Below are 57,671 nucleotides of genomic sequence, written 5' to 3'. Positions count from 1 at the left end.
TTTTCTCTTTTTAGATCACTATCTTTACTATCAGCAAAAGTAATCTCTTCAAAAGTCTTCATTAGCCGTGACTTCATATCCCTTTCACGCGTACGATTAGCGCGATATAAAATATAGGCTTTAGCCACTCGTACATATCCTTGTTCAATCAATACTTCTTCAACCGTATCTTGAACTAATTCTACCGTTGGTAATTCACTCTTCTTTTTTTCTAGCTTTGTTTCAACTGTTTTAGCAATATTCATGGCATTTTTTAATTCATATTTACCACCACTTGCTTCAAATGCTTTGTATATAGCTCCTGCAATCTTATCTAACTCAAATGCGACTAGGCGCCCATCTCTCTTACGAATATTTTCTATCATTCTATATCCCTCCATGCACTATTAAGTATATCTTATTTGTATTTTTAATTCATGTTATATACTCCTTTACCCAGCCCTTTTTATAATCATAAAATAAAACGCTCTCCCATTACAGGAAAACGTTATCTAACGTAATATAACCGTTTATCATTATCAAGAATACTTTTTCACACTAACCTGATAATTTTGATAAATCGCTAATAAGTAGCCATCAGTTACCTTTTCAACCACCCCATATCTAAAGACTTCTTCTTGGTCTAAGTCATATTTTTCTATCAAATAATGCATTGTTTCACGTGCTTCGCTTTTATCTAAACGGGCCTTCCACCAGCGTTTAGGTTTTATTTTTGATAACCGTAAATAGTCTTCAATCAATAAATCCTGATACTGCCGATTTAAATATTCGTCTAAATAACTAAATAATTCATCATTTTGAAATTTAAACATTTTAAATTGTTGTTTCAAATAATAATTGCCCAGGTCTAAGAAAAAATAAAAAGGTGAAGCGACTGTTCTTATCACTGTATTCATTGTTATTGGCATCTTGCCACTATTCCAGAATTTCTCTAACATTTCTTCTGCCAAATGAATTTTCCCAATATCTTCAGGGCTTAAATCATTACTATAAAGCAATTCATAGGGTGGATTTTCATCATATACATACCCATATTTTTCTGCCTCTTTTCGAAGACTTGTTCCTCTCAATAACTTTAAAAAACCTAATTGCAGTTCCTTTGGATAAAAAGCAAAAACATCATCAAATGATCGGGCAAATCTCTCTAGGTTTTCTAAAGGCAAACCTGCAATCAAATCTAAATGAAAATCAATTTTATGATTTTGCTGTAACTGTTTAATTACTTCACTTAACCGTTCAAAATTTTGATATCTTTTAACGATTTCATTTGTCGGCTCATATGTTGACTGAATTCCTATTTCAAATCGTAATAATCCTCTTGGAGCATAATCATTAATATAATCAATAATTCGCTGATCTAGTACATCACCATTAATTTCGAATTGAAATTGAATTCCTGGTCGATAATGCTTAAAAATAAATTCTAAAATCGCCAAAGCATGAGCTGTTTTAGCATTAAAGCTCCGATCTAGCAGCTTAATTGTCTTAACTCCACTATCAAGCAATAATGATAATTGCGCTTTTAAATAATCTAAACTAAAGAAGCGTAATCCTTTTTCTAATGAAGATAAACAGTACTGGCATTGATATGGACAGCCGCGACTTGTTTCAAAATAAAGAATCCGCTTATCCATATCAGCAAGATCACGTTTTAATAAATAAGGTGATTCAAGTGTTTCAAGATATTGTAGATCAACCGGCTTAGTTTGTTGATAATCTCGCTTATCTTTTCTGCTAATTCCTTGAATATTAATCGGCTGCTGTGTTTCTAAACAATCTAACAGTTCTTTAAAAGCCACCTCACCTTCACCACTAATTAAATAGTCAATTTTAAAGTTATCTAGAAAATAATCAATTTCATAACTTACTTCCGGTCCTCCAATTACAATAACTAATTGTGGGTCCATTTTTTTTAATTTATCTATCAATATTTTTATTAAATCAACATTCCAAATATAGACACTAAAAGCCACAACCTGTACTTTTTGTTCAATAATATCATTTGCAATTGTATCAAGATCCTCTTTGATCGTATATTCTTTAAAATCCACCTCATGATATTCTTTAGTAGCTACATAAAGCAATCTTAACGATAAAGACTTATGTATATATTTTGAATTTAAAGTAGTAATTAATGTTTTCATTTCTTTACCTCATTAAAATAATCTAGAGGTAACCCCTAGATTATTTTTTCGTAACTTTTGGCATTACATTGTTATATAAACAATATTCTTCAAAAGTCCATTCCTTTTCAACGATTTTTTTTGCTACATCTTTACCAACATAACGTAAATGCCAAGGCTCATGAGCAATTCCCGTTATTCCGTCAGTACCATTTTCAAAACGGATAATAAAGCCGTATTTAGCACAATTTTTAATTACCCATTTATATTCATCAGTATCACCAAAAGTGATTTTTTTACCTTCTACAACACTTTGACTAGTTAAATCAATTCCTAAACCAGTTTGATGTTCACTTGCTCCAGGCTGAGCGACATATTCATTTGCATACTGCCCGCCAAAACGTCTTTCAAAATCAGCCATTGTATCAACTTGTGTCTGATATGAACGATACGCACTATTAACAACTAATTCTAACCCTTCTTTTTTAGCTGCTTCATACATTTTAGTTAAAGCATCTGATGTTTCTTTAGTCATTTTCGGATTTTGACAATCTGGAGCTACTGGAATTTCCGGATCTACTAATTTAGGTTCATAGCTTTCTGGTAAATAGAAACCTTTTTTTACTAAAACTAATAAATCATCAGGATTAGTAATTGTATAGCTTTCTTTAGGCTCACCATTAGATGAAATCAAAAATGGATAGTTAGTAATACATACTGCATAATTATAGTCTTTGTAATTATTATAAGCGTTGATATACGCTTCAAGATTTTGAATTTGATAACCTTTTACTTTGCGATAAGGCTCTAAATCCTTGGCAGTATAATTATGATCGATCAAATATTGTAAATCTTCTTTTGATACTTTATCACTAATCAAATTCCAAATAACTTTCTCACTATACCCCATACTTTTTAGTTTAGGTACTTCTTCTTTAAATAATCCATTAATATATGTAACAACATCAGCATATTCCATCTTTTTATTCATGCCTAGATATTTTTCGTATTCATCATATAAAGAAACTTTTTTAGAATTTGCTATCCAATTAGTAATATGATCAAGTTTATCATGGGATAAAATTTCATTTTCTTGTTCTTTTGTTAATGACAAAATTTCACTTGCTTGTGAAAATGAATAGCCCTTGATTAATAATTTAATCCGTGTCAAATTTAACACAACAACAATTCCAATAACTAAGACAACCCCAACAGCCCCAACAAGAGCAACGCGTCCAACCTTAAGGCGACTTCGACTACTTGTTCCATAACTGCTGTAATATCCATAATCTCTTTTCTTTTTAAACATTATTATATTACCTCTTTAATACTTTCTCTTTATTTACATGTACTTAAATAATCGTTACGCCCTAATTCATATTGATCGTTACCATTACTATCAATCACTACTACTAATGGCATATCCTCAACTTCTAAACGTCGAATCGCTTCAGGTCCAAGATCATCAAAAGCAATTACTGTACATTCTTTAATGCAATTAGACATCATCGCTCCGGCTCCACCGATAGCACCAAAATACACTCCATGATATTTAATGATTGCATCTTTAACTGCCTGCTGACGATATCCCTTACCAATCATCGAACGTAATCCTAACTTGATCATTGTTGGTGCAAAAGCATCCATTCTCCCAGACGTTGTAGGTCCTCCACTCCCAAATACTTTACCAGGTTTACTTGGCGTTGGTCCCACATAAAAAATTACTTGATCCTCTAAATGAAAAGGTAATTCCTTTCCTTCTTCAATCAAAGCCATCAAACGTTTATGAGCCGCATCACGACCCGTATAGATAGTTCCGCTTAGTAACACTTCATCACCAGCATGTAATTGTTTTATTTTTTCAACGGTAAGCGGTGTTGTCAATTTAATCATAATGAAGCCTCCTTATGACGCGCTACATGGCAGCAAATACTTACTGCAACAGGCATTCCAGCAATATGAGTAGGATGAGTCTCAATATTCAATGATAGAGCCGTAGTTTTTCCACCATAACCAGCTGGTCCAATTCCTGTAGCATTGATCATCTCTAATAATTCAGTTTCTAAAGCAGCATATCGGCTATCTTCGTGATGGGTTCCAATTTCACGCATCATTGCTTGTTTTGACAACATCGTAACTTTGTCAAATGACCCTCCGATCCCTACACCAATCACCATCGGCGGGCAAGCATTAGGTCCAGCGTCATTAACCACTTTCATTACAAAATCTTTAACTCCCTGCAATCCATCACTTGGTTTTAACATTTTAATTTGTGACATGTTTTCAGACCCAAATCCTTTTGGAGCTACAACAATTTTAAATTCATCACCACAAACAAGATCAAAATAAATAATTGCTGGGGTATTATCTTTAGTATTGATCCGTTCAAATAATGGATCATCAACTACTGATTTACGAAGATAACCTTCCTCGTACCCTTGACGCACTCCTTCATTAATAGCAGCTTTTAAATCACCATCCACATGAACTTCTTGTCCAATTGTAATATACACAAAAGCCATACCAGTATCTTGACAAATCGGCATCATATTATCTTTAGCTAAATCAGCATTATCAATCAATACTTCCAAAGTCTTTTTAGCTAAGGGATATGGTTCTGTATCTGTCTTATCTTTAAGTGCCTTAAACACATCACTGGGTAAATTACAAGCTGCTTCCATACATAGTTGTTTTACTGTTTTTGTAATATCTTCACATTTAATCTCACGCATAACTTTTTCCTTCCATAAAAAAAGGTTAAAACCTTTTTAGATAATTTTTTCCTGAATTCCTGGATAATATAAAGAATAATATCGCAGTGACATCAATTCAACTGCTGTTAATAACGTATGTTTACCAATCTTTCGCTGTTCGCTATCACCTAATACAATCGTATAATTAACGTTTATTCCAATATCTATCCCTGGATTATTTGTCATTAAAACAACCTTACATTTTGATTTCTTTAAATACTGTAAAACTTTCGAATTACTCCGTGCATAAAATCCATTTACTGTCACAATAATTGCAACACTATTTTCATCCATCAAACGCGCACAATCAATCTGACGTTCTGTTTCCATATATGCCATTGTAAACTTTTCCAGCATTAGTAAATCAGTTTGAAAATGCAACGCTGCAGAATGAGAAAACTGAGTTCCAAAAAAAGCTACTGAATCACTATCATGAATAGCCTGTAGAACTTTATCAATCACATTCCAGTCTAACCGCTGTGACAATTTTGAAATAGCATCACATACTTGATCACTATAATATTTAGTACATTCTTGAGGTTTATCTTTCATCATGTCCAAAGGAACATTAATTAAATTATTAAACTTTTTGCTATCTGAAGCAAATGAAGAACATTCTTGTTTTAAATGAGCATAATTTTCATATCCTAAAGCACGACAAAAACGTGAAATCGTTGCCGGGGATACATAACATTCTTTAGCAAGCTGACTAATTCCCATTTTGGCCACTTTCGAAAAATTATGAGCCATATACCAGGCAATATTATAATTTGTATCAGCTTCACTAGCTGTATCTAAAAAGATAATTAAACGATAAAATAAGCTTTTCATCCTCATTCCTCCACTTATGTGTATTATACACTATATTTCGCCATTTTAAAATAGCTCGATATCTATCCGAACGAATAATTATCACATATTTTAAGATATTCTATATACATTTTCACCATTGTTTAGTTATATACTAACAATGTAGTCAAAAGAAATATTCGATTTTCCCTTCAATATAATGACTACAAACAATATATAAAGATATCCTTCCCTGATATCATGTATTATTAGTATCCTTTCCCTGATAACTAATAATAAAAGCGACAAGTGATTTCCCCACTTGTCGTTTTTCTGTTTCTATAAAATTTGACTATAAACACGTAAAACGTTCTTATAAAAAACTTTCTCAATTTCATTTTCACTAAAGCCAGCTTCCTGCAGTGCAGCAGCTAATTGGGGCATCATCGAAGCATCAGCTAATTCAAGGTTTTGATCAATACCATCAAAATCACTACCTAAGCCAACATAATCTATCCCCACCAGTTCCTTAATATATAAAATATGTTTAACCATATCTTCAATACATGAACGCATCCCGCCATGACTCGATGGTTTTAAGAAATCTCCGCAAAAATTAATTCCCATGACGCCATTACGTTTCGCTAACTGTTTGATCATATCATCAGACATATTTCGAGCAACTCCGCAAACGCTACGAGCATTACTATGTGATGCAACAAACGGTTTTGTCGTATATTTTAATACATCATAAAATCCCGCATCACTCAAATGTGAAACATCAATAATGATTCCCAACCGCTCCATTTCCTTGACATAAGCAATCCCAAAATCAGTTAATCCATCTTCTGTATTTAAATGATATAAATCTTTAAATTCCTTAGTACTAATCAAATTAGGATAACCTATTCCGTTAGGATGATTCCAAGTTAAAGTAATCATCCTAACGCCTAGACGATAATAATTACGTAAGATTGCAAGATCATTATTTACGACTGCCCCTTCTTCCAATGTAAGCATCGCTGACATTAGACCATTTTTTTGATTATTAAGAATATCTTCATAACTATATACTGGTTTAATCAGCTCAGGACTTTTTTCTAGTTCTGTATAATATAGATCAATTAATCGCTGTGCCTTTGTTAGTGGATCAAGATGATCACTTAAGTTTACAAACATCGCAAAGTTTTGCAACAAATAATCACCTTTAACCATTTTCTTTAAATCAATATTAAAATCATTTTTTGATAAACAGCCACCTTCATCATAAAGCCGCAAGATGGTATCACAATGCATATCAACAACTTTCATTTTCTCACCTATTACATCTTATGTATATAATGCACAGATATACATTTCATCCCGCCATGACAAGTCAATACAGCTGGTAACTTGTTTACGATAACCTCAATATTATCAAAAATATCTTGTAATAATCGTTTTGCTTTCAGCGCTGATTCTTCATTATCAGCATGAGAGATGTATAATGTATAATCCTTAGCATTAACACCAGCATTTTTAAATTTGTCAATTACAGTTTTAACAATTTTTGATTCTGTCCTACTCATCGCATATTTATCGACACAACTACCATCTTCCTTCAAATAAAGTAAAGCTTTTACTTTCAAGATTGATGCCATTTTAGCAGCTACCGGCGATAACCGTCCCGAGCGCGCCAATTGCTTAAAATCAAATGGGGCTAAAAAAGAAAAACTATTTTTAGTTTTCATTTCTAACATTTCAAAAATTTCATTTACATCATGATCATTATCAGCCATCTGTTTAGCCGCTAATGCCATATCCATGACAGGTGCACCAACTTGGCGGCTATCATAAATATACATATTATTCATTTCTAACTGATTTTTCACAAGATTAAATCCACTCCAAGTTCCACTTAAATCACTACTGCAGGTGATAATGATAATAGCTTCATAATTTTTAGCTTTCCAATTCGCCATTAATTCATGTAAATATCCAGTATTTGGCTGTGATGTCGTAGGGATACATCCAGCTTCCAGTTTTTTATATAATTCTTCCGTTGAAATATCAATTTGGTCTTTGTACTCGATCCCGTCAATCAGTACACTTAGTGAGACTAACTCAATTCCAGATTCTTTCGCTTGAACCCCGTTCATCGCACTTGTTGTATCGGTAACAATTAAATAATTTTTCATTATTCTTTATCCTTTCATAATTCCAATTCTTTATCTTGGTAATCTTTAGTGAGATGTTGATAGTCTTTTAGCCAAGTAACTCCTTCTAAATATTCCTCTTCACTCAAGAGTTCATCTAAAATGTTAAAGTGAACTAGCATACAAACATCATAAATGCTTTGCCATAAAGCATCAAATTCATTATCACTAGCCTTCAAATCACTTTGTTCACTCTCTATGTATGCGACTAACTCATGAGCCAGCTTGGTTGCTTTTTCTTTTTCAGTTGCAGCCATTATATATCCTCCTTGACTTTTATATAATGAAATTATAACATTATTTTAACAAAAGGAGTTAAAAACATGAAAACAATTTCAATTTTCCAAGTCCAAGACATCAATAATTTATTAAAAGAACGCCAATTTGACTACATTCTCAAATTACGTGATGCTTGTGGCAGTCAAAGTCTCTATCTTGAATGTACTGGTGAAGAAACCGATATTAATATATTATGCAATGTAATCAATGAATTATTAAAAAATGATTATTTACAAGTAATTCCCGGAACTATCAATCCATACAACCTGTTATTAAAATAATATATTAATTATTACCATAAGCACGATAACTTATTATATTATTTTCATAAAATGAAAGCGGTTTTCATCACCTGAAAAAAGACCACTTTCTTTTCTTTTGCCGTTATAATAGCCTTGTAACAAAAAACAAAGGAGATTTACAAATGGCAAAAAGACCTGTAAAAATTGCTACCATCGGTGGCGGGAGTTCATATACTCCAGAATTAGTTGAAGGATTTATTAAAAGATATGATGAACTACCTATCAAAGAACTGTGGTTAGTTGATATTGAAGAAGGTAAAGAAAAGTTAGAAATCGTTGGAGCAATGGCACAAAGAATGGTAAAAGCTGCGGGTGTTCCTATGACGATTCATTTAACATTAGATCGTGAAGAAGCTTTAAAAGACGCTGATTTCGTTACTACTCAATTTAGAGTTGGCTTATTGGATGCAAGAATTAAAGACGAAAGAATTCCCTTAAGTCATGGGATTATTGGGCAAGAAACAAATGGTGCCGGAGGAATGTTTAAAGCATTTAGAACTGTTCCTGTTATCTTAGAAATCGTTGAAGATATGAAAAGACTATGTCCAAATGCCTGGCTAGTAAACTTTACTAATCCTAGTGGAATGGTTACTGAAGCTGTTATCAAATATGGTAAATGGGATAAAGTTGTTGGTTTATGTAATGTACCTATCTCTTGCCGTAAAATGGTTGGGAAAGCTTTAGATAAAAACGAAGAAGAATTATTCTTTAAATTCGCTGGATTAAACCATTTTCACTGGCATCGAGTATGGGATGTTGATGGAACTGAATTAACTGATAAAGCAATTCAAAAACTATATGTTGAAAACGATGGTTTAAGAAAATTTGGGGCTAATGCTACACGTGCAAAGGAAGAAGAGGAAAAAGCCGCTAAACGTGCCGCTGATGCCGGAGTAGCAAATATTAAAAATATTTCATTTGTTGCAGAACAAATCCAAGATTTAGGATATCTGCCATGTATGTATCACCGTTACTACTATATCACTGATGATATGCTTGAAGATGAAATTGCCGACTTCAAAGAAAATGGTACTCGTGCTGAAGTTGTAAAAAGAACAGAAGCTGAATTATTTGAATTATATAAAGATCCTAATTTAGATTATAAACCAGAACAATTGACAAAACGTGGTGGTACTTATTATAGTGATGCTGCTTGTGAATTAATCAACTCAATCTATAATGATAAACGTACAACTATGGTCGTATCAACACAAAACAAAGGGGCATTAACTGATCTTCCATATGATAGTGTAGCTGAAGTATCTGCTATCATTACAGCAGCAGGACCAATGCCAATTTCTTGGGGAACATTAAAACCTGCAGCTCGGGGAATGGTTCAAATTATGAAAGCAATGGAAGAAACTACAATTGAAGCTGCCGTTACTGGTGATTATGGTAAAGCATTACATGCATTTACAATTAATCCATTAGTTCCAAGTGGTCAAATTGCTAAAACATTATTAGATGAAATGTTGATTGCTCATAAAAAACACTTACCTCAATTTGCTGATAAAATCGCTGAATTAGAAGCACAACAATAAAATAACCTGGAGTTTTGAAGCGAACCTCCTAAGTTGAAGCAACAACTTAGGAGATTCATTTCATTCTTCCAGGTTTTCTTTATTTTATCGGCTTCCGCCTCCGCCGCCTCCGGAGAAACCACCTCCGCCTCCGCCAAAGGAACTAAAACCACCGCCACCGCTATACGATGAACTATGAGCTGCACTATATGCATTAGCTGCACTACGAACACCACCGTACATAAATGTTCTCGTTGCTAACATCGTATAAGTGTAATCAATATTTGAATATTGATTAAATTCTGGGCAGAGTTTACCAATTTGTTTTTCTACCTCGTCAGCAATACCAAGAATTGAAGCAAACATTAAATATTCTTCCCAGAGTTTTACTTCAATTACTTCTTTTTCTTCAATACTACTAAAGTCTAATAAAAAGCGTTTTAATCCCTTAGTATAAATGATATCATCTCTAAATGATGGTTCATAAACTACTTTTTCATTTGCAATATCTATTCCTAAGAACTTTTTATAAGTTGTTTGCTTTTTCATTAAGCCCTTTTCTTTTAATTCTTTTTCTTCAAATTCAATCAAATCATTAAACCAATCTTCGATTTCTTCATAATTCCGTTTACACCAACGTTCAAATTCTTTATTCTCTAAGATTTGATTATCACCACTTGCTTCCCGAAAATAACCTAACATCTTTTCTTCTAAAATATTTTCTGTTGGAATCTCACCACTGAAATCAATTTCATATTTATCTTTTTTAAACCAGCCAGTGCCCGGTTCCATGGTAAAATTCACATAGCCATCTCTGATCCATTTTAACAACATAGCACACAAGATACCTGAACGATCATCTTGCTGGATAATCCCTGCTTTTGTTGCAACGTAATAAAAATAGTAGATATCTTTATGACAAGGAATATCACGGAACGGATTAACATGTTCCATTGTCGGAATTTCATTGTTACCGTCACTAAAATATAATTGTTTATTTTTGTTTGCTTTAGATACAATTCCAACAATTACTGCAATTATCCCAGCAAGTACCGCAACACTAATACCAATAAACATAAATATTGAACCATCACTAGAATCTTCTTGATAACTTGAGCCATCACGTGCATCTTCTAAAACAGCTTCAAATGATTCATTTTTGGTTATTACATTGCTAAAAGTTCCATCGGGTACTCTAACTAAAATATTGACATAATTAATATCGCCTCGACGATTATTGTTTAAATCACGATTCGATATAATTATCGCTCCATGATCATCAAAAATAACTTGTCCTTCATAGCCAAAGCCCCAAATATCACTATCTTGATCATAAAACTTGTAATCAGAACTAATCGTTGCTTCAAATTCAGCTGGTTTAGGATTCATTTCCTGATTAAGTAATTGCCAATTAAACCCCTGAGCATCACTATATTGATTAACAAATGGAGTAATCGTATAAGTCATCGTATATGTGTGTTGACCATAATCACCTATCCCATAACATAACTCATAACCATCACTCTTTTCAATGATCCCACATTTATTTTTCTTCTCTTGACGACTAGCATCAATATCCCAATTATCAACATATTGATATTTTGTTCCTTTTTCATCGACAACAGAAAAATCACTGATCGTAGCCCCATAAAGATTATTAAATGCCTTGTAGTTTTCTGTTCCTTCAATCGCATCCATCTTCCAAGTTTCCTCAACTTTTGCTGAACCATCTTGATTAATATAAATGTTCATATTAACCGCTTGAAGGTCATTCCCTGATGCCAAAACAGGTAACGGCATCAAAGAAACCAGAAAGATTGAGAGTGCTAAAAATAATTTTTTAAGTTTCATTTTAAAATTTAACCTTTGGTACTTCTTTATCTGTTTCTTGAACCTCAAAATAATCAAAAGTTCCAAAACCAAATATTTTTGCAATAAGCACTGAAGGGAAAACTTCTGTTTGATTGGTATATTTATTTACTGAATCATTATAAAATTGTCGTGCATACGTAATTTTATCTTCTGTAGCTGTCAATTCTTTTTGTAATTCCATAAAATTAGTATTAGCTTTTAAATCCGGATAAGCTTCACCTAACATCATTAATCGGCTTAAAGCCTGATTTAATTCACCAGAAGCTGCAAGCTGATCTTGAGGACTATTGGCAGTCACATAAGTATTTCTTGCTTTTATTGCATTTTCTAACGTTTCCTTTTCGTGACTAGCATACCCCTTGACTGTTTCAACAAGGTTCGGGATCAAATCAGCCCGCCTTTTTAATACCACATCAATTTGTGCCCAGTTAGTTTTAACCCGGTTCTTTAATTTAGTTAATGTGTTATATGCAACTATGCAGTAAATCACAATTAACGCCACTACTATAAGTACAATAATTATTGGTATACTCATTTTTAAACGCCTCCTTTTTCTATACTTATATTATACAATCTTAGTAAGAATATACAACGAATACGATAATCATAAAAATGTCAAATTTCCAAAAAAGGATGTCATATTAAAACATCCTTCTATTATTATTAATTATTTTCTTTTCTTCTTTTCATCCATAAAACCAGACTCGCAGTTGAAACCATTAATGCAAATATACCAGCAAAATTAGCCGCATCACCAGTTTTTACTCCTTGAGAAGACTCTTCGCTAATCGCAACTTTCTCTAATTGTTCTAGTGCATTTTGTAAAACCGTTTTGGCTTCATCAACAGCTGCCAGTGTCGCCTTTTCATCTGCTAAGACAATTTTGGCTGCTGATAAAGCTTTTTCTAATCGTTCCCAAGAAGCCCTTGTATAATCTTTAGCAGATAATTTTTCAGTCCGCTCAACTAGCTCCTGTAATTTAATCTTATTGAAATCACGAATATTTAAATTTTCAATTGCCACATTTAACCGTGTAATAGCAGCATTTACCTGAGCTTGAGTTACATCATTTCCAGTATAAATATCTTGTGCTGCTTGTAAAGCGGTCTTAAACTCTTTAACTAAATCAGCATCAAGATTACTTAAAATATCTTCAGTAATCTTATCAGTAATAGCTAAAAGTGCTTCTAACTGACTCTTATCAACTTTTTCTTCAGTCTTTTTAACTAAAGCTTGATACATAGTTTGTAATTTTTCATAACTATCATCAACTTGTTTTTGTGTTGCCTGATCATCTTTCAAAATCACTATTGCTTGATCATATGCTTCCTTAAATTCTTGATACGATTGGACTGTATATTCTTCACTTGTTTCAAAAACTTTCTTTATTTCATCGCTTTCAATATAGTTTTCAAGAAACTCTTTGTTTACCGAGATAATATATTTAATAGTATAATTTTCTATCGTTTTACCATCTTCCGCTCTAACAATGATCTTTACTTCATTATTATATACTGGTAAAACAGTAATTGCTTCATTATTATTACCTTGAGCTATAACTGATGGGGTATCAGCTGTTTTCAAATCAACAGTATATGTTTTAGTAAGCTTATCATACCCTCGATAACCATTAAATTCTTTAATATTAACCCCATCTAATTTTAAATCATCTAGATTTGCAGATGAATTTGCAGTTACTGGTAAAATATAATCATATACTTCTATTTCTGTTAAACCAATACATTTATTAACTTGCGGTGACTTCATCCATATGCGTAATTTATTAGTTGTAATCGGGTGAATAAATCCATATGGAGTATCACCAGATGTATATGGTACTTGTGTAATGTGCGAAGACTCAATTTCTTGCCATGAATTTGTTGGAACATCATAATATTCAAACCGGACATTGTTATCACCTGGTAAAACACTGAATTGATTATCCGTAAAATGCCACAGTTTAATATTTTGCATCAAGTATTCTTTTTGCCATTCTAATTGTACATAAGTATCCACCGGAGGATTTTCATTTCTTAAACTCCAATTTGTCCACCGTGCGCTTTCGCGTCCACTTTCATTAGTAATCCCATCATTTAATTCACTCAATGAATCATTGATTGGCGTTGCTGTTGGTTCACTTGGAACACCATTGACCATTTTCCCATTTGTAAATAATGGTGTATCTTGATAATTCTTTGAAGCAATATTCTGTGAATCAGCTAATTTTGGTGCTACTCGAACAGTTGCTGTAACATCTTTTACTTCATTTAGAACATTGACTGTACCTTTTACTGTTACCATTCCTTCATTTTTAAAAGCATCAGCAGGAATATTCCATTTAACCGGAAAAGCCTCACTATAATTTCCATTTTCATAAAGTCCTCGAACCGTTTGTGGTAATACCGGTGTAATTCCTGCACTAGTTACTGTTGAATAGTTTTCCATGGCTACGACATTACCAATTACATGAACCGTTACAGTTACTACAGCTTCACTATCCTGAAGTTTTCCTGTTATTGTGAACTCACCAATTTTATTTAATGATTCTTTATCATATTCATTCCATTTAATCGTTAAGTCTCTTGTCTCCCCATTATTGTATGTTCCTACAACTTTTGCAGGCAGATCAGGTTCTTCACCAACATTAACATATAAATTTTTAGCAATTGTGTAACTTTGCAGATAAGCATCACCCTCAACAGCATTTTTAACCGTCTTGACAGAAATATTTGAACCACTTAAACCATCACTGCTGGCACTAAATGTAAATGATCCCTCATCTTTAGTAGATTGAACAATCACTAATGCCTTTCCTGAAAAGGCTTTTCGTGAAGTTCCCTTATAACTATCAGTATCAGCTGCATTACCATTATCAACCCCAACAATTTTACCATTTCCTTCAATCTTGAAATTAATACGATTATCAGCTCCAGCGACAATATTTCCATTCATATCTTTAACATCGACAGTAAGATAAGATAAACTACTGCCATCAGCTAAAATTTCCTTTTTATCAGCACTTATCGCTAATTTTGCAGCTTTGGTATTAGTCGTTACACTGCTTCTTCCTTCAGTTTCTGTAATTAAATTACCTTTTTTGTCATATGCTTTAGCACTCAACGTTCCTGAAGCCCAGGTTACATTAAAGCTTGGGTAAAATTCTCCATTTGAAAATGTTTGATACTTATATCCTAAAGCAGTAGTATGCGTTGTTGCTGTATCCTCCCCCACTTTATTCCCATTTAAATATAACTCCACTTTTGCAGCATTAGTAAATACATCGACCTTGACCTTACCATTATTATTTTTGACTATTTCATCATTGTTCCATGTTGACATTAAATGCAAAGTAGTTGTATCTTCGTCCCACATACTTTTATATAAATAATAAGTATCTTTTACAAATCCTGCAGTATCAACAATTCCAAAATATGATGATTTAGGTTTAGCTCCCTGACCACTTGCACTTCCTGCTCCAGTTCCATTCCATGGCGTTGGTTCACCAATATAATCAAAACCAGTCCACACAAACTCTCCAGCATTGAAATCATTCTTAATAACAAATTGCCAGGCATCACTTGCTGAATGTCCCCAGCCAACTTTTGCCTCATCATTATCATATTCTGACATTTGTAAAGTATTATCATCTTTACCCGTAGTATTATAAACTCCACGACTATGGACAGCACTTGCCGTTTCAGAACCGTATAGTGGCCAATCGCTATAAGTATTGTGCATAGCTATAGTTTGATCACCATTTGCATAGTTCATTCCAACCACGCCACCAGCTTCATATATTTTTTGATTAATTTGGCTGAGCATCGCATTTGGATTAGTATTTTTGCGATTATCACCATTTGTGACTGGACGAGTTGTATCAACCTCTTGAACCCATTTAATTAAATCATCAACTAAATTTAAATAATGTGAGGTATTTCCTGATACTCCTTCATCAATTTCATTACCTAATGACCACATAATTACACTTGGATCATTTTTAGCACCATCAACCATTGCTTTAACATCAAATTCGCCCCACTTCATTCCAGCTTTTCCATTAACAATTTGATTATCGGTACTAATTACTTCATTAAAATGTGAAGTGTAGTCATTAACATTTCCATTTTTATATTCGGTCCAGCCATCAAATGCTTCATTAATAACTAACATTCCATTTTCATTACATACTTCTAATAAAACTGATGCCGCAGGATTATGGGTAACACGAATCGCATTGCATCCCATTTCTTTTAATATTTTGACCTGCCGTTCAATTGCATCACGATTAGCAACTGCTCCTAGTGCACCCTGATCATGGTGCAGACAAACACCTTTTAATTTTATTTTTTCACCATTTAATGAAAAACCTGTATTATTATCAAAATCAAAATAGCGGAAACCATACTCAGTTTCATAAGTATCTAAAACTTTATTATCCGCCACGATTTCAGTTTTCATTGTATATAAATTTGTATCCTCAGTGGACCACAATTTAGGAGCAATAACAGACACTTCCTGTTTTACATCTTTTGTACTTTTAGCTGCTAATTCAACTTCATTAGTGACGGTACTACCCGCGGCATTTCCTTGAGCATCCAATAAAGTATTTTTAACTGTGATCGTTTTATTTGTATCGCTATCATTATCGATTGTTGCTGTAACATCAACTTTAACATTATTGTCCTTAGTATTTTCTAAATCTTTAGCAATGATTTTAGTTCCATTATAGCCAACATGAACCTTATCTGTAACTGTTAACTTTACATCTCGATAAATCCCACTTCCAGAGTACCAGCGACTACTTGGAATTTTATTATTAGTTTTTACTACTAAAACATTTTCAGTCTCACCATCGCAGATTAAGCCCTCAGTCAAATCAAATGCAAAAGCAGTATATCCATATGGATGCTCACCTAATTTTGTCCCATTTAAATAAACTTCAGCATTCATATAAGCGCCATCAAACTCAATCATCAATTGTTTTTCTTGATATTTTTTAGGTACTACAAAAGTTTTTCGATACCAGCCAACGCCACCTGGTAAAAAACCACTCTCTGCTTCTCCGCTTGTTGTGAAATCTTGATCAATACTATAGTCATGTGGCAAATTCACCGTTTCCCAAGTTGAATCATTGTAATCTTTGTTTTGAGCATCATTTATATCACCACGATGAAACTTCCAATTTTCATTAAATAGCGTGGTTCTTTGCCCATCTCCAATGATATCAACATATACTTCTTCGGGGTCTGACTGAGTAATTCTTGCATTTTCTTGTGCTAATACCCCAACTGGTGCTGATGATAACAACATTGAAACAGTTGCTACAGCACATAATTTTTGATTCCATCTTCCTTTCATAACTTCCTCCTTTTCCCGTATAGAATAGCTATTTTGATTAGTTAAAGTTCCCAAATAAATATAAAAGACCTGATTGTTCATCACGCTTATAAACGCTTTAAACAACCAGGTCTTGCCTAATCAAATAGTAACAATCCTATGCACTAACAATTATAGTTAATCACGTAAACCATGTCAATTAATTTACTAATAAAAGATTATTATTTTAGTAAATATAATTATATGTGGAAAAAGCAGGTAAATTACCTGCTTTTATATTTTAGCTCTGATGTTTAAATTTCCTTTTCAACTCAGCTAATAAAACTAATGCTCCGATAAACATTCCTATATATCCAAATAATTGAACCTCATCTCCCGTTGCTACTACTGAACTATCCTTAGACTCATCAGGTTTTACGGTTACTTCACCAGCTTTTTTAAATGAGGCCCTTACACGAATATCAGCCGTAACATTTTTAATCATATATGAGTTATCCTTAATTTCAACTGCCTTTTCATTGATTAGTAATTGATCAAGTTCATAGCCTTGGTCAGGAACAACTTTTAAAGTAACGCTTTCACCAGCGTTAACAGTTGACCTATCAGCTATAACTTTACCATTTACAGTATCTTCAATAAAAATACCAAATGTTGTATCTGAATCATTTATATTTTTTACATTAATACTATCTAAAACATACCAGCCCTGCTCTGTCACTTCCGCATCTTTAAGGGCTAAAGCAATTTCCGGAAGATTATTATTTTTATCATTAACAATTGCTGTTGCTAGTTTGTATTCACCTGATTTAATACTATTTGGCAATTTAAATGTAGTCTCATAATGATTATTTCCATCTTCGAAAAGCCAATCACCCGGGTTTACTTTATCAGTATCTTCATTATATTGATAAATAACCTGATTTGTTTTTGGGTCCAATAATGCGAAAGCAACATGATATTTATTATCCCAATGTTTATTTTTATTCGGCAACATGCCTAGCCCTAAATTACGCCACGCTTGTTTAATCGTTATTTCTTCCCCAGTCGTGAAAAGCTCAGGAACTTCTAAACTAGTCAAAGCGAGGCGATAGCCACCATTCAAACCAAATTTATTCAATAAACCAGAACCGTTTTGTTGATCATTCTCTAGCCATTTCTGACAGTCCATTACAACCCGAGCATCTAGAGTATTTGCTCGACATGCCAAAGCATCAGCTACGACCTGACGTAAAATACCATCCAAAGTCGGATAACCAGCATTATTATACCAGTATTCTCGTACTTTAAATGAATGATAACAATTTTCTGCAAAAACTGGTATTCCTTGATTAAACCATTCTAATGTTTGATTTCTAATTGCATCCGTCATCCAGCCAAATGTATCACGGCGAACAACAAAATCATATTCTTTGTCAAATGCTCCAGTATAAGGTTTGTCAGTATTAATGATCTCATCATTTTCTTGAGTCCCATAATTTTCTGGTTGTCCTTCTTGAGCTCCCAATAAAACATCCGGGAAATATTTATCATATATTTTAATCACTTTTTCAACCGCATCATAAACATTATCATCCCACTCAGTACTAAATTTAACGTGATGTGCTTCACCCCAGTTACCAAAGCCCATACCATCAATAAAAGCAATATCTAAATCATTATTAAACTCTGCACCAAATGCTTTAATAAACTTATCTAATTTTTCTAAGAAAACAGGATCATTAATATATGGATCTTTAGCATCGATTTCTGGTGCCGTATCATCAGTTCGATCAGTTTTATACCAGCTTGCTCCTGCTTTAAATACATATTCTGGTGTTGCCTGCTGAAAAGCATCACTTGAATCCACCAATACCCTAAAAGCTAATTGAATTCCTCGCGCTCTTGCTCCACTAATTAATTTACTCAACCTGCTATCAGGATCATTCCATGCATAATTTCCTTCTGATGGTTCATACCAGCTCCAAGGATTACGAATATATAAAATATTTGTCTTTAAACCTTGAGCATATAATTCATCCATTTCAGCCCAATATTTATCAACATCGGTATCTTGGAATTCATAATATTGAACCCATCCCATTGACGGATTATTATAAATCGTTTCATTATCAACAATAGTTGAAATCAATTTATTGCCGGGCAAAACTCTTCTTGGTACAACAACTTCAAACTCATCTGTGATACCAACATCCTGACCATCTTCACTACTAACCTTTAATGTTATTTTAACTTTTGTATCTGTCAAAGGTGCATTAATATTACCATTTAAATCAATGATTTCCTCATGATCAGAACTATTGATCGATACCTCATAGCCTTTTAAATGAGGAATTGGAAATTTGCTTTCACCTTGATTTACAACTATATTGGTATCAATACTTTCAGCATAGTACTGAGCATTATTATTTATTGTTCCAATTGCATTTAAATCTGTAAATAAATAGGAATTATCCCAAACTAGATTAGCTTTATTTACGATCAAGCGAATTTTACTAGTTGTAAGTTCATTAAAAATAAGCTGCTGTGATTCTCTAATTTGATTATCGGTTTTATGTTTAAAATCAAATGTATCAACATTTTTCCAACTATTACCATCCCAAATTTCCACAGTCAAATTACCAATACCTTGTGAATTAGGAAAATGTGCCGTATAAACAAGTTCATTAGTTGTAATTGTCCGTGGTGAAAAATCTAAGATATACTCATCACTATCAGAATATGTAGTTTTATAATAACTACTTACATTATTATCAACCATTCCAGCTGCATCAATATTTTCACCATTATGATAAACTCGGGCATTTGATAAAAGATTATCTTTTAAATATACACCTTCTGTTTCAATTTCATTGATTACAATATTTTCATTACTTTGTAATTCTAAAATAAATATATTTCCCAAAGATAAATAACCGGGATCAACTTCAAAATAATCCCCATTTTTATCACTTTTCCAGTCTGGTTTAAAATCACCAGCTAAATCATTGATCATCCCATTTTCATTGACATTAACATTACGATAATAATTAGTATTCGCAATACCTTTTAAGGTAACAGTTTCAATGTTTTTATTACTCGTATAAATTCTCATTTTCTTTAATGCAATATTGGCAAACTTATTATTTTCAGGTTTAACTTCAAACAATAAAGACGTATTCCCATTATTACTCCAACCGCTTTTTATGTCACCATCAGTTATACTTGTAATTTTATAGGCTTGATCATTAACCAAAGAAATATCTAAATATTTAGAACAGTTTTCAATATTTATATCTTGATCTAACGAAATACGATACTCATCACTATAAAGATCTAATCCCTCACAAGTAACATGAATACTATATGTACCCACTGGTACTGTCTTAGGAATTACAAATTCATAATTTAATTTACCATTTTTCATCTCAACTTGATATTTGACTGGTCTTGCTAGTGATTGATGAGATTTAAAATCGACTAACTCTAAATTTATTGTAGTAGATTTATTCTTATTTTTTATTACCATTGGTACAATATTTTTCACACCATAATTTCCTTGTGAAGAACTTATTTGAATAGATGGTAACTCTCCAGATTTATAACCCCATACCTGTACTTCAACAATATCATTCGTATTTTCCCAACTAGTATATGAATCTAATGTTTTTAACATGATTTTATTAGTTGAATAAACTTGATCAAATTGAATTCGAAATGGCTCACATTCAATATTCTTATCCCACCTAAATTCAAATTCACGACTGCCATTATTTAAAATATTTTCCCAAGTTTGACTACTATCATCCCAATATAATATTTCTGCAACTTTAGGGCCTTGGTCATTTCCATATGTTGAATATAGATCTAAAGAATACACATCTATTAAATCCTCTCCATAATCAAATGTAAAAATTCCTGGATTTTCTCTAGTTGGCTTATTTGTAACGGGCGTATACATTGCCCACTGAATACCATCAATTAAATCGCCTGTTACTCCTGAATATCCAGTAACGTTGGTACTGATCTTACTGCTTAAATTAACATTATTTAATAAAATTAGACCATTTGTAACACTTTCACTATCAATCGTTGTTCTTACTTGATATTGACCCCCTGACAATGTTCCTGGTACTTGCAGCACTAATTGAGTAGTGTCACCATTGATTACCCCATTTTGCTTTGTTGCTTCTACTTCTCTTGCTTCTTCATCAATCAGTACTGTGTTATATTCTTTACCACTCAATCCCGTTCCAGTTATCGTAATTGTCAGATTAGCATTTGGTACTACCGGTTTATTATCTTTATAAACCTCTGTATAACCCACTTTCAAGATAGTTTGATCTAAATGCTGTTGCCAATTTCCTTGAGCCTTGATTGGTACAATATAACTAAAAAACATCGCCACTATAACTAATAACGAAACAATCTTACCTCTCTTTTTCATAATAAAGTTTCCTTTCCAAAATAAACACTATTTCATTCGTTTATCCCCTTTATTTCCCCAAACTACTAACACATTTATTTATTATCAATATTCACACTCCTTTTCTACATCTTTTGCGATTGTTACCAAACAATTTTATTGTTATCTACTTTTAGAATACAACGTTTTAATACCAGTGTCAATACAAAATGTAAGGGGTTTCTTTTTTGTCCTATATATGCAAAATTGTTACCAAACACTTTACAAAATAATAATTAAATGATATTTTTATAAATAAGGATGGGAGATATTATGAGAAAGTACGAAACAATTTCCATTGATTTAAAGAAACGAATTGAAAATGGTGAATTTGAAGAAACAAAAAAACTGCCTACTGGTGGGCAGCTGATGAAAGAATATGATGCTAGTAAAAACACCATCAGCAATGCTATTAATTTGCTGGTTAATGATGGATTGTTATTTGCTATTCATGGTAGTGGTTTTTACATTCGAAAACCAAATAAAGGAACTATCAAATTAAATAACACAATCGGTTTTTCAGCTGAACATCCCGGTGAAAAATTAGAACGTGATATTTTAAGTTTTAAATTAATTGACTGTGATACTGATCTAGCAGAACATTTAGAATGTAAAGTTGGTACTCCAGTTTATGCAATAAAACGATTAATGTATATTGATGATATCCCTTTTGCTGTTGAATATACTTACTATAACAAAGACATCATTCCTTATCTTAATGAAGACATTGCAAAAACATCAATTTTTTCTTTTATTATTAATGATTTAAAACTTACGATCGGCTTTTCTGAAAAATACATTTTTGCTAAACCACTATCAAAAGAAGATCAAGAGCTTTTAAACCTAGAACCTGGTGCCTTTGGTTTAATTATCGATGATAACGTTTTCCTTTCAAACGGCAAAAAATTTAATTACTCGAAAATCTGGTATAATTATAAATATGCTAATTTTTTCAACAATGATAAATCAACTCGTAAAAAATCATAAACAGTATTATAGTTTATGATTTTTTATTTAGGCTGATTATGATTTCTATGATGACTATCTTGATTATGCCCTGGCTGACACCCTTCAGGAACCTCCTCTTGATTAAATATAGCTAAAATATTATACAGTTCTTGAACACTAAACTTATTAAGTTCAGCAAAAGAATATTGTGAAGTATAAGACATAATCGTTTCAATAATTTGATATTTACCCGCAGACATATGATGTGATGAAGCGTTATGATGAGTTTCTTGATCAACTTGTGAACAATGATATCGATTAGTTCCAAGCAGGTTTTATAATTTGAAATAAATCATTTCACATAACAATCGATTTAAATATGGCAAAGAATAATAACCATCATTATAACTGTCAGGAATTCCATAAACATATAATAAATCAGCATACTCCTTTAAATAATCTTCTTCTTGAACAAAGGCAATGATTTTTATTTTACGTTCCTTTGCATAATCTAAAATCTCTTTTTGAGCATCAGAAAACCATTCCTTATATACACCAATAAAAACAATAGTATCATTATGATCTAACTGGTTTAGATACATCTTTTCAAACTCATAAAAATTAATCAAATATGCCGGAATATCGTTGACTAACATCTCTAACTGCAGCGTATAAAAATCCGCCAGTTCATGACTATCACCAATAAATGTAACACTTTTTGAAGTTTTGAGTAACTTAACAATTTCTTTTAACTTATCAATATCTAAATTTAATTTAGTCTGTCTTAAGTTAGCAAGACCATCAACATATAAAGATTCACTCATATTTTCAATCGTCGTCCGCATAAATCTTTGAGTATGAGAAATAATTCGGCGCATTTTAACATCCCTAGTAAACAACTCAAATTCATATTTAAAAGCCTGAAAGGATTCAAAACCAGCTTTATTGATGAAACGACTAACTGAAGCAGGAGAAATATTAGCTTCTTCTGCAATCTTCTCTAATGATAATATTTTAATATCCTCAATGTGATTAATAATCGTTCTAGCAATATTATAATCATTACTATTTGCGATTCTTTCATTACAAAATTTAATAAAACTAAAACAATCATTCTTCATCTTTTTTTCCTCCAAATTATCTTTATATTTTTATAATACAACAAAATTAACCTTAAATATTTAATTTTATCTTAATATTACAACTTTTTCACACAATTATTGCTTTATAATTTAATATTTGCTAATGTTAATTAAAAGGTGGTATCAACATATAATGAAAAACAAACTGATCTTGTTATCAATATTATCTGTGGCATTAGTTTCATCGATTAGAGGCTCAATAATTCCAGGAATGAATTTGTTATATCAAGAATATTCTGCTTATCCTATGTCTACTGTCTCTTTAATCATCACGATTCCCTCTATAGCTGTTATCCCTACCTCATATTTTTGTAGTAAGTTTGTTGGAACAAAAGTTTCTTATCGAACTATATTGATTGCGATGAACGCTGCTCTTTTATTTGGTGGGACTGGTCCATTCTTTATTGACGAGCTCTATTCAAGATTATTTTTACGACTGCTCTTTGGTATTGGAATCGGAATTGCCATTTCTTTAAATAAATCCATCATTTTAGAATATTACACTGATAATCGTCAAATCAAGTATTTAGGTTATACAACGATCATTTCCAGTCTAGGTGCAATCTTCTTCCAAACATTAGTTGGCTATTTAAGCAAGATTTCAACTGACTTTATGTTTCTTGGTTATTTACCTTTAGTAATAACACTTATTCTATCTTTTTATATTCCTGATATTCCTTTAAAAGCACCATCCAAATCAACTATCAAAAAAGAAAAAAACATCAAACTTCTCACCATCAGTATTTTCTTTCTAATCTTAAATATGCTGATGTCATCGATTGGTATTAATTTGTCAACTTTGTTTGCTACGAAATCATTTGCAGACATAGCTGTAATAACAGTCCATGCTAATAACATTAATTCTATTTGTTCAATCAGTTCGGGTCTATTATTTAATAAGATATATAATAAATTCAAGAATAATTTCCTCCCCATTTCCTTATTTCTTTGCGCTTTATCTTTAGCAATTTACATTTTTGGGAAAAGTTACATCAGCATGTATATTACTTCGGGAATCTTCGGCTTTACCTATAACACCATTATTTTATACATCTTCTTGATTGCAGCGCAGACCGCTAAAGAAAAGGGTAATGCAGCTGTGGGCGGATATATGGGAATAGCTGCTGGAATTGGTGGCTTTCTTCCCTCATTTCTAGTTTATCTTTGTCAATTATTCTTTAATGAAAGTATTTATTCTGTTTTGTTTATTGCTGTCATGTTTTTAGTTTTTGTCGGATTCATCACTATTAAGTTTTTACCTGCAAAAATAAAATCGTAACATATAATTTTAAACAGGTGCAAAAGAAGAATTCCTAGGAATTCTTCTTTTAATAAATATTCTTTCTTTTCTTTATGATTACAAACAGACCTGCCATGATCCCAATTAAAGAGATATAGAGACTCATTAAATTCTCATCCCCCGTATTTGGGACTACTGGCTTTTTGTCAACTGGCTTAATCGAGTTAATTGGAGTAACACTGCCCTCTTTCTTTTCAAGAGTATCAATTGCATCATTAATTGCTTTTGCCATAGCATCAACTTCAGCTTGCTGTGTAATATTTTTTCCACGAACTACAGCATTTATTGCTGCTTCTACTTTGGAAAAATCTTTATAATCATCCTTGTTTAATTTTTCAGCAGCTACAATAGCCGCATCAACAGCCTGATAATCAGCATCTAAATAAGTTAGTTCATTTTTTGCTGCTAAAAGTGCCTCGTACAATGCATCGCATTGTTCTTTAGTAATATTTTCAACATTATAGCCACTAATTGCTGCATCTAATGCTCGACTGAGTTTCGCATAAGAGTCTAGTGTATAGAGCTTTGCATCTAACACCTGAATTTCATTGATTAATTCTTCTAATATTTGAAGTGAATATGTTTTTGTTAATTCTGGATAAGCACAGCTCATTGCATAATGCTGCCAAGAAGCATGCTCTTGGTTTCCAACATCTGAAAAATTTCCATTTGGTTGATATGTTTCGGGATAAACACCACCAGGAGTGGAATGATCTAAAATAAAACTAGCTAAATAATCTAACTTTTCATTATCGTCTTTTACGCGATTAAACATAATTTCCCATGCTAACCCTTTACCAATAATATGATTTCCACTTTGTTGAGTATCAAAATCATAGACAACATCTAACATCTTATAATCATCATAATCTTGACTATCGTATTTTGCATAAATATCATAAGTATTTTGCATGATTTTTTCATCCATTGCATACCATTGAGCTGCCATTGGAGCCCAATTGACCCATGACATTCCTTTAATAAACTTCATGTTATTATCAATATCATATAATTCAGCATAAATTTTAACTCCATCAACTTCAGTTGTTAAATATTCATTGATTCCCTTTGTTAAAGTTGCGGAAGTATCAGCCCATTTAATTGCTGAATCACTATCGCCAAATTCTTTTGCTAAAGCACTTAGTTCATACAAAGCTTGTGATGCAAATACATTTGTAATTAAATCATAAGATTTCCAATATCTTCCCTCACGTGAATGCTCAAAACTGTCATTTCTCATTAAATTATATTCGTCACTTATGTATCCTTGATCAATATAATAATTTGCAAATCTTTTAATAATTGGATAGGATTTTTTGATAAACTCTTGATTTTCTACCGTCTTTTTACATCCATTAACAAATTGAGCCCATGCATGGATCAACATATAATTCCCATCAATTTGAACATGATTGGATAAAGTATGAAGATTGGATTTATATGCAACATAGCCTGCCTCTCCAGCTACTGCAGTCCCGTTATATAATGTTGCTAAATTATCCACATTTTTACTTCCATACCAAGTAATTGTATTATCACTATTTTGTGGAGCTTTAATTTCTAAATAATAAGATTGCGTTTTATCGACTTGTTCCAACGATAAACTAAATTCTAAATGTACCATTTGCCCACTTGAAGATAGCTTAGAAATATCAATCGCAGCGTCATCTACTTTGATTGCTTCTGCACCATATCCTTTATATAAAGTTGCAATAGCAATTCCCTCTTCTAAATTATTTTTACCTAACAATACATCTACAGCCGTTACATATTGATCTAAAGATGGAATTTCCTGAATCCCAATATTTTTATCTCCAATTGTCATAAGCGGTACTCGATAATCACCCGAATATAATGGTAGGATATCTAACTCAAAATCAAAATCATGACTATCCCAATTATCACCATTTAAACTATAGGCGCTTGCTTTAAGAGCAGGGTTATAATTCCATTGTACATAATCATTATTTTCAGCCCATAAAACAAAATAATAATCTTTATCGGCAGCGACTTTAACTTCTTTTCCAAAATCAATTTGATAATTTTGTACTCCAGCTTTTTCAATTGCTATCTCCCCTGAAGCAATAGCCTTACTATTTAAACTTTCTCTTAATTCACCAATCAAATTACCACCTGCCACGTTAGCATCAGCAGTAAAAGAAACGGCTTGAATTGCATCACCATTTAATGAAATTTTTTGAGCATATGGTGATTGAGCAATATTAACTTCTGAAAATACTTCCGCTGCAATAACATAACCAGTTTGTGACCAAACATTATTTTCCCAGTTCATAGATGCTACAGAACCCGCAAACATTGAAGAACCACAAGCAATAACTTGACCGCTGGTTGTTGTAATATGAACATAATATTTTTGTCCTGGTGTCACAGGAATATTTTCTCCAAAATCAACTGTTTGCCAGCCATTACTTGATACTGTTTGTGAAATAGTTTTTATTGTTTTTGCCTCATTTCCAGGTTCAGTTGTCAACTTAAAAGTAACAGGAGCACTTCCGGTTAAATAAACTCGAAACGAACAGATAGAATCACTATTTGGCACAAATGCAAAAGCAGAATTATTAGTAGTTGCATTAATTAAAAATAAAGCAATCGAATGATCTGTATTTGACATAAATGAATTATCTGTTTTTTCATCATCATTTCCGTTTAATTTAAATGCCGGATATGCGCTTTCTGCAAAGCCGCCTAAAACCGGAACATCATAATTATAACCCATAATAGCATTATCCGCAGGTTTCCCATCAGCCTTTCCGAACATAGCAATACCATTATTAGATTGTACAAAGAAATGATAAGTTTCTCCTTTTTTTACAGTAATTGGCTGGTCAAATGTAAATGTCTGCCAGCCACTAGCAGTAACTGTAATCTCTTTACTTATCAACTCTGTTGAAGCATCTGTAATATTTGTTCGCAAACTTCCAGTTAAAACATCATTTCCAGTAGAATTAGTGAAAATAGAAATTGATGTTACTTTATCACTATCTGTTTGAAATGCTACTCCACCACCGTTATTTGGTCCTTTTAACCCAAATAACGCATGATCAGAAAAAGTCTGTGAGGTATATAAATTTTGTGTCTGTGCTGTTTCTCCCTGGGATAGATAGGAGTTCCCAAATTCTTCATCTTCATAATCAGGAACGATATGCTGAGCATAATCTGCCCCTAGTCCTTGTTGATAGCTCAACAAAAAATTTAATACTTGCCTTGATTTTTGATAATCACCATAAGCATTTTGTGCCATTACTTGAATCGAACTATCACGAATAAACATTCCCTCATAAGCCCCTGTCAAAGAAGTCGGTGCATAACCCCGATTCGTAATTCGATTCGTTAAATTAGCATATGTATTCTTATACATTTCTTTAGCCGCATCGCTTGTCCCTACATGTTCAACTGCAAAAGATGGTGTTCCTAATAATGAAATTACCATTCCAGCAGTTAAGACAATAGTCATTATTTTTTTTAACTGTTTCTTCATCTTCCTCACCTCTCTAATTTGTGTGTTGTTTACTCAATGTATATTGTCTACTTTTATTATTCCCTCCTTTTAGAACAGGTATTTTAATCAAAAAGACAAGACTAAAAAGTATTACACTTTTTTGGTCTTGCCTACCTAAAGTAACAACCCACTAGTATATCTTTAATATACTATTATTTATTATCATTTTAAATCTGTCTATACAATTTTGGTACAATATTTCATTAAATAGTATAATTCTGGTACATTGTTTCACTATCCCACTAAAAAGGAAGTGATTTTAGAAACCATTCCCTTTAAATAACATAATTTTAAACAAATAAAATAATCTAGCCTAGAATTTCGCCATTTGATTCAATCACTTTTTGATACCAGTAAAATGAATCTTTTTTCTTTCTTTTAAAAGTACCATTACCTTTATCGTCCAAATCCACATAAACAAAACCATATCTTTTTGCCATTTCTCCTGTACCCGCCGATACAATATCAATACACCCCCAGGTCGTGTATCCGAGTAAAGGAATTTGATCTATCTCTACTGCCTTTTTGAATTCAACAATATGACTACGCAAATACTCAATACGATAATCATCATGAATCGCTCCATCTTCTTCAACAATATCATAATTACCCATTCCATTTTCGACAATGAATAGTGGTTTTTGATAACGGTCATATAATTCATTTAAAACAAACCTAAGACCTTTGGGATCAATAGGCCATCCCCACGCAGTTTTTTGTAAATAAGGATTGGGTGATGCTTGCTGCCCTCCTGTCGTTGTTGTATTACTTGCATCACAATCAAATGCTGTTGTACGATAATACGAAAAAGCTAAATAGTCAGATGTATTTTCTTTTAGCACCTCATCATCACCCAGCTCTTTTTTTAAAGTGAACTTATATTCATCAAAAATACTTTGAGCATAATTAGGATAATATCCTCTCATCGTGATGTCTGAAAACATCAACGCTTTTCTTCTAAATTCATATGCTCCAAATACATCTTCTGGTTTGCAAGTCATAGGATATATTCCTGATAAAGCACACATTGTCCCGAGCATAAAATTAGGATTTATTTTTCTAGCTATTTTATTTGCCTTAGCACTTGCCACTAATAAATGATGAATTGCCTGCAGCTTGATTCCAGCATCCTCAACAGGTGTTTCCCCCTGATTAGAATTACTTTTAGTCTTCCTATTATTTGATGCAAGACCTAATGTCCAATATCCACCTAAAACATTAATCTCATTTACTGTAATCCAATATTTGACTTTTGTTTTCCAGCGTTCAAACAGTGTAGAAGCAAAATTCAAATAAAATTCTATTAATTTACGATTTATCCATCCACCATATTTTTCAGCCAAATTCAATGGCATATCAAAATGAAGAATTGTCACTAAAGGCTCGATGTTATATTTTTTCAATTCATCAATAACAGCATCATAAAATCTTAGACCATCTTCATTCGGTTCTTTGTCATCACCATGAGGAAAAATACGTGTCCATGAAATAGATAAACGATATACTTTAAACCCCATTTCTGCCATTAATTTAATATCTTCTTTATAACAATGATAAAAATCTGTAGCATTATGACTTGGATAATATCCTGATTCCTTAATAAATGGGTGAAATCCAAATGGAATACATTCCCCAGCCTGAATACTTGTAATATTACCATTATCAGCTTTACAATAAATTCTTCTAGGATTTTCTTGATTTCCATCAGTTAACATATCGTGAACAGCAATACCTCTTCCCCCTTCTTGCCATCCCCCCTCATATTGATTTGCAGCAGTTGCGCCACCCCATAAAAAATTTGTAGGAAATTTCATAATCATTCTCCATTCATATTTTTATCTTTTTCAGATTTTTCTGTTGCATCTTCAATTGCCGCCTGTTTATTTGATACTGAAACAAACGGAACCCAGACAAAGAAAGTTACAACTAAAATGATTGCCTGGATAATAATTCCATGTAATCCATAGCTTATAAACCCTGTAATAAAAATCGGTAACCCAGGAGGGCAATCCACAATGCCACATGTCAAAAAGCCTATATTAGTCGCAAAAATAGCAATTAACGCAGCAATCGCAGAGTTACAAATAAATGGAATAGCAAAAATTGGATTTAATACTAATGGTAAGCCAAAAACTACCGGTTCATTAATACCACAAATACCTGGAACAATTGAAAATTTAGCAATTGCTTTATGATCTTCACGTCTTGAAAATAATAATATAGCTATTAATAATGACAGTGTGATTCCACCACCGCCTACAACAACAAAACTTGTCCAAAATCCCCTTGTTAAAATATTTGTTGCAACATGTCCTGCTGAAACCGCAGCAATATTATCTGCCAATCCAGCAGCTGATAATGGACCTCTAATCCCTTCGATAACCATTCCTCCATGAATTCCAAGAAACCAAAATAGTTGATTGACAAGAGATAATACCACGATTCCAATCGTTGTATTTGCTAATGCTTGTAATGGAATTTGAATAATGTTATAAATCCATACATTTAAGTAATTACCAGTGAACGATTCGAATAAACATCCACAAATAGCAAACAATGCAATAATAATAAAAATTGGAATTAAAATATTGAATGAACGTGCTATTCCTGTTGGTACTGAATCAGGCATCTTTATTTTAATGGCATCTATTTTTGATAATCCCTTTAATAATTCTATAGCCATGATTGATATGAGCATAGAAACAAATAAGCCCTGGGCCCCAATAACTCCTGAACCCAAACCACTGATTATAATAGGATCTTTCAATCCCTCAACAGCCGTACTAATGGCATTAGGACATACTGCTAAATATGCTAATAACCCTATCAATCCACTTTCTAAAGTTGGCAACCCTTCTCTTTGTGCCAATTTAGTACCGATTAAAAAAGCAATAGGTAATGCCATACATGAAATAGTAACAAAATTCATTGCTGTAAAAGCTGGTGATAGCTTTATTAACCATGGAAACCATTGTGCTAAACCACTAGTCCCCGAAACTAAAATATTTAACATACTTCCAAATGAACCAATAATAATAAAAGGTACATACATCGTAAAGGCATCCTTGATTGAGCCAAGATATTTATTTGCTTCAATCTTAGCAGAGAATGCTAATAAACCATTTTGTAATTTTTCAGATAACTTCATTTTATCTCCTCTCTCCTTTTCCAAAAAATATAAGTTTTCATTCCTGCAGTAAACTATTTTCTTATATTCCTTAGCTATAATTATAAAATGAGTTATTATGGAACTCCATGCTTTTAATTTCTATTTATTTGTGGAAGTTATCAAAAAATAAATATTACATATAAATTATAAGGAATCTCATTAAGTATAAAATTTGTATCGTGCTAATTTATCTTTGTAAAATAAAAATAACTGCCGATTTAATCCGCAGTTACCCTATCTTCTTATTAGATAGTTTAGTAAAAACAGCTAGTTATTATCGTTCTAAAACCGTTTCGATTTCTTCAAAAATCGCAATAATTTCTTCATAAGTTTTCTTTCTGATGATCCTTTTAACATATAAAGGATTTTTAATCATATAAGCTAATTCATGATACAAATTTAATATTTTTGAATTTATCGGTTCTCCTATCAAGGGAACAATTATTAATTGAACCCTCTTTTCATTCCATAGAATTGGCTTTGATAAAATACCAATAATTACTTCTGTTTGATTATTTGCACTTATTCCATTTAAAGATAAAATAGAAATCATATTATCTAATTCATGATTAGCTACCTTATCATTTTCAATTATTTCTTGAATTATATTTTTATCATAATTAGTGCTATTGATTATAAATGATATAGCTTCTTCCTTAGTATCCGCATTGATTGATGTTAATACCATTCGCTTATCTATATAATCTCTTATCTTAAATACTTCTTGATCACACAGTATTGTTTCAATTCTCTTTTTATCATTATCACTAAAAAAATAATTGACTTCAATACTTGGTACAGAAAAATCACGTCTTAGTGGAATACTGGATATTAATAAATTAATATTTGTAAAATCATAATTATTTAACTCAATATAATCAGCTGTCTTAACCTCATTAATATATTTTCCATACATCTCTTTAATTTGATAAGCCAATGTATGAGCTGTCCCTCTTCCTAGACCACTTACAACTAAAATATTTTTCTTGTTTTTTATTTGCGTACGCAATAAAGCTAGATTCATATGTAATGCAATATAACCCATCTCATCTTCACTAAGGCGGTTGCCATGATAATCACTGAATTGATCACAAGCTGTTACTGCCATTTGATAGGCAAAGATATTTTGCTGTTTAATTTTATCAATTAACGGATTATGAAGCACTACATTATACCGCGAACGAACCTCCAAGGGGATTAAATGTAATACTAATTGTGATTTTAATTCTTCATCTTGAGTTAAATCGATTCCCCATTTACAGTTAATATTATTAATCATATTATTGACTAACTTATTAACATCAAAATCTTCGATAATGCGATGGATACTTTCATCAAAATGACAAATAATTCTTTTTGCTGCTAAATGTATAGAAAGTGATACTATTTCTTGATCTTTCATTTCTATTGTCAATTCATCATTAATTAATTTTGCCAATTCAACAGCCACTATACTATCAGTCCAGCGAGCTATATCGATAACCATCTTATCAGTTGATTTTAAAAATATTCCTTTTTTAATTCTTTTTAAAGAGATATAAATATCAATTATAAAATTTTGAACTGAAACTTCAGACATTGATATTTGATATCTAGTTAATATTCTATCTACAATATCTTCAATCTTCAAAATCAGCTGGAGCTCATCATTGTTAAATTGTGTTCCAGGAAACCCTTCTCTTTGATCAATATGTGTAATATAAATCTGTGCGAGGCAGAGTCTTTTATTAAACTCCCTGCCTTCTACCCTCATTCCATAATGAGGTTTTTGTAATAATATTAAATCATATTTTTGAAAAGCCTTTCGTACGGATTTAATATTTTGTGATAATACCGACTGAGAGATAAAAAGCTTTTCACATAGAGCTTCTGCCTTGACCCAACCATTATTCTCAATCAGATATTTTTGAATCCATTCCTCTCTTTCTGTCACACTATAAATTGAAAAATCGTTAGTATCATTAAAAGAATTACATAAATTTATAAATTCTTCAATATCGTTAATTACCAGCTTAATACCACGAGATGGAGTGACTTCTATATAATTATCTGTTGCTTTCATATCACAATTCAAAGATTTTATATCTTTAAGTATGGTTTTTGTACTAACATTATTCATAGCACTTAATGTTTCAGAAGTTACATATTCCTCTGTTTCTTTTAAATATTTTAATATTTGGTAGTTTCGCTTATTCATAGTAGCATTATTATATCACAACATATACTTTGTCTCTATCAAATTAAACCAAACATGACCCTCATTTTTTATCACTCTGAATTTCCATAGAAAAACTGTAATCTCTAAAAGAAAATTATTTTTCATTATAGTTTCCTGATAAAATGATAATAGTAAATGGTCTTCTTTAAAATATATCATCTATAATTATATTCAATTTACTTTCAATTCTATCAGCAGCTTTTTTAACAATTTGATTTTCATGGTATAGATAATTAATAACTAAATTCTGCATATAAAAGATAAAGATTATGATCAGAAAATGTACTGTTTTTTTTACAGTCTTTTGCGCTAATGTAAATTTATTTTATCTATGCTTTATAGTATATAAAATATCATATCGTAATTAATGATAATCGATTTATATTTTTTCTACATAGGGATTTACACATTTTTATACAAAATATTTGCAATGCCATCAACATTGATCCGATAGTTCTTATTTAGCAGTCTCTTAGGCACAATAACTATTCCACTCCGTCTTTTATTAGAAATACAAAAAAGCGATAAACAATTTACATGTTTATCGCTTCAACACATTCAATATGGTGCGGGTGACAGGAGTCTAGCTTTTCATTTTATTCACCCATTATTTATATACTCGTTCTCTAACTTGACTATATTATAACATTGTGTAGAACGATACACAACACTATTTTTAACTTTTTTTCTTCTTTATTATACATTTTTCCATGAAATTTATCAAATTGAATTTAACTTACTTACTTTTAAATACCAACTCTTTAAATGACTCTATAAATTCTTGCTCTTGCTGATTAGGATTTTCAATACTATCTAATTTTTCTAAAAAATCTACAACTACTGCACCTAGCCTAATATCTGCTTCATCATAAATATTTGATAGTCTATTTATTTTCTTTATACCATTTTGCTGTGCATTAGGAAAAAGATGTGCATAACGATTTAATGTCTGATTCCTATCCCTATGTCCTAATCTCTCGCTAATCACCATAACGTTCTCATTAATACTAATCCATAACGAAGCACTACTATGCCTAAAATCATGAATTCTAATCTGTTTTACCATTGCATCATTGCAATACTTATTCTTTTTTTTCTCAATTGTAGTATCGGCAAGTGGTTTATCTATACCAAATACATACTCATTCATACTAAAATCAAAATGCATCCTTCGATCTAAATAATAGCTGTAAAGTTCATCTTCCAATTCTTTATTCATCAGTATGTGCCTATTCATCTTATTTTTAGGCTTGTTTACAATATGGGTACCATCATCATTTATACGCTCTAATGACCGGGTTATTGCAATAACATGTCTATTAAAATCAATCTGCTTCCATATCAGTGCCTTTGCCTCACTCTTTCGACAACCTGTATAATATAAGAATTTATAAAATCTTCTATAAACTGGTTCGTCTACTACTCTTATAAATTTCTTAAACTCATCATATGTCCAAAATAACATTTCTTCAGTTGGTGAATTGTCAACCATCCTTTTTACATTATTAAGTGGATTGTTTTCCATCAATTCCTCAGTAACAAAATATTCAATAATATTATATAAAATAGATCTTATTTTATTTGTATTCTTAATTGTTTGACCCCTATCCAACATCCAGTTTTGCCAATCAATAATTACTTTTTTATCAATGTTTTTAATCTCCAAATCTTCAAAAAAAGGTAATATATGTATATCAATCTTTTGTCTATACGTCTTTAAAGTATAATTTCTAACTGTACCTTTTTTACTATAGTAATATGGTTCTATCATCTCTTTGAATAATAATTCTTTCATCATAACTCCCCCATCAAGAATAATATCAATTAATCGATTTTGTTATCTTTGAATTTAAATAACTTTTACAAAAAAACTGCAAATAGCAGTTTCAGTATAAATTATCTTCCTATTTCAAAAACTTCTATTGTAATCCACAATCATGCTCATTCTCACCTCCTTTTGTGCATGAATATGTTAACATTTATCCAAAATCTAATCATATAATCTTTTAAAGGATTATCTAATATAGGAATTATGTATAACCTCATTCATCTCAATTTTTCCTTCAAGCCATTTTATGGCCATTTTTCTATCTTTTATTGTTTCTATATTAGGTAAACCAACATCGCCATATAAAAAGTCGTAACAAACATAAAGTCGTTCCTCAATATCATAGTACATAAAGCTATCTCCAAATTTTTCATTGATCTTTTTATAGTACTCTTTGCCTTCCAATTTTGCTGAATCAAGCCGATTAGTATAATCTATAAATTCTTTGCTCGATACCTCATAATCTTTTGCTTTATCACAATCATATTGATTTTTATCCATATTTTGAATATTTGATAGTATTGCTTCTTTATACTCCTCATTAGACATAGGTTCAACAGTTTGATCCATTTCATACAATATTCTATCTAATTCTTCTAAACGATTGCATGCATCAAAAAAAGCACGCTTATATCTTTCTATATAGTTATATTTAAATTCTCCAGAATTTAATAGCTCTAATTCTTTGCTTTTCAGTGCCAACTCCTTTTCTTTCAATTCATTAGCCCTCAGAAGTTCCTTTGATATTTCTGTTAATGTGGCTTCCATAATTTCTGCAAACATAATATCTCTAACTGTTTCAAACAACACCATTCTTCTTACCTCCTCATATTATGAAAAGCTGACTTGAAACCCTTCACCTGTTGGGTTCACAGAAAATCCTTTTACCTTTCCACTACTAAAAATCTCTTCAGCATAGGAATTCGCTTGATTATACACATCTATACTATTACCTGAAAAAAATTTATCAAATTGTGAAGGAATATTTTCCTGTCCTGACTTTGAATTATTTGAATTATTAGATTTATTAGTAGTAACATTATTTTCTATATTACTGTTTGTAGATTTTTCAGTAACTTTTGGCTTTTCGTTTATATTGATACTCATCTCTACTGAAACATGATTCCCAGCTTTGTCTTTTACACTATAAGTAACAACATGATTACCGGGCTTATAAGTATCAATTTGATTATAATCAACTTTTTCTACAAGATTTCCATCTATATTGTCTTCTGCCTTTTCAATATAGTCTTTAAGATCAATATTTTGACCATACTCTAATGTTAAATTCGTTTTATTTAACACTAAGACTGGTTCAATATCATCAATAACTTTCACAATCAGCTTCTTTTTTATGGATTTTACTTTATTAGAGAGTTTATAAATAACCGTGTATTCCCCAGGTACTTCAAATTTTTTATTCTTTGGGAGTGTTAAGTCATACCTTTTATCATACTCTTTTATGTAATCACTAGGATTAAAAGATTTTGACATCCCTATTTCAACTTTATCAGCTTTTAAAGTCAGGTTAATATCTTCAAAGTACAATGATATATAATCCCTGTTAATATATACAACTGCTATCAGTGAAGAAAGTACTAAAACAAAACTCACAATTAAAATTATGAGCTTTGTTTTTTGTTTATTGATTTTGATTCTTTCATCCTCATAAACACCCTGCATTTCAAACAGATGTTCACGCAAAGATCTCATCGACTCAGCTGGTATATCAGGGTCAGATATTGAAGATGGATCTACATCATATTTTAAGCATAAATAAATTTCTTCCATTTGAAGATAATCTAAATTTGTATTAGCCAACCACTCAAGATTTAATCCGTCTTTTTCTGCCTTCCGTAAAACATTCATTTGTAGTGGTGAAAAAGCAAGATGTTTCAAATCTTCTAACTTAGTCATCATTAAACCACTCCATCTTCTAAACCTGGTAATTTTTCTTTCTTTTCTTCTTGAGCGACCTCATGAATATAATTGTTATCAGGGTTATCCATATTTTTTTCTTGCCTATCCTCATCTATAAGATTATTTGATGACAACTTATAGTTATTAATACTATTAACAAACTGTATAAAATCCAAATCTGATAAACTGTCAATGTGTGCCTTAATCTCATTCCATAAATCAAATTCTACAGGCTCCGGCCTCTGACAACGTGCAATAATCAGTCTAAAGGCTTCATTTAACAGTTGATCATCAAACTCTTCAAATGAAATTAAATTTTTCTTTTTACAATCTAACTTTTCCAGCTCTTCCTTTAATAGCTTATTTTCTTTGTTCAGCTGCTCAATTTGTCTATCTTTCTCTGATAGATTATTAACAATATTTTTGCTATTTGCTGTTGTACCTATTCCAACATTTTTTCTATTTCTTTCGGGTATAGATGTAAAATCAAAATCCAATACCGCATTAATAATCATCGAATAATTGAAAACTGCTGTATCTTCAAGAATATTTTTATTCCATACAGTATCACAAAAACTACATCTTATATACTTGTCTTTAAATCTACATTCTAGAAAATTAGAGCCATCAAAAACGGTCTTAAAAAAAGTTGCGTTAAATAGACATTTTTTAAAATTAGAATTCCAAAATTCAATTGATAAATCATTAATATAATTATCAGTCTCTTTATCGTTTTCAAAAACACATTCGATAAACTCACATTTTACAAATTTATTATTTTTTAATTCCTCAATAACAATCGTTTCATGCTTATATATCTTATTTTCAATGGTTTCTACTTCAATCGGCACTACTTCATCCGATTTTAAAATTGTTTCTATACTGCTAACCTCTTTTTGTTCACTAGCCAATACTCCTTTAACAGTCGAATAATTAGGCTTGCTCTTATCTGTATCAATTTCTATATCGTAATAATTTGAAAGCGGAAATATACTCTCATCCAAAGTACTTTCTTCGACCCTACTTCTAATGAATAAGCACCCAGAAAATATACTTCCAATAAAATTAGATCTTACAATCTCAAAGTCATCAAAATTACAATTAATAAATTTAATATTTGGTACATCACAATCTATAAATTTAACTCCCTTGAAAAAACAATTAATAAATACTGTTTCTTCACATTCAAACTTTCTAAAATTAATGTATTCAAAATAACTATTCTTGACCGCAAATCTTTTTCTATCTTTCCCTACAATTATGCGATCAGCAAATGTTCTTGACTCACACTCAAAGTCACTTGCATTAGTTTCTTTATCTTCACATAGATTTAATTGTTCCAGGTTTAAAGTCATATAATTATTGTATTTTATATTATATTCTTCTCTAATTTTTTTAGCTTGTTCTTTTTCATCCCAGCTCATTTTTACTCACTCCTTAATTTCTTGCAAATCTATCAAATTTATCTGCTTTACCATGTCTTTTTAGATATTCATATTCAATGTTAAATAATTCTACATCTGGCTTTTCAACTATAGGTAAATTCAAATAAAACTTACTCTTATCAAAAAATACGTATTTATCATACGGAAGTAACCTAGTGTAGTAAGGATTCTTATGTCTCTGCCTAAGAAACAAAATTTCTCCCATTTTAAAATCCTTAAGACGTTCCGGGGTAAAAATACGTTGATCTTCATATTTTCTCATATCCTTATTCCAAACACGCTCACTGCCTGCCTTTTTAGATATTTCTTCAACCGTGCTATCAGAACCAGATAGTAGATAAATTGTATTTGTAAAATTACCTTTAAGTGTTTCCGCCATTTTTCCATAATGTTTTTCCAGTTGTTCTAGTCCTTGAATAATTGCTGTTAGTCTAATACCACGTGATCTAGCAGCTGTCAACATTGCATCAACATCAGGTAATGCTGGCATATTACCAAATTCATCTAAAATCAAATTAATAGGTACTTTTAATCTTAGATTAATCTCATCCCTTGCAGTACGTACAAGCACTTCATATAGTTGTTTGATAAACAGTGTAACCAAAGGATAGTATGTTTTCTTTTCATCATGAACAATCAAGAAAATAGCAGTCTTTTCACTACCGATTTGACGAAAATCAAAGTCACTATGACTTGTTATTCTTTGAATATCTTCATTAGCTGTCAAAATACTCAACTTGTTGTTAAACTGAGATTCAAATCCAGTCGATGTATCCCCACTTGATCCTACATACCCTTCCAGATAATTAACACTGTAGTCGGTTATACTTCTTTCCGAGTCAAGAAAAGCCTTCAGTATTGTTTTAGAATTTCTTATACCTGGTAGCTGCTTCTTGCCAATTTCAATAATTTTTTTGAATGAAGTCGCATTCATGTACTCCACCTTACCCTCTTCGCACATTAGGGCACCGCAGCCAACAAGCATATCCCTAGCCGTTTCAGTCCAGATTGGATCTTTAGGATTTTCCTCTAAACAGATTGTATTGCAGGCATCTCTTAATAAGTCCATTGCTTTAGAATAATTTGGCTTGGGTTTTCTTAATTTATTTTCAATTTCTTTTGTATCCAGCCCAAGCAATTCATACTCTAATATTCCATTTTTATTTTTAATTTTCCATTCTTCATACTTTTTTATATATATATCATCTGCTTTTTTCCATTCATCAAATGCAAGTTTAAATGGATTCCAGCAGTTGCTAAATTCAGGATCAACAAAATTTATTACAACAGTGTTGAACCCATTATCTTTAAATTTCTGTAAGGTATGTTTTGCGAGTTCTCCCTTAGGATCATTCACGACTACACTTTCTCCACACATAGCACACAACTCTAAATATTCATTTACAAAAGTCCATGTTTTTCCTGATCCAGTAGTACCTATAACCAAATTATGAACATCACCTGGATCAACATAAATACATTTTCTATTTCCTGTAATTGGAAATCCAGCACGTACATAACATTTCTTATCACCAATATTCCAACATTTAGCAGGAATCAACACCTTTTGTGTATTATTTAAGATAGGGATATCTTTTGTCCTTTTATTTATTTTATCAATAATTGGTGTCATTTTGATTTTTAATGCTTGTTTTGACATTCTATGTTCAACAAGTCCAGTTTTATTAAAATCAACTCTTAGTAAAGATTTCTTTACATCTCTTGTTCTATCAATTTTAGCGTATTTAAGCTGTTCATTTTTTGTAAGTCGTCTTTTTTTGACATCATCTCTAAAAAATATTCCGTAAATAATTTCAAACCATACTAAAAAAGCAAAAAAAGATAATAGTAAAAAAAACTTGTTACCATCTAGGAATAACAAGCTGTAATCGAAAATGTATTTAAAATCAAAATCCTTTAATACAAATAACTTAATTAACTGCATACCTATAAAATCAACAACTACTTTGGTTAATACAAATGAAATAATACTAACGACTATTTTTTTCATTAAACTCCCTCCCCTCTTGTTCACTAAGCAAACCATTATCTCTCAGCCATTTATAATATTCTTTATGCGCCAATTCCTGGTTAATACGACAATACCTGGCACTAAGATTAGACAATCTTTTCAATGAATATCTTGTCCTGTATGTTTTTTGATAACTATTACTGTGCTTTAAAAGGTATTGAGCATATTCATTTCCCTGATCAGCGGACTTTTTTAAATACTCTTTAGCAAGATTATTATTTGCTTTTACTCCATCGCCAGTTAAATAAATTTTGCCAAGTAAATATTGTGCATAACTATTATTACTTTGCTTTAACAGTTTAATTGCCTTACATATATCCTTATCTAAATATTTGCCATCCATATATTCTTTCGCTAATATTATCTTTGAATATTCATATCCTATTTCAACAGATTTATTTAAATATTTTAACGCTCTATCCGGTTGATTATTCTTTTTATAAATAATATACATTTTATAATACGCATACTCATTAGTCTTGCATTTATTAAAGTACTGAACTGCCTTAGTCCAATCCTTTTTTACAATTTCCCCGTTACAATATATGTTCCCAAGTAAATAGTTGGAGGTATCATTATTAACATCATGGAGATACTTAAGTGCTGTCTCATACATTCCAATATATCCTTCTTTTAAGTATATCTGAGCCAACAATAGTTTTGCATTAGTATTTTCAAACTTTACAGCACGTTGCAAATATTCGACTGCTTTATTGATATCCTGTCCACACCCTTTACCAAGATAGGTCATCTGGCCAAGACGGTATAACAAGTTATCATCTCCATGTTTTTCAACCATTGATTTAAACTCATTGTAAGCAGTCTTATAATGAGTTTCAGCTTTTTCTAAATCAACCTTACAGGCAATACCTTTTTCATAATGATGTGCAACTTCATAGTTGGCATAAGCGTTATTTCCTTCAGAAGATTTTTCAAAATAATAAAGTGCCATTTCGTCATTTTTTTCAATACCCAAACCATATTGATACATTCTCCCTAAAGAATAATAAGCGTATTTATTATTGCTGCTTTCAAAATATTTCATAGCATTTTCATAATCAATCTCAGTTCCAGTGCCATACAAATAAAACTTACCTAAGCGGTATCCTGCATAGCTTCTAATAAATTTATCGTTTATATTTTCATCAAAAATACACTTAAAACCTTCTAAAGATCTTTTGTACATAATATTGGACTTTTCGTCTAATTTATTAGATGAATATAATTTTCCAAGCAATTCTAGTGCAAGAACATTATTTCTACCAGCCTCACTTAAAAGCATCTGCTCAGCTAAATGCAGTTCACTTTCATTTTTACTGCTGTAAAATAGGTTTGCTCCTTCTTTATAGCTTTGACTCCATTCTAAAATGAACTCATTTTCATTTACTGCTCTATCAGCAGTTTCCAAAATATCTGAATAATTCTCAATTAAATCATCAACAACATCAGTATTACTATTTTCAATGATATTTTGCTCTACATTATCAATCATTGATTTTTCGAAACTGCCATCATTTATGTTTATTTTTTTCTTGCTTTTATTTGTTATCTTGCGCTTATAATTTTTCAATATATGATTACCTATTTGTGAACGAAGTTTTTCAAGTTCTGTAGATTTAATATTTGATATATTTGTATTAACCTGTCTATTCATCAGATCTTCAAGCTGCTCTAATTTTGATAGATAAATATTAAATTCCTTTTGAACGTCAGCATCACTCAGAACTTTATCAATCAGACTATCAATTAATTTTTTGTAAGGAAGCATATTACATGAATTATATGCCAGCCTGCCTTGTTTGGGTAAAATCTTATAAAGTTCATTCATTGAAACTTTTTCTTTTTCAAGTACTCTGCTGTCAATTACATTCATAAGATTTTTAAAATCAACATCTTTTGATTTTAAAAATTCATTAACACTTACTTTTAATTCTTTTTCGAACACTGCACGTTTAAGTATTTCTTTAATAAATGCAGATTTAAACTTTCTTAATTCTGTTGGTGTCAGCTTACCTCTTTCACGTGTTTTATCTTTTTCAAGAAAGCACAGATGAATATGCGGATGAGTTGTATCGATATGATAATTTCCCCACCATAGCATATTATCATATTCTAAATTCATTGTTTTAAAAACTTCCGGTAGTGCTTTTAGACATATATCATACCAGTCATCAGCAGTGACAATTCCAAATTCACTAAGCTGCTCAAAACTTGAAACAGATACTACAGTATCCCACCATAAATCTCCAGGTTTAGAAAAAGCCTTTCTCAATTCTCTTCTAAATTTATCGTGTTTATTTTTATCTAGCCATCCCATAGAAGAAAATGTATATTCGTTTTTATCAGATGTATAACCAAAGAAACCACCATCATGTAAACTTTCATCTTTGCAATCTACATTCTTTTCTTCCTGTTCAGTATACTCAAAAAAACCGATTAGAGACTCTGTACTTATCTTTCCTTTGAATCTTGATTCATCAGGTGCATCAGCACCATATTTTAAAAATCTCACATCACCTATAATTGGTGCATTAGACTTTGTCATAAAATACCACCTCTCAACAAAAGAAGAACAAATATTCTACCTTTGTTTATTGCTATTGTTATTCCACTTTATCTTTAACAGCACATGATCAGTTGCTATTTGCATTTGTAATATTATCAAGCACTTTTTTTACCGTTTCATCCAATTGACTTTCTGTTATGCCATTAGTGCTAACTATCATTTGTTTCAAAATAAGAATTTCAAATATCAGATTATTAAAAAATTCATTATTAAGACTTTGATACTGCTTTAGCACTCCCTTCAAATATGTCTCTTGTTCTTTATTTAATAATCTGAATGCATCTCTAGTTCGATACGAAAAAAGAAGTTCAACTGCATCTGTTATAATGTCAGTTTTAGTTACATTTGTATCATCATTATATTTTGACTGTTCATTTTTTTTATCATTAATAAGATAATTAATTTTATTGTCTATATCGCTATCTATCCGAATACATATTGCTATTTTTTTCATTCAATTTATCCTCCACATATATTTGAAATCTTGATTTGGCGTTTATTATCCGTTTGATTTCTTCTATATTATCAACATCTTTTAAATTAGTAGTTAATAACTTGATTATCGTATATTCCAGTTCTACTATTTCTCTATAAACTATTTCATTCTCATTATTATAACACTTTTTTTGAGAGGTATTTATATTGTCATAAGCAGTCGAAATTATATCTGCCATAACTTTTGTTTTACTTATCCTCTTGTCATTACTTTTATAAAATTTTGTTAATTCGCTCAGTTTAAATAATGTTTCATTATCAAACCTAAACGATACAGCTTCCATTGCCATTTTTATTCACTCCTTCTATAAAACGATACTATTTTACCTGTATTGCATTGTAGGCTTTTTTTGTATTTCATACGTATTACAAAAATGCAATACATTTTTATACAAAAAAACTGAGCGTTGCTCAGTTGTTCAAGCGAAAGATGCAATACAATTTTTTTAAATTGTATAAATCTTTCTCTTAACCTGGTAAGAAACCGACTGTATTGCACCTTATGTATTGCAATTGATCTAAATATCAAATAAAAAAACAGCCATCAACAAAGTACCTGATGATTGTGTTTATCTTGTTTTACCATTTTCAAAATTCATATTTAACAGCGGTTTGCACAAGTCTTTATAAATATCCTGCTCATTTAGACACGTATCAATTAGGAAATTTTTATCTCGATCATATTCTCTTAATCCACGCAAGTAATACGCCTTATGCTGATCAAGAATAACAAAAGGTACAATGTTCTTTCGTAAACATTCCTTAAACATAATTGCACGACCAACTCTGCCATTACCATCTCCAAAAGGATGAATACGTTCAAATTTCAAATGAAAATCTATGATATCTTCTATATCAATATTTCTTCTATTTTCATACTCAAAAAGCAAATCATTTATATCCTTTTCAACATTTTCCGGTCTTGATGTTTTGATTACATTTGTTAATCCAATAACATTTGGCAGCACTTTAAATCCCCCAACATTATACCTTGGATTAAACTCATCGGATGTACCACGCTTTATAATTTTATTCATCTCTATAATCATTTCCTTAGTTAAAGGTTTATCAATCACATCCAATATATAATCAAATAGTCTGAAGTGATTAACTGCTTCAGTTATATCATCTGTCTTAATTACATCATAATCCTTAGCAATAAAAGAATTGGTTTCAAAAATCATTTCAATCTGTTCTTCAGTTAATCTACTGCCCTCAATTTTGTTTGAATTATATGCAAATAATACTTGTGTGACATGATATAAATTACCAGGAAATTTTGTGTTTCTCTGTTCAATTAATTCATTTTTTAACTTTTCAATATTGTTCATACATGTCTCCCTATTCTTATAATTATATAGATTTATTTTCGAAAATGATAGCTAATTTTAAAGATTTTTAATACAATTCTGATTTTAAAAAAGTGCCACGAAGGAGGAAATGTTTTCCTCCTCTCGACACCTCCTTTTTATAAATTTTAACCCACCGAGGAGGGTAACCCTCCTCGTACTCCTCCCTTTTATAAGGACTGTCTTTGTTTGGTTTTTCATTGCAGCTTTGATTACTTTTTTAATATTCCATCTCAATCTTTATTCCCTGTGCCGGTGGTAACTGTCTTTCCAAATTACGTTTTTCTTTCAAAAAATTACTTGATTTTATTTTCTTTTGCCAACAGTTTTCTTTGAAAAAGTATTTATTTTTCTTTAAAATATTTTTTGCAAAATATGTATTTCCCGTAACACAAATCATTCCATAAAGTGTAAAAATAATATGATTTTTTTCTCGAATATTAAAAATTAAATCACTCTTTAAATTAAAACAATAATCTTTTTGCGTGGAAATATTATTTGTTTTTACTTCTTTTTGCCAACACTGATAATATTCATTGTATACAAATCCATCTCTTTTTAAATCACTTTTTATTTCATAACAATTATAAATTTCTAAATAAACTGTATCAAATTTTTTATTACTTTCCCAGTATGAATCCAGGGCTTTTTGAATCATCTTTTTATTTTTATAATCATCTGTTCGCTTTAATTCATCATATTTGACCATTTTTTCATTAATCGCAGTGTGTAATATATGGATGTAAATTTTATTAAATTCACTATCATTTTTTGTTTCACCTCTCATTAAATAATCAATATGGTGCGCTAAACAAATTAAAAGAGAATTTGACAGTTCACTTTCCTGGCGATATAAATTATAAATAATGCACTTTCTATCTTCATATTTCTCATTTTGTTTTAATGTCTTTTTTGATAAAACTATATTTATTTTTTTATAGTTTCCAATAACATTTTCGTCAATATTTGGATAAGCGGCATCAATCAGGTATTTAACTTTTTGATACAATGAATATGTTATTTTATTGAATGTCATTTACATTTTCCCCATCTTCACATAGATTTCTTTGCATTGACTTTTCATCCGGCTTTTTTGCTTTTACCAAAATATTGTCCAGCTTTTCTTCAAAGCACATTCTCTTTTTCTGTAGATTCTCATCTTCTTTTTTCAGTTCATATAATTTTTTTAATTCCACATCAATTTCACTTGTTTGTGTTAATAATTGTTCTTTTTTTTCTTCCAGTTTCTTAATTCTGTTTATTAATTTCTTATTCATATTTCCTCCACATTATCATCTTTTACAGTTATTTGAAAGACGATTATTTAATTACTTAATATCTATTCTTTTTATTTTTTACTTATTCAGTTATCACCTGTCTCTATTACAAATAGATCATATATACCTTCAGTATATATACTATATTTAGAAAAATACTTATAAATCCATTTTGAAATTTCAAATCAAATTCTTTTTTATATGGAAAAATAGAACGTCAACATACTTTCTACCCCAATCTAAAAATCCTGGTAATTTTTACCAGGATCTATACATAATTGCTATTTTAATCTGAGTCTATATTTTCATCAGGTTCCCTATTTTCTATTTCCTCATCAAATTTTTTACTTTCATATGATTCTTTATCAACAATTTCCAGATAAGTAATTTTACTTGCGGGTGCCTCAGTACTATCATCATACTTATCTCCAACCCATTCAAAATAATTTAAAAATTTTTCCTCACTTTTATCATATTTACATTCTAACAATGTTTTGAATTCATCATCCAGCAAACAGTAAAAATAAACATAATTATCTTCCTTAAAAGTCCTGTTATAAAACTTTACTGTTTCAACATCACTATATTTATTTTTTTCTAAATACCTTTCTAACATTATTTTGTAATCATCAACTTGTTCATCAGATGCAAATGTAATTTGATCCTCATTAAGATATTTATACTTATATTTTGTTTTACTATCCTCATTGCCAGTAAAATAAAATATACTGGCAATGATAATTATCAACAGTATGAATCCAATTACAAAATATTTAATTACAGCATATTTTCTATCAATAATCATATCTTCTCCTATACTAATTTATCTATCTAGAACGTGAATTTATAAATTGATTGACATCAATTTTTTCAATAACACCCTTAAAAACTGTGAAAATGTCTTCAAGAGAGACATCTTCAATTTCCTTAATTTTTTTAAATCTGTTGAAATTTTCTTTAAAGACAGCTGACTCACTTAATTCACTGATAAGCTCCTCGTAATCATAAATATTATTCAATGTATTTCTACTTTTGGAAACATTTACAAATGAATCTATTAAGACATTCATATCTATACTAATATCTTTTTGAGTTAAAAGATTATAAACATCAAATAAATCCCTCATTCTGGTATTATATATACCTCGGTCAAGAGTTGTTTCGATTTTTTCTGCAATTATATTTTCAACTGCATAAGTACATACATTTATTTTTTTATCACTGAATAAACTGATAAAAGTATGCTCTATTGCCTCTGGATAAATTAATGTATTATTTGAAATATCAATTTTCAAGTTTAACCTGGTCTTACCTTTTAGCGCTAAAATAGAAACTGAATAGCCTGGATATCCATCATCAGACTGCCCTTCTTTAATATCACCTATTCTATAATCAAAAAATGATTTTGTAATATCTTCTTCGATAATATCAGTTATCATATTATTTATTTCCTCTACAGAATAAACCGTAGAATTTACCGTAGCATCCATATCTAAGGTGGTTCTATTTTCAAAACCTAATAAATTGCTGACGACAAAACCTCCCTTAATAATCAGACTGTCCCTGTACTTAGAATTACTTATTTTCTCTGCAAATTCTTCAAGAATAAAGCGCTGCTGAACATCTCTTAAATCCATATTCTTTTCTTTTGCATATTTTATCATTCCGTTTTTCCACTGATCTATATTTTTATATGCCATAATTTCTCCTCTATGCACTTTTATACAGACTATAAATTTCTGCGATTTCACTTTCTACATTAAATAATTTTCCATATTTGCTCAATTTTCTCATATCTAATTTTTTATTATTAAAATATGACTGCAAGGACTGATAGTATACCTGTGTATCTACTTTCTTTTTATTTCTGATCAGATCACAAATAGTTCGTTCACAATCATAGACAATAATTTTATTACCAAAATAATCAATATGTTCAACTGCCCCTACATGCAGCAGTTCTTTTTTTACATACGATACTTTTAAACGATTATTTCTTAAATGGCATCCTGAATATGTTGTTACATTGCATCTGGATGGAATTACTGTTGTTAGTCCATGTAAATAGCACGCTGTTTCGTGACTATAGATCATATTTTTATTTGCAAACTGATAGACAAAAAATTCATCTTCTAATTCGTTTTTATAAATATACAGTCCTTTAACAAGTTTTCTTAAAAGTTCTTTTTCAACCAGCCGGCTTATCTCTCTTTTAGTAAATCCATACTCCAGCATATCACTATAAACCATGTATTCACCATTTAATTTATAGTACTCTTCAACTTTATTTTCTAATAAACACATCATATCACCGTTCCTATCGTACATATATTATAACATATATATGTTTAATATTCACATATTAATTAGTAATATACCTTAAGCAGTCGTTTTTTTCATTTTTATACCTGTTTGCATATGATTTTCCATATGCATAATGTTTTGGACAATATGACACAAGATAATCACACAGCTTAGTTACAAACTCTTTGTCGCCTAGATCATTAGTAATACCGGAATTTTTTATAAGCCTTTTAGCACCAGAATTTCCAAAAAGATTAGCCATACCACAAACAAGGCCTTTAATGCAATCTCTTCTCGATGATAAATCTATTCCTAATGATTTTAATGCATTTTCTATCGGTATATAGTAATTATCGTATTCAAATTGATCCTGCTTATTCGCAAAATCTTTTGGATCATTAGAATAAGCTGTATGCCATGCTTTTTCTAATCCCTTATTATTTCTTAAAGATGCTTTAGAACAGCTTAAATATGCCTCAAAACAAGCGTATTTATTATTATCTAACTGATAACAGTATTTTAAGAATTTTTGAAGATCGTATCTGTTATCAAACTGGTAATATCCCAGTGCATGATAGTCATCAGAACTGCTAAATCCCTGATCATAATTACAGCTACTTTCATATTTTGCAAAGTATTTAAATTCCTCAGAAAGCATTCCGCTAACTCCGTTTGAAATTGAATTTGGAAATGCAGGAATTCCGTATCCTAAAATGGACTTGCTGTCCGTTTTATAAGAATTACGCTTTACCGTATTGCTCGAGTTACCTTCGATTGTATGGACAGTATTATCTGTAACATCTATTACAATTCCTGTATGCGTTGAATCGTTTTTATTTCCTTTACAGAAAAAAATAATATCTCCTGGCGAAGGGACTATACTTTTCCCCCCATATCTAGGGGTATATTGAAATTCACTTTTTTTCTTGAACCAATCAACACCGGCATCACACCCCTGATATTTAGGAATAACTTTAGCATCAATCAGCCCACACTGATCCGCTATCCAAGAAACAAAGGTCGCACACCAGTTAGCTCCATCAGCACTACCAGTATACCATTTTCTATACTTGTCACCGCCAACGGCACCATTAACAGCATTATATTCATCTATTGCCTTTGCAACAAATAAATCTCTAGTATTGCCACCTTCAAAATCCACTTCCTCTGTTTTACTTTTACCCCCAGATATACATGCGACAATTAGGACAAGAACTAAAAAAAAAGTAAAAAAAGAAGCTACTGTATACTTCAGAGCTTTCATTTATCTCATCAATGCAAGCTGATCTGGAGTAGCTTTTATTTCTATCGGCAAGCGTTTATTTCCTGCTATCAGTATTGCATCCCCTTGTGAAAATCTTGCTATCCTTTTAATCTCATTATCTGATAATGCAGTAAGTTTCCTTAAATCTTTGGTAGCATCTTTGTCTAATCCTAAAATAAGCTTATAGCTTGCATTATTAAAAATAGCTTTACCTTCTGCCAAAACCCTCGGATCTGCGAAGTCATGAGGCTCCTGTGTACCTAAAATAGTTACATTATGATACTTCCTAGAACGTCGTTGAAACTGTTCAATCATCTTTGCAGTTTCACCAGCCAAAACAAACATATGTGCCTCATCAACAGCTAAAACCGATTCGCTCGTTTCATCCAGGCATAACCCCCATGCATATTGAAATATAATATGCATTAGCGCATTTTTTAATCCTGGAGTTAAATTAAAAAACACTTTAGTTCCAAATGCAAAAAAAGGATTTTTCATCTCATCCTCAGTTATTGTCGTATGCCCATCCAAATATCTAGCCCACTCAGTACATATAGGTTTTAATTTGATTCTAATTTCTTTAAGAGCTGTATATTCATCGTTAACTATGTTCGATTTTTCAAACTTTTCTATATGCTCATCTACAATTGCTGAAAAAACGCTAAAAGTTGGATAATCAGTGTTTTTTAAATATTGAAAAGATTCGTTTATATTCACACCTACAGTTTCGTAGGCCTCTAGTACCAGCTCTCCTAAAATATCCAGAGCACCTTCACTGATGTCTTTAGATAAATATCTAAAAACAATTTTAATATCCTCAACAACATTGTATATTGCCAATCTGGTATCGTATTTATCAACTTCGTCTTCTTCATCTTCATCGCATGAAATCGGCTTTAAATCAAAAATATTTATTCTTGCATTTTTCGTACCAAGATTAAAATAAGAGCCTCCCGCCTGTTTTATAATAGTACGGTTTTTATTTTCAGGATCAATCCAAATTACTTTTCTAGTATGACATATATGAGACATTAAAATCAGATCCATCGCAGTTGTTTTACCTGATCCAGACTCACCTATAATAATAAGATTGCCGTTTAGTCTTTTATATTTTTTAGCTTTAGCTGGATTGTTTAAATAAAGAAACTGATCAAAACATACCATCCCTTTTTGAGAAGATTCAACCCCTAGCAGCATTCCTTTTTCATCATCCAATGTATCAAAAGTAAACGGGTACAAACCACTTACTGTCTGCGTTGATAGAAGCTGCCCAATATTTTGACTAGCTTCTTTTCTAAAGCCGTCACTTTCAAAGAACGGTGAGGAGCATTTCAATATTCTCTGCTGTAAAAAACGTTCAGCTCTTACCTCAACATTATATGTACTGAACAGCTTATCCAGATCATAAGTTCGCTCATCCAATTCTTCTAATGTATTCGCTTCTATAAACACTGTAATTATACAATTTAATGTAGCATCCCTTTTTCTTACAAGCTCTCTGATATACGCATTATATCCATCCATCTGTTCTCTTAATTCAGCCCTTTGAATTCGATCGGTAGTTTTACTGTACTCCTGCTCCATATCTTTTACAACCGTTTTCATATAGTTGGATATTTTAGCCTTTGATGGTTCTGTAACCATTTCTACGCGATAATTCTGACCAGCTACAAACATTCCTAAAAACCCTTCATCAAAATCTTTAGTTATTGTAAATGTCATAGCACGATGAAATTTATCACCAATTACATAATAATTAGCATATTCATGAAATCCACGAGGGACAGCACGTGACTTGAACATTAAATTTTTCATATCATTAAAACTCTTCATCTGTACCTTCCTCTCCTTTAGTTACATTAAATTCTTCACTATATAGTTTAGGTATATAGTAATCACTGATATCTCTATTATCAAAATCAGCATAGATCATATTTTGAAAATCTTTCTTTTTTGCTATTTCAAACTGCATCCGGGTAGATTTGAAATAATTACATAAATCCTGAAAATGTTTATCAATGTATTTTTCCGGTTCTAATATAAGAATATAAAATGACATTTCATTAAAACTTGACATAAACCATTCATTCTTTTCTAATTCATACTGGATAAACCTTTTTATACGTTCATCATCTTCGTCTTCATACAAATCAATAAGATGTCTGTTTTGTTTAATCATATTAGGCTCACTTTTTACAAACTTCCAGTACAGTCGCCTTTTCTCCTTATTTAAAAAAACATTGAAGCCTTGTATTATACTGCCTAATGTTTTATCATCTAACAGATAAATATTTCTAGGCATTATTCTAATCCCTTTTAATATAAATCGATTACCAAATTCAACAATAACACAATGATCAGGATTAATTTCTTCCAAACTCATCCAGTCAAGTGTTGTATATCTGACTTTTCTTCTTTCCTTGATTATTTTTTTATCACTCTTTGTCAATTTTACTTTTTTCTTTTTATCTTTGTTCTTTTTTGAAGCTTTCCTCATCTGCATATATTCTACCTGCCCATTCATATTTCTTCTCAGTTTTATAATAGTCCTTAATAGTTAAGATTAGTTCCAGTATGTTATGATTTATTCCTGCACCCATCGTTAAAATAAAAGTTATAAAAATTAAAATAGAAAAAAAGGCGAAAAAGAATATTACCCCATTTCGACCTATGCCTGACTGTACTACCGCAATAAACACCACTAAAGAAAAACCAACAACTGAGATAAGCATAACCAAGTCAAACAATCTATAGCGTTTCATTATCAGTCGTCCATTTTTAAAATTCTGCGGAACTATAAATTTCATTTTTAAAACCTCCTATCCTTATTTAAACTATGGTCATTCAATAGAGAGTTTTGTGAAGCTGGTTTAACCGAATTATTACTCGAAGCATTATCAATATTAACTTTACTATTGCCAATTCCTGCATCAATATTATAACCAGGCTGTTCAGGAAAAGAACTGCCATATCCTCTTTTAGTAAATTCCTGTTTCAATTGCTGCTGCGACATTTTTTCAGCACCCTCTATGCCATAATATTTTGCAGAATCCAGCTGTAGCTCTGTTGGTGAAGAACTCGATGTACTGTATGAATTTTCACTTTTTCCACTACCTCCAGTTAGATTACCATCAGCTCCCAGTTCTTCCTCACTGCTCATATTATTCCCATAACTATCAAACTGCTCATTAGAACTATCTTTCTGATTAAATCCAGTATCAGCACCTTCACCCATACTACCATTTTGATTAAATCCAGTATCAATATTTTCACCTTCATTTAATCCGTTCTCACCTAAGTCCTCCGAGTTGCCGTTTCTAGAAAATCTTCCTCCTTGTCGGCCACCCCCATAAAGTGATGCGGGATTAAGCCTCATTTGAAGTGACTGTTTAGGATGCATAATAAATCCTGCTGCTGCCAGCAATCCCATAAACCCCTGAGCTGAACTGGCTGCACCAAGCTCTCCGCCTCCAATTATTTCAGTAATACCAGCTGGTGCCTTGACAACAGCCAACAGACCACCTAAAAACAAAAAAAGCTTCACAAACATACCGTAACCAGTAGCACCTATAGCCTTGTCTAAATCACTTGATGAATACAGTGTAAATATTAAAATCATAGAATACAGTTGAAAAAAATTTAGCAGCAGATCAGAGAGTAATGATTTAGACCACACCTTAAACGAGTTGCTTTCAGGATCTACAAGACTGCTCAAAGCATAGGGGGAAAGCATTATCTTTAATATCATCCCTATGACTCTAACAGCCATTTGTAAACATATTGGTAAAAACATGAACAATGCAGAAACAGAAGCCATTAATCCAAAAAACAGTGAACTGTAACTTGGAAAAAAGTAATATATCTGTGTTGCACCAAACCACCAGTTTGCAACAGGAATATCACCTAAAACTGGTACACCATCATCAAGTTCATAACACTCATTAATATCAATCTTATTTATATCAATATTTTCGCCATATGTCTTATCATAATAATCACTATACTGTTTATACGTAAGTTCGCTAATACTGCTAAGGTTATTAGCAATAGCTGAAGAAATAATAACCATTTTGCTTGATGAGTATTTTCCTACCAGTGCCTCCGCCCAATCAAAATCAGCTATGAACGAATTAAACTTTGACTCACTTATTTTTTTATGCTCATTCTTCCATTTTTTTAAATTATTAATATCATCAGCATTTTTACTTAGATCTGCCGAAATATCAATACTTGCCTGCTGAACTAATATACTGCTGAAACTTGCATCAGGGGAACTGTTTGTAAATACTGCTATATTTTCAATCGCACTGTTTGATATATCACTTAAATAAGCAAAACCGTACGGAAACATTGAAAAGCTAAATATTGATACAAAAAGCATAACCATAACTTTTCCTACATTAAGTTTCTGCATAAAATCCTGATCTATATACGACTTAAAAAAAACCTTAAAAATTCTAAACAATAAAAACAGCACAAAAAATACAACCAGCACATCATACCACTGCCATATAAAATCAATTTTAGTTAGATCAAGAGAGCATATTCTTTTAGCTATTTCATATAGTGCATCGACAATGTTAAGGACTAGATTGCACATTGCCCACAGCAGATCTCTAATTAGACCTTCAACATCTAAAAGATCCATATTTGCTTCCTCCTTTCAGTAAAAAAGCTGGTAAATTTACCAGCTTAGCCCAAATATTGATAAAATAGGAACAATTAACTCTGCAAATACCAGGATATAGAACCCCTTTTTTACTGTGTCCCAAAAACTTGTTCTTTCTCTTTCCTGCTGTGATAACTGATAATACCTTACCGCATTAAATATTACAAAACCTACAAATACTCCAACCATTGCCCACTGACAAAATGTAATAAACCCATCTATCCATGGTTTAGCTATTTTCTTCCCATCCTCAGTAGATGGTGCCTTTATAGCATATATATAGTTTATCTTAAAAAACAAAAGTGACAGCATCGTTACAAATCCTGATAATTTATATTTGATTTTTTTTATCATTTAATTAATGTCCTCCTTTTAATAAATTTTTAACTCTTGTATTTTTTATGTTGTTTTTTAAATGCAGATTCAATTTCTTTGACATTTCAATCTGCTGTTCTACCAAAGTTCTACATCCATCTAATATATCAAATTCTTTCATGATTTCCTTAACTATTTCATGTTTAGGTTTTTTTGATGTACTGTAGCATTCATCTAAATCAACTTCATAATTAATAAGCATATTAAAATCATAATCTGTCTTATTTTTACCAACTGAAATATCAATCTTTAAATTCAACTTACTATCATCAACAAAATAGAAATTCGGCTTAATAAAAGCCTGCTGATATGCAGGGTCAACATCTTCACAAGAGAACATAGGTGAATATACAAAATCACAGCTCTTTACAATTAAAATATTTTGCATTAAAAACTCTCCTTTTTTATCTATCGACTTCTCGCACAACTATTCTTGTTTATTTTTTCTAATTCAGTTTTATTGATGTTTGTATCTTTTTTATGATTTTTAAATATTGAGTGCATCTCTTTCTTTAATGTATCTGTATCTAATTCCACTTTTAACCACGATTTTGTTTTATCATCAAACGTTGTAATAGAATGAATAAAATTTTCAGTAGTCCTAAAGTACATTGTATTGGAATAATTGCTTTCACTTATTAATGATTTTGGAACTGTTAGCGCATATCTTTCATAATTGCATCCAATCGGTAAACGAATATTACAAACCTCTCTACCATTAGCTATGTATGTTTTCCCAAGCTGATTTTTCGTGAACGTTATTGTTGTCCATCGACTTTTTTCTTTCTTTTCATCATTTACTTTCAAATATAGAGGCTCAGTATCCTTCAGTATCTGTTTAAAATGATTAAATCTGTCTAATAACTTTCGATTATCTTTATAATCTCCATTTTCAATTCTTTTCTCAAGCGTATATACAGATTCATTCATAGTCGTGTAACTGCTGTTATTTCTATCATCATAGGTGTCGATTGAATACATAATAAAAAACTTAACTGCATCTTCAGATAAAAAACCGACTGCCGGATTGACTAACGCCATTAGATTTACGTATTCATACACTAAAAACTCGATTTTACTGAATCTTTTGATATCACTATGATTAGTTATTTTCATTCATAAACGCCTTTTTAAAAATAGTTTTTATCTTAAAAAAATCATTCATAATACCCGGCATTTCTTTTATAAAGAATTTGAATGACAATCGTATAATAAAAATCCCTGTAACCACAGGAATTAGGCTAACAATAATTGAAAGAAACAGTGTATAAGCTACTCTAAAATCATATTTGTAAGCTACATACCCAAACATCGTTAAGCCGAGACATGCAAGAACTATTAAAGCTATCTTTAAATTCTTATTTTTCATAATAATTTTAGATTTTTTTATCATAAATCCCTCCATCCTGGTAAATTCACCAGGTGAAAAAGGCGATTTATTAGATCGCCTTTTAATTAATTTTTATGCATTTTTTTATTTCTGTTAGACATAAACATTCCAATTGACAATGCTGATAGACCGCCAAGCATCATATACATTCCTATATACATATCATCAGCAGTTTTTACCTTTTTAGCAACAGGCATAAGTTCATCATACATTGTTATTTTTTGAACTTCTCCAGTATCGCTAACTGTAAATTCTTTATTTTGTGCAATTTTATAATTTACTGGTGCAATTACTTCTATCATTGTATATGTTTGGCCAACAGTTAATCCAGTAATTTTATGTGGTGTTTTTCCAGATACCCATTCATCTACAATATTTCCGTTTTTATCTTTAATTTGCAAAGTTGCACCTTCAAGCTCTTCCTGAGAAGTTATATCCTTCTTATAAAATTCAAATTGAGTAATTTCATCTGTCATGTCAACAGTTAAATTTTGTTCTTTATTTGTTTTAAAGCTAACTGGCTCGGCTGTTGCATATCCATCAGGACTCTTAAGCTCTGTAATAACATATTCCTGATCTTCAACTGTACCTCTGATCATATGTGTTGTTTCATCACCGTTGATATCGATGTTATAATATTTAGTTTCACCATTTGCCTGCATTAAAAGTCTATAATCATCTCTATCTGCATTCTTAGAAATTCTGTAATATGTACTTGAATCATCTTCAATGTTAATAAACATATCACTAACAACTTCACCTGATGTAAGTTTAGTTTTCATATCCTCAGTAATATCGAAAATATGTTCACCGCTTGTCCATTTATCAACAATCTGTTTAGTTTTAGTA

At 31.2% G+C, this 57,671-nt stretch carries 47 protein-coding genes (1 of these 47 running past the window's edge); 4 read left to right on the top strand and 43 right to left on the bottom strand.

Annotated features, from left to right (window positions below; genetic code table 11):
- The 9 genes from KSU54_RS07335 to KSU54_RS07295 all read right to left on the bottom strand — a co-directional run.
- Positions 1 to 365, bottom strand: the 5' portion of a protein-coding gene (locus KSU54_RS07335) for an anaerobic ribonucleoside triphosphate reductase (RefSeq protein WP_008791115.1). 1,939 nt of this gene lie to the left of the window's left edge; 365 of the gene's 2,304 nt are visible here — the first part of the coding sequence; the start codon lies at positions 363 to 365; its stop codon lies off the left edge, out of view.
- 153 nt (positions 366 to 518) lie between these two features.
- Positions 519 to 2,144: a B12-binding domain-containing radical SAM protein gene (locus KSU54_RS07330; RefSeq protein ID WP_003537281.1), complete on the bottom strand. Its 1,626-nt coding sequence runs from the start codon at positions 2,142 to 2,144 to the stop codon at positions 519 to 521.
- 40 nt (positions 2,145 to 2,184) lie between these two features.
- Positions 2,185 to 3,432, bottom strand: a complete 1,248-nt coding sequence (locus tag KSU54_RS07325) for a M15 family metallopeptidase (RefSeq protein WP_003537280.1) — start codon at positions 3,430 to 3,432, stop codon at positions 2,185 to 2,187.
- Between the two features lie 29 nt (positions 3,433 to 3,461).
- Complete coding sequence (locus tag KSU54_RS07320; protein ID WP_003537279.1) at positions 3,462 to 4,016, bottom strand: Fe-S-containing hydro-lyase; 555 nt, start codon at positions 4,014 to 4,016, stop codon at positions 3,462 to 3,464.
- Positions 4,013 to 4,855, bottom strand: a complete 843-nt coding sequence (locus KSU54_RS07315; protein ID WP_003537278.1) for a fumarate hydratase — start codon at positions 4,853 to 4,855, stop codon at positions 4,013 to 4,015. The genes KSU54_RS07320 and KSU54_RS07315 overlap by 4 nt, the downstream gene beginning before the upstream one ends.
- 36 nt (positions 4,856 to 4,891) lie before the next feature.
- Positions 4,892 to 5,707 carry a MurR/RpiR family transcriptional regulator gene (locus tag KSU54_RS07310; protein WP_003537277.1) on the bottom strand — a complete coding sequence of 272 codons (816 nt, stop codon included), beginning with the start codon at positions 5,705 to 5,707 and terminating at the stop codon, positions 4,892 to 4,894.
- Positions 5,708 to 6,004: 297 nt separating this feature from the next.
- Entirely contained in the window at positions 6,005 to 6,976 is a 972-nt protein-coding gene (locus KSU54_RS07305) for a dipeptidase (protein WP_003537276.1), read from the bottom strand.
- An 11-nt stretch (positions 6,977 to 6,987) separates the two neighbouring features.
- Positions 6,988 to 7,842 carry a DegV family protein gene (locus tag KSU54_RS07300; RefSeq protein ID WP_003537275.1) on the bottom strand — a complete coding sequence of 285 codons (855 nt, stop codon included), beginning with the start codon at positions 7,840 to 7,842 and terminating at the stop codon, positions 6,988 to 6,990.
- 14 nt (positions 7,843 to 7,856) lie between these two features.
- Complete coding sequence (locus KSU54_RS07295; RefSeq protein WP_003537262.1) at positions 7,857 to 8,117, bottom strand: hypothetical protein; 261 nt, start codon at positions 8,115 to 8,117, stop codon at positions 7,857 to 7,859.
- Between the two features lie 66 nt (positions 8,118 to 8,183).
- Between KSU54_RS07295 and KSU54_RS07290 the strand changes: the two genes are divergently transcribed.
- Together KSU54_RS07290 and KSU54_RS07285 are read left to right on the top strand one after the other, a co-directional pair.
- Entirely contained in the window at positions 8,184 to 8,420 is a 237-nt protein-coding gene (locus tag KSU54_RS07290) for an RDAC family protein (protein ID WP_003537261.1), read from the top strand.
- A 143-nt stretch (positions 8,421 to 8,563) separates the two neighbouring features.
- The gene (locus tag KSU54_RS07285) at positions 8,564 to 9,982 is read left to right on the top strand and encodes a 6-phospho-beta-glucosidase (RefSeq protein ID WP_003537260.1); all 1,419 of its coding nucleotides are present in this window, start codon (positions 8,564 to 8,566) and stop codon (positions 9,980 to 9,982) included.
- An 84-nt stretch (positions 9,983 to 10,066) separates the two neighbouring features.
- Here the strand turns inward: KSU54_RS07285 and KSU54_RS07280 are convergent, their stop codons facing one another.
- The 4 genes from KSU54_RS07280 to KSU54_RS07265 form a co-directional block, all read right to left on the bottom strand.
- The gene (locus KSU54_RS07280) at positions 10,067 to 11,812 is read right to left on the bottom strand and encodes a DUF2207 family protein (protein WP_003537259.1); all 1,746 of its coding nucleotides are present in this window, start codon (positions 11,810 to 11,812) and stop codon (positions 10,067 to 10,069) included.
- 1 nt (position 11,813) lies between these two features.
- Positions 11,814 to 12,368, bottom strand: coding sequence for a LemA family protein (locus KSU54_RS07275; protein WP_003537258.1), 555 nt, complete (start codon positions 12,366 to 12,368; stop codon positions 11,814 to 11,816).
- Between the two features lie 128 nt (positions 12,369 to 12,496).
- Positions 12,497 to 17,191: a glycoside hydrolase family 2 TIM barrel-domain containing protein gene (locus KSU54_RS07270; protein WP_040434256.1), complete on the bottom strand. Its 4,695-nt coding sequence runs from the start codon at positions 17,189 to 17,191 to the stop codon at positions 12,497 to 12,499.
- A gap of 259 nt (positions 17,192 to 17,450) precedes the next feature.
- Complete coding sequence (locus KSU54_RS07265; protein WP_003537254.1) at positions 17,451 to 21,593, bottom strand: InlB B-repeat-containing protein; 4,143 nt, start codon at positions 21,591 to 21,593, stop codon at positions 17,451 to 17,453.
- Between the two features lie 291 nt (positions 21,594 to 21,884).
- Here KSU54_RS07265 and KSU54_RS07260 point away from each other — a divergent pair, with 291 nt between their 5' ends.
- Positions 21,885 to 22,598: a GntR family transcriptional regulator gene (locus KSU54_RS07260; RefSeq protein WP_008791108.1), complete on the top strand. Its 714-nt coding sequence runs from the start codon at positions 21,885 to 21,887 to the stop codon at positions 22,596 to 22,598.
- 23 nt (positions 22,599 to 22,621) lie between these two features.
- On the opposite strand, the gene KSU54_RS07255 is transcribed toward KSU54_RS07260, so the two are convergent.
- Positions 22,622 to 22,819 (bottom strand): hypothetical protein, encoded by a 198-nt coding sequence (locus KSU54_RS07255; protein WP_003537250.1) that lies wholly within the window; start codon positions 22,817 to 22,819, stop codon positions 22,622 to 22,624.
- A gap of 75 nt (positions 22,820 to 22,894) precedes the next feature.
- Positions 22,895 to 23,680, bottom strand: a complete 786-nt coding sequence (locus tag KSU54_RS07250; RefSeq protein ID WP_003537247.1) for a MurR/RpiR family transcriptional regulator — start codon at positions 23,678 to 23,680, stop codon at positions 22,895 to 22,897.
- A 154-nt stretch (positions 23,681 to 23,834) separates the two neighbouring features.
- On the opposite strand from KSU54_RS07250, the gene KSU54_RS07245 reads away from it, so the two are divergent.
- Positions 23,835 to 24,980 (top strand): MFS transporter, encoded by a 1,146-nt coding sequence (locus KSU54_RS07245; RefSeq protein WP_009300738.1) that lies wholly within the window; start codon positions 23,835 to 23,837, stop codon positions 24,978 to 24,980.
- A 49-nt stretch (positions 24,981 to 25,029) separates the two neighbouring features.
- Here KSU54_RS07245 and KSU54_RS07240 read toward each other — a convergent pair whose 3' ends face one another.
- The 28 genes from KSU54_RS07240 to KSU54_RS07105 form a co-directional block, all read right to left on the bottom strand.
- Entirely contained in the window at positions 25,030 to 28,500 is a 3,471-nt protein-coding gene (locus KSU54_RS07240; RefSeq protein WP_003537243.1) for a DUF4082 domain-containing protein, read from the bottom strand.
- A 329-nt stretch (positions 28,501 to 28,829) separates the two neighbouring features.
- Positions 28,830 to 30,335, bottom strand: a complete 1,506-nt coding sequence (locus tag KSU54_RS07235; protein WP_117792079.1) for a family 1 glycosylhydrolase — start codon at positions 30,333 to 30,335, stop codon at positions 28,830 to 28,832.
- A 2-nt stretch (positions 30,336 to 30,337) separates the two neighbouring features.
- Positions 30,338 to 31,669 (bottom strand): PTS sugar transporter subunit IIC, encoded by a 1,332-nt coding sequence (locus tag KSU54_RS07230; RefSeq protein ID WP_008791103.1) that lies wholly within the window; start codon positions 31,667 to 31,669, stop codon positions 30,338 to 30,340.
- Positions 31,670 to 31,964: 295 nt separating this feature from the next.
- Positions 31,965 to 33,887 carry a BglG family transcription antiterminator gene (locus KSU54_RS07225; protein ID WP_008791102.1) on the bottom strand — a complete coding sequence of 641 codons (1,923 nt, stop codon included), beginning with the start codon at positions 33,885 to 33,887 and terminating at the stop codon, positions 31,965 to 31,967.
- A 757-nt stretch (positions 33,888 to 34,644) separates the two neighbouring features.
- Complete coding sequence (locus KSU54_RS07220) at positions 34,645 to 35,703, bottom strand: tyrosine-type recombinase/integrase (protein WP_195643889.1); 1,059 nt, start codon at positions 35,701 to 35,703, stop codon at positions 34,645 to 34,647.
- A gap of 219 nt (positions 35,704 to 35,922) precedes the next feature.
- Positions 35,923 to 36,549 (bottom strand): hypothetical protein, encoded by a 627-nt coding sequence (locus tag KSU54_RS07215; protein WP_009009223.1) that lies wholly within the window; start codon positions 36,547 to 36,549, stop codon positions 35,923 to 35,925.
- Between the two features lie 18 nt (positions 36,550 to 36,567).
- On the bottom strand, positions 36,568 to 37,653 hold the full coding sequence (locus KSU54_RS07210; protein ID WP_195643888.1) for an immunoglobulin-like domain-containing protein: 1,086 nt from the start codon (positions 37,651 to 37,653) through the stop codon (positions 36,568 to 36,570).
- A gap of 2 nt (positions 37,654 to 37,655) precedes the next feature.
- Complete coding sequence (locus KSU54_RS07205; RefSeq protein ID WP_009009679.1) at positions 37,656 to 39,080, bottom strand: pentapeptide repeat-containing protein; 1,425 nt, start codon at positions 39,078 to 39,080, stop codon at positions 37,656 to 37,658.
- A gap of 13 nt (positions 39,081 to 39,093) precedes the next feature.
- Positions 39,094 to 41,112 carry a type IV secretory system conjugative DNA transfer family protein gene (locus KSU54_RS07200; RefSeq protein ID WP_020994171.1) on the bottom strand — a complete coding sequence of 673 codons (2,019 nt, stop codon included), beginning with the start codon at positions 41,110 to 41,112 and terminating at the stop codon, positions 39,094 to 39,096.
- The gene (mobL, locus tag KSU54_RS07195; RefSeq protein WP_217746590.1) at positions 41,093 to 43,678 is read right to left on the bottom strand and encodes a relaxase MobL; all 2,586 of its coding nucleotides are present in this window, start codon (positions 43,676 to 43,678) and stop codon (positions 41,093 to 41,095) included. Before mobL ends, KSU54_RS07200 begins: the two co-directional genes overlap by 20 nt.
- An 88-nt stretch (positions 43,679 to 43,766) precedes the next feature.
- A complete protein-coding gene (locus KSU54_RS07190; RefSeq protein ID WP_217746589.1) occupies positions 43,767 to 44,153 on the bottom strand; it encodes a hypothetical protein in 387 nt (128 codons plus the stop codon).
- Positions 44,119 to 44,484: a hypothetical protein gene (locus KSU54_RS07185; RefSeq protein WP_008791094.1), complete on the bottom strand. Its 366-nt coding sequence runs from the start codon at positions 44,482 to 44,484 to the stop codon at positions 44,119 to 44,121. The genes KSU54_RS07190 and KSU54_RS07185 overlap by 35 nt, the downstream gene beginning before the upstream one ends.
- Before the next feature lie 279 nt (positions 44,485 to 44,763).
- Complete coding sequence (locus KSU54_RS07180) at positions 44,764 to 45,525, bottom strand: Fic family protein (protein WP_195643886.1); 762 nt, start codon at positions 45,523 to 45,525, stop codon at positions 44,764 to 44,766.
- 238 nt (positions 45,526 to 45,763) lie between these two features.
- Entirely contained in the window at positions 45,764 to 46,579 is an 816-nt protein-coding gene (locus KSU54_RS07175; RefSeq protein ID WP_009009675.1) for a hypothetical protein, read from the bottom strand.
- On the bottom strand, positions 46,566 to 46,820 hold the full coding sequence (locus KSU54_RS07170) for a hypothetical protein (protein WP_008791091.1): 255 nt from the start codon (positions 46,818 to 46,820) through the stop codon (positions 46,566 to 46,568). The genes KSU54_RS07175 and KSU54_RS07170 overlap by 14 nt, the downstream gene beginning before the upstream one ends.
- Before the next feature lie 286 nt (positions 46,821 to 47,106).
- Positions 47,107 to 47,625, bottom strand: a complete 519-nt coding sequence (locus tag KSU54_RS07165; protein WP_008791090.1) for a hypothetical protein — start codon at positions 47,623 to 47,625, stop codon at positions 47,107 to 47,109.
- 22 nt (positions 47,626 to 47,647) lie between these two features.
- The gene (locus KSU54_RS07160) at positions 47,648 to 48,520 is read right to left on the bottom strand and encodes a nucleotidyl transferase AbiEii/AbiGii toxin family protein (protein WP_020994170.1); all 873 of its coding nucleotides are present in this window, start codon (positions 48,518 to 48,520) and stop codon (positions 47,648 to 47,650) included.
- A 10-nt stretch (positions 48,521 to 48,530) separates the two neighbouring features.
- Positions 48,531 to 49,127 (bottom strand): type IV toxin-antitoxin system AbiEi family antitoxin domain-containing protein, encoded by a 597-nt coding sequence (locus KSU54_RS07155; protein ID WP_020994169.1) that lies wholly within the window; start codon positions 49,125 to 49,127, stop codon positions 48,531 to 48,533.
- A 55-nt stretch (positions 49,128 to 49,182) separates the two neighbouring features.
- Positions 49,183 to 50,388 carry a CHAP domain-containing protein gene (locus tag KSU54_RS07150; RefSeq protein ID WP_195643885.1) on the bottom strand — a complete coding sequence of 402 codons (1,206 nt, stop codon included), beginning with the start codon at positions 50,386 to 50,388 and terminating at the stop codon, positions 49,183 to 49,185.
- Positions 50,389 to 52,221, bottom strand: coding sequence for a VirB4 family type IV secretion system protein (locus KSU54_RS07145; RefSeq protein WP_008791086.1), 1,833 nt, complete (start codon positions 52,219 to 52,221; stop codon positions 50,389 to 50,391).
- Positions 52,208 to 52,891, bottom strand: coding sequence for a hypothetical protein (locus tag KSU54_RS07140; RefSeq protein ID WP_009009671.1), 684 nt, complete (start codon positions 52,889 to 52,891; stop codon positions 52,208 to 52,210). The genes KSU54_RS07145 and KSU54_RS07140 overlap by 14 nt, the downstream gene beginning before the upstream one ends.
- Positions 52,854 to 53,195 (bottom strand): hypothetical protein, encoded by a 342-nt coding sequence (locus tag KSU54_RS07135; protein WP_009009670.1) that lies wholly within the window; start codon positions 53,193 to 53,195, stop codon positions 52,854 to 52,856. The genes KSU54_RS07140 and KSU54_RS07135 overlap by 38 nt, the downstream gene beginning before the upstream one ends.
- A gap of 2 nt (positions 53,196 to 53,197) precedes the next feature.
- A complete protein-coding gene (locus KSU54_RS07130) occupies positions 53,198 to 55,036 on the bottom strand; it encodes a hypothetical protein (RefSeq protein ID WP_009009669.1) in 1,839 nt (612 codons plus the stop codon).
- Positions 55,037 to 55,072: 36 nt separating this feature from the next.
- Positions 55,073 to 55,411, bottom strand: coding sequence for a hypothetical protein (locus KSU54_RS07125; protein WP_009009668.1), 339 nt, complete (start codon positions 55,409 to 55,411; stop codon positions 55,073 to 55,075).
- Positions 55,412 to 55,415: 4 nt separating this feature from the next.
- Positions 55,416 to 55,820: a hypothetical protein gene (locus KSU54_RS07120; RefSeq protein ID WP_008791081.1), complete on the bottom strand. Its 405-nt coding sequence runs from the start codon at positions 55,818 to 55,820 to the stop codon at positions 55,416 to 55,418.
- 20 nt (positions 55,821 to 55,840) lie between these two features.
- Entirely contained in the window at positions 55,841 to 56,548 is a 708-nt protein-coding gene (locus KSU54_RS07115) for a hypothetical protein (RefSeq protein ID WP_009009667.1), read from the bottom strand.
- Positions 56,535 to 56,825, bottom strand: coding sequence for a hypothetical protein (locus tag KSU54_RS07110; protein ID WP_020994167.1), 291 nt, complete (start codon positions 56,823 to 56,825; stop codon positions 56,535 to 56,537). The genes KSU54_RS07115 and KSU54_RS07110 overlap by 14 nt, the downstream gene beginning before the upstream one ends.
- A gap of 62 nt (positions 56,826 to 56,887) precedes the next feature.
- The coding region (locus tag KSU54_RS07105; RefSeq protein ID WP_254879239.1) for an MSCRAMM family protein at positions 56,888 to 57,671 on the bottom strand (784 nt) is incomplete at its 5' end.

Source organism: Erysipelatoclostridium sp. MSK.23.31 (assembly GCF_019125875.1).
In the GTDB taxonomy this organism is placed as follows: domain Bacteria; phylum Bacillota_I; class Bacilli_A; order Erysipelotrichales; family Coprobacillaceae; genus Thomasclavelia; species Thomasclavelia ramosa.
The sequence above is the reverse complement of the archived record's forward strand: the minus strand, read 5'-3'. Positions and strand labels throughout refer to the sequence as shown.

What these genes read in the sequence shown, in the direction of transcription:
- KSU54_RS07145 (WP_008791086.1), bottom strand. Translation starts at nt 52,221, where the DNA reads ATGAAGAGTTTTAATGATATGAAAAATTTAATGTTCAAGTCACGTGCT.
- KSU54_RS07125 (WP_009009668.1), bottom strand. Translation starts at nt 55,411, where the DNA reads ATGATAAAAAAAATCAAATATAAATTATCAGGATTTGTAACGATGCTG.
- KSU54_RS07160 (WP_020994170.1), bottom strand. Translation starts at nt 48,520, where the DNA reads ATGGCATATAAAAATATAGATCAGTGGAAAAACGGAATGATAAAATAT.
- KSU54_RS07155 (WP_020994169.1), bottom strand. Translation starts at nt 49,127, where the DNA reads ATGATGTGTTTATTAGAAAATAAAGTTGAAGAGTACTATAAATTAAAT.
- KSU54_RS07255 (WP_003537250.1), bottom strand. Translation starts at nt 22,819, where the DNA reads ATGTCTGCGGGTAAATATCAAATTATTGAAACGATTATGTCTTATACT.
- KSU54_RS07150 (WP_195643885.1), bottom strand. Translation starts at nt 50,388, where the DNA reads ATGAAAGCTCTGAAGTATACAGTAGCTTCTTTTTTTACTTTTTTTTTA.
- mobL (WP_217746590.1), bottom strand. Translation starts at nt 43,678, where the DNA reads ATGACAAAGTCTAATGCACCAATTATAGGTGATGTGAGATTTTTAAAA.
- KSU54_RS07320 (WP_003537279.1), bottom strand. Translation starts at nt 4,016, where the DNA reads ATGATTAAATTGACAACACCGCTTACCGTTGAAAAAATAAAACAATTA.
- KSU54_RS07325 (WP_003537280.1), bottom strand. Translation starts at nt 3,432, where the DNA reads ATGTTTAAAAAGAAAAGAGATTATGGATATTACAGCAGTTATGGAACA.
- KSU54_RS07310 (WP_003537277.1), bottom strand. Translation starts at nt 5,707, where the DNA reads ATGAAAAGCTTATTTTATCGTTTAATTATCTTTTTAGATACAGCTAGT.
- KSU54_RS07165 (WP_008791090.1), bottom strand. Translation starts at nt 47,625, where the DNA reads ATGATTATTGATAGAAAATATGCTGTAATTAAATATTTTGTAATTGGA.
- KSU54_RS07290 (WP_003537261.1), top strand. Translation starts at nt 8,184, where the DNA reads ATGAAAACAATTTCAATTTTCCAAGTCCAAGACATCAATAATTTATTA.
- KSU54_RS07175 (WP_009009675.1), bottom strand. Translation starts at nt 46,579, where the DNA reads ATGACATTCAATAAAATAACATATTCATTGTATCAAAAAGTTAAATAC.
- KSU54_RS07210 (WP_195643888.1), bottom strand. Translation starts at nt 37,653, where the DNA reads ATGACTAAGTTAGAAGATTTGAAACATCTTGCTTTTTCACCACTACAA.
- KSU54_RS07285 (WP_003537260.1), top strand. Translation starts at nt 8,564, where the DNA reads ATGGCAAAAAGACCTGTAAAAATTGCTACCATCGGTGGCGGGAGTTCA.
- KSU54_RS07240 (WP_003537243.1), bottom strand. Translation starts at nt 28,500, where the DNA reads ATGAAGAAACAGTTAAAAAAAATAATGACTATTGTCTTAACTGCTGGA.
- KSU54_RS07185 (WP_008791094.1), bottom strand. Translation starts at nt 44,484, where the DNA reads ATGGCAATGGAAGCTGTATCGTTTAGGTTTGATAATGAAACATTATTT.
- KSU54_RS07250 (WP_003537247.1), bottom strand. Translation starts at nt 23,680, where the DNA reads ATGAAGAATGATTGTTTTAGTTTTATTAAATTTTGTAATGAAAGAATC.
- KSU54_RS07215 (WP_009009223.1), bottom strand. Translation starts at nt 36,549, where the DNA reads ATGGTGTTGTTTGAAACAGTTAGAGATATTATGTTTGCAGAAATTATG.
- KSU54_RS07120 (WP_008791081.1), bottom strand. Translation starts at nt 55,820, where the DNA reads ATGCAAAATATTTTAATTGTAAAGAGCTGTGATTTTGTATATTCACCT.
- KSU54_RS07330 (WP_003537281.1), bottom strand. Translation starts at nt 2,144, where the DNA reads ATGAAAACATTAATTACTACTTTAAATTCAAAATATATACATAAGTCT.
- KSU54_RS07260 (WP_008791108.1), top strand. Translation starts at nt 21,885, where the DNA reads ATGAGAAAGTACGAAACAATTTCCATTGATTTAAAGAAACGAATTGAA.
- KSU54_RS07265 (WP_003537254.1), bottom strand. Translation starts at nt 21,593, where the DNA reads ATGAAAAAGAGAGGTAAGATTGTTTCGTTATTAGTTATAGTGGCGATG.
- KSU54_RS07115 (WP_009009667.1), bottom strand. Translation starts at nt 56,548, where the DNA reads ATGAAAATAACTAATCATAGTGATATCAAAAGATTCAGTAAAATCGAG.
- KSU54_RS07190 (WP_217746589.1), bottom strand. Translation starts at nt 44,153, where the DNA reads ATGAAAAAAATAGCAATATGTATTCGGATAGATAGCGATATAGACAAT.
- KSU54_RS07275 (WP_003537258.1), bottom strand. Translation starts at nt 12,368, where the DNA reads ATGAGTATACCAATAATTATTGTACTTATAGTAGTGGCGTTAATTGTG.
- KSU54_RS07205 (WP_009009679.1), bottom strand. Translation starts at nt 39,080, where the DNA reads ATGAGCTGGGATGAAAAAGAACAAGCTAAAAAAATTAGAGAAGAATAT.
- KSU54_RS07180 (WP_195643886.1), bottom strand. Translation starts at nt 45,525, where the DNA reads ATGAACAATATTGAAAAGTTAAAAAATGAATTAATTGAACAGAGAAAC.
- KSU54_RS07220 (WP_195643889.1), bottom strand. Translation starts at nt 35,703, where the DNA reads ATGAAAGAATTATTATTCAAAGAGATGATAGAACCATATTACTATAGT.
- KSU54_RS07245 (WP_009300738.1), top strand. Translation starts at nt 23,835, where the DNA reads ATGAAAAACAAACTGATCTTGTTATCAATATTATCTGTGGCATTAGTT.
- KSU54_RS07300 (WP_003537275.1), bottom strand. Translation starts at nt 7,842, where the DNA reads ATGAAAAATTATTTAATTGTTACCGATACAACAAGTGCGATGAACGGG.
- KSU54_RS07235 (WP_117792079.1), bottom strand. Translation starts at nt 30,335, where the DNA reads ATGAAATTTCCTACAAATTTTTTATGGGGTGGCGCAACTGCTGCAAAT.
- KSU54_RS07280 (WP_003537259.1), bottom strand. Translation starts at nt 11,812, where the DNA reads ATGAAACTTAAAAAATTATTTTTAGCACTCTCAATCTTTCTGGTTTCT.
- KSU54_RS07135 (WP_009009670.1), bottom strand. Translation starts at nt 53,195, where the DNA reads ATGAAATTTATAGTTCCGCAGAATTTTAAAAATGGACGACTGATAATG.
- KSU54_RS07170 (WP_008791091.1), bottom strand. Translation starts at nt 46,820, where the DNA reads ATGAATAAGAAATTAATAAACAGAATTAAGAAACTGGAAGAAAAAAAA.
- KSU54_RS07295 (WP_003537262.1), bottom strand. Translation starts at nt 8,117, where the DNA reads ATGGCTGCAACTGAAAAAGAAAAAGCAACCAAGCTGGCTCATGAGTTA.
- KSU54_RS07230 (WP_008791103.1), bottom strand. Translation starts at nt 31,669, where the DNA reads ATGAAGTTATCTGAAAAATTACAAAATGGTTTATTAGCATTCTCTGCT.
- KSU54_RS07305 (WP_003537276.1), bottom strand. Translation starts at nt 6,976, where the DNA reads ATGAAAGTTGTTGATATGCATTGTGATACCATCTTGCGGCTTTATGAT.
- KSU54_RS07200 (WP_020994171.1), bottom strand. Translation starts at nt 41,112, where the DNA reads ATGAAAAAAATAGTCGTTAGTATTATTTCATTTGTATTAACCAAAGTA.
- KSU54_RS07130 (WP_009009669.1), bottom strand. Translation starts at nt 55,036, where the DNA reads ATGGATCTTTTAGATGTTGAAGGTCTAATTAGAGATCTGCTGTGGGCA.
- KSU54_RS07110 (WP_020994167.1), bottom strand. Translation starts at nt 56,825, where the DNA reads ATGATAAAAAAATCTAAAATTATTATGAAAAATAAGAATTTAAAGATA.
- KSU54_RS07225 (WP_008791102.1), bottom strand. Translation starts at nt 33,887, where the DNA reads ATGAATAAGCGAAACTACCAAATATTAAAATATTTAAAAGAAACAGAG.
- KSU54_RS07270 (WP_040434256.1), bottom strand. Translation starts at nt 17,191, where the DNA reads ATGAAAGGAAGATGGAATCAAAAATTATGTGCTGTAGCAACTGTTTCA.
- KSU54_RS07140 (WP_009009671.1), bottom strand. Translation starts at nt 52,891, where the DNA reads ATGCAGATGAGGAAAGCTTCAAAAAAGAACAAAGATAAAAAGAAAAAA.
- KSU54_RS07315 (WP_003537278.1), bottom strand. Translation starts at nt 4,855, where the DNA reads ATGCGTGAGATTAAATGTGAAGATATTACAAAAACAGTAAAACAACTA.